The sequence below is a fragment of the Rhizobium sp. RU36D genome, assembly GCF_900176345.1.
Taxonomy (GTDB): Bacteria; Pseudomonadota; Alphaproteobacteria; order Rhizobiales; family Rhizobiaceae; genus Allorhizobium.
The window spans coordinates 114,969-171,256 of record NZ_FWXU01000011.1 but is presented as its reverse complement, the minus strand read 5'-3'; the positions used below and the strand labels follow the sequence as shown (position 1 = coordinate 171,256).

Annotated in this window: 55 protein-coding genes and 5 pseudogenes (2 of these 60 cut by a window edge); 32 read left to right on the top strand and 28 right to left on the bottom strand. The window is 62.2% G+C overall.

The genetic code is table 11. The annotated features are described in order from the left end of the window. The 3 genes from B9A97_RS15675 to B9A97_RS15665 all read right to left on the bottom strand — a co-directional run. Positions 1-422, bottom strand: the 5' portion of a protein-coding gene (locus B9A97_RS15675) for a TRAP transporter small permease (protein ID WP_084366282.1). 46 nt of this gene lie to the left of the window's left edge; 422 of the gene's 468 nt are visible here — the first part of the coding sequence; it begins with the start codon at positions 420-422; the stop codon falls past the left edge of the window. A gap of 89 nt (positions 423-511) precedes the next feature. After that, positions 512-1,486 (bottom strand): TRAP transporter substrate-binding protein, encoded by a 975-nt coding sequence (locus B9A97_RS15670; protein ID WP_084366281.1) that lies wholly within the window; start codon positions 1,484-1,486, stop codon positions 512-514. Positions 1,487-1,521: 35 nt separating this feature from the next. Next, positions 1,522-2,274, bottom strand: a complete 753-nt coding sequence (locus B9A97_RS15665) for a FadR/GntR family transcriptional regulator (protein ID WP_084366280.1) — start codon at positions 2,272-2,274, stop codon at positions 1,522-1,524. Between the two features lie 249 nt (positions 2,275-2,523). On the opposite strand from B9A97_RS15665, the gene vapB reads away from it, so the two are divergent. From vapB to B9A97_RS15645, 4 genes are all read left to right on the top strand, one after another. Then, positions 2,524-2,754, top strand: coding sequence for a type II toxin-antitoxin system VapB family antitoxin (vapB, locus tag B9A97_RS15660; protein WP_084366279.1), 231 nt, complete (start codon positions 2,524-2,526; stop codon positions 2,752-2,754). Beyond that, positions 2,754-3,155, top strand: coding sequence for a type II toxin-antitoxin system tRNA(fMet)-specific endonuclease VapC (gene vapC, locus B9A97_RS15655; protein WP_084366278.1), 402 nt, complete (start codon positions 2,754-2,756; stop codon positions 3,153-3,155). Before vapB ends, vapC begins: the two co-directional genes overlap by 1 nt. A gap of 354 nt (positions 3,156-3,509) precedes the next feature. After that, complete coding sequence (gene rnk / locus B9A97_RS15650; protein ID WP_084366277.1) at positions 3,510-3,950, top strand: nucleoside diphosphate kinase regulator; 441 nt, start codon at positions 3,510-3,512, stop codon at positions 3,948-3,950. Between the two features lie 73 nt (positions 3,951-4,023). Then, entirely contained in the window at positions 4,024-4,917 is an 894-nt protein-coding gene (locus tag B9A97_RS15645; protein WP_210189703.1) for a DMT family transporter, read from the top strand. An 80-nt stretch (positions 4,918-4,997) separates the two neighbouring features. On the opposite strand, the gene B9A97_RS15640 is transcribed toward B9A97_RS15645, so the two are convergent. From B9A97_RS15640 to B9A97_RS15605, 8 genes are all read right to left on the bottom strand, one after another. Then, positions 4,998-6,464 (bottom strand): amidohydrolase, encoded by a 1,467-nt coding sequence (locus tag B9A97_RS15640; protein WP_084366275.1) that lies wholly within the window; start codon positions 6,462-6,464, stop codon positions 4,998-5,000. Positions 6,465-6,486: 22 nt separating this feature from the next. Continuing rightward, positions 6,487-7,731 (bottom strand): M20/M25/M40 family metallo-hydrolase, encoded by a 1,245-nt coding sequence (locus tag B9A97_RS15635; protein ID WP_084366274.1) that lies wholly within the window; start codon positions 7,729-7,731, stop codon positions 6,487-6,489. Position 7,732: 1 nt separating this feature from the next. Then, positions 7,733-8,746 (bottom strand): ABC transporter ATP-binding protein, encoded by a 1,014-nt coding sequence (locus tag B9A97_RS15630; RefSeq protein WP_244564252.1) that lies wholly within the window; start codon positions 8,744-8,746, stop codon positions 7,733-7,735. 11 nt (positions 8,747-8,757) lie between these two features. After that, positions 8,758-9,759 carry an ABC transporter ATP-binding protein gene (locus tag B9A97_RS15625; protein ID WP_179145304.1) on the bottom strand — a complete coding sequence of 334 codons (1,002 nt, stop codon included), beginning with the start codon at positions 9,757-9,759 and terminating at the stop codon, positions 8,758-8,760. Continuing rightward, positions 9,756-10,670, bottom strand: coding sequence for an ABC transporter permease (locus B9A97_RS15620; protein ID WP_084366272.1), 915 nt, complete (start codon positions 10,668-10,670; stop codon positions 9,756-9,758). The genes B9A97_RS15625 and B9A97_RS15620 overlap by 4 nt, the downstream gene beginning before the upstream one ends. Next, positions 10,670-11,644, bottom strand: coding sequence for an ABC transporter permease (locus tag B9A97_RS15615; protein WP_143530497.1), 975 nt, complete (start codon positions 11,642-11,644; stop codon positions 10,670-10,672). Before B9A97_RS15615 ends, B9A97_RS15620 begins: the two co-directional genes overlap by 1 nt. A 63-nt stretch (positions 11,645-11,707) precedes the next feature. After that, positions 11,708-13,285, bottom strand: coding sequence for an ABC transporter substrate-binding protein (locus B9A97_RS15610; RefSeq protein ID WP_084366271.1), 1,578 nt, complete (start codon positions 13,283-13,285; stop codon positions 11,708-11,710). A 76-nt stretch (positions 13,286-13,361) separates the two neighbouring features. Next, positions 13,362-14,774 carry an MmgE/PrpD family protein gene (locus B9A97_RS15605; RefSeq protein ID WP_179145303.1) on the bottom strand — a complete coding sequence of 471 codons (1,413 nt, stop codon included), beginning with the start codon at positions 14,772-14,774 and terminating at the stop codon, positions 13,362-13,364. Between the two features lie 238 nt (positions 14,775-15,012). Between B9A97_RS15605 and B9A97_RS15600 the strand changes: the two genes are divergently transcribed. From B9A97_RS15600 to B9A97_RS15555, 10 genes and pseudogenes are all read left to right on the top strand, one after another. Continuing rightward, positions 15,013-15,930 (top strand): LysR family transcriptional regulator, encoded by a 918-nt coding sequence (locus B9A97_RS15600; protein WP_084366269.1) that lies wholly within the window; start codon positions 15,013-15,015, stop codon positions 15,928-15,930. Positions 15,931-16,150: 220 nt separating this feature from the next. Continuing rightward, positions 16,151-16,803 (top strand): annotated as a pseudogene (locus B9A97_RS15595) (transposase); the annotation flags it as partial. Positions 16,804-17,060: 257 nt separating this feature from the next. Beyond that, positions 17,061-17,576, top strand: coding sequence for an RNA polymerase sigma factor (locus B9A97_RS15590; RefSeq protein WP_084366268.1), 516 nt, complete (start codon positions 17,061-17,063; stop codon positions 17,574-17,576). 98 nt (positions 17,577-17,674) lie between these two features. Beyond that, positions 17,675-18,643: a FecR family protein gene (locus tag B9A97_RS15585; protein ID WP_179145302.1), complete on the top strand. Its 969-nt coding sequence runs from the start codon at positions 17,675-17,677 to the stop codon at positions 18,641-18,643. Positions 18,644-18,764: 121 nt separating this feature from the next. Next, a complete protein-coding gene (locus B9A97_RS15580) occupies positions 18,765-21,053 on the top strand; it encodes a TonB-dependent receptor (RefSeq protein WP_084366266.1) in 2,289 nt (762 codons plus the stop codon). A gap of 100 nt (positions 21,054-21,153) precedes the next feature. Continuing rightward, a complete protein-coding gene (locus B9A97_RS15575) occupies positions 21,154-21,489 on the top strand; it encodes a DUF2218 domain-containing protein (RefSeq protein WP_084366265.1) in 336 nt (111 codons plus the stop codon). After that, positions 21,486-22,400, top strand: coding sequence for a siderophore ABC transporter substrate-binding protein (locus B9A97_RS15570; RefSeq protein ID WP_084366264.1), 915 nt, complete (start codon positions 21,486-21,488; stop codon positions 22,398-22,400). The genes B9A97_RS15575 and B9A97_RS15570 overlap by 4 nt, the downstream gene beginning before the upstream one ends. Next, a complete protein-coding gene (locus tag B9A97_RS15565; protein ID WP_084366263.1) occupies positions 22,397-23,374 on the top strand; it encodes an ABC transporter permease in 978 nt (325 codons plus the stop codon). The genes B9A97_RS15570 and B9A97_RS15565 overlap by 4 nt, the downstream gene beginning before the upstream one ends. Beyond that, positions 23,367-24,308 carry an iron chelate uptake ABC transporter family permease subunit gene (locus B9A97_RS15560; RefSeq protein ID WP_084366262.1) on the top strand — a complete coding sequence of 314 codons (942 nt, stop codon included), beginning with the start codon at positions 23,367-23,369 and terminating at the stop codon, positions 24,306-24,308. The genes B9A97_RS15565 and B9A97_RS15560 overlap by 8 nt, the downstream gene beginning before the upstream one ends. Next, a complete protein-coding gene (locus B9A97_RS15555; RefSeq protein WP_084366261.1) occupies positions 24,305-25,063 on the top strand; it encodes an iron ABC transporter ATP-binding protein in 759 nt (252 codons plus the stop codon). The genes B9A97_RS15560 and B9A97_RS15555 overlap by 4 nt, the downstream gene beginning before the upstream one ends. 113 nt (positions 25,064-25,176) lie before the next feature. On the opposite strand, the gene B9A97_RS15550 is transcribed toward B9A97_RS15555, so the two are convergent. Further along, entirely contained in the window at positions 25,177-26,232 is a 1,056-nt protein-coding gene (locus B9A97_RS15550; RefSeq protein WP_084366260.1) for an isopenicillin N synthase family dioxygenase, read from the bottom strand. Further along, on the bottom strand, positions 26,229-27,188 hold the full coding sequence (locus B9A97_RS15545; RefSeq protein WP_143530495.1) for a LysR family transcriptional regulator: 960 nt from the start codon (positions 27,186-27,188) through the stop codon (positions 26,229-26,231). Before B9A97_RS15545 ends, B9A97_RS15550 begins: the two co-directional genes overlap by 4 nt. 220 nt (positions 27,189-27,408) lie before the next feature. On the opposite strand from B9A97_RS15545, the gene B9A97_RS15540 reads away from it, so the two are divergent. Genes B9A97_RS15540 through B9A97_RS15525 form a run of 4 tightly spaced genes read left to right on the top strand, consistent with a single transcriptional unit; the run spans position 27,409 to position 32,050 of the window. Continuing rightward, positions 27,409-28,515: a BMP family ABC transporter substrate-binding protein gene (locus B9A97_RS15540; protein WP_179145301.1), complete on the top strand. Its 1,107-nt coding sequence runs from the start codon at positions 27,409-27,411 to the stop codon at positions 28,513-28,515. Beyond that, entirely contained in the window at positions 28,512-30,065 is a 1,554-nt protein-coding gene (locus B9A97_RS15535; protein ID WP_084366257.1) for an ABC transporter ATP-binding protein, read from the top strand. The genes B9A97_RS15540 and B9A97_RS15535 overlap by 4 nt, the downstream gene beginning before the upstream one ends. After that, the gene (locus tag B9A97_RS15530; protein ID WP_084366256.1) at positions 30,058-31,113 is read left to right on the top strand and encodes an ABC transporter permease; all 1,056 of its coding nucleotides are present in this window, start codon (positions 30,058-30,060) and stop codon (positions 31,111-31,113) included. Before B9A97_RS15535 ends, B9A97_RS15530 begins: the two co-directional genes overlap by 8 nt. 13 nt (positions 31,114-31,126) lie before the next feature. Continuing rightward, entirely contained in the window at positions 31,127-32,050 is a 924-nt protein-coding gene (locus B9A97_RS15525) for an ABC transporter permease (protein WP_084366255.1), read from the top strand. Positions 32,051-32,223: 173 nt separating this feature from the next. Here the strand turns inward: B9A97_RS15525 and B9A97_RS30350 are convergent, their stop codons facing one another. Genes B9A97_RS30350 through B9A97_RS30170 form a run of 3 tightly spaced genes read right to left on the bottom strand, consistent with a single transcriptional unit; the run spans position 32,224 to position 33,195 of the window. Next, complete coding sequence (locus B9A97_RS30350; protein ID WP_143530500.1) at positions 32,224-32,409, bottom strand: aldo/keto reductase; 186 nt, start codon at positions 32,407-32,409, stop codon at positions 32,224-32,226. Positions 32,410-32,421: 12 nt separating this feature from the next. After that, entirely contained in the window at positions 32,422-32,646 is a 225-nt protein-coding gene (locus B9A97_RS15520) for a hypothetical protein (RefSeq protein WP_084366254.1), read from the bottom strand. Between the two features lie 51 nt (positions 32,647-32,697). Continuing rightward, the gene (locus B9A97_RS30170; RefSeq protein ID WP_244564246.1) at positions 32,698-33,195 is read right to left on the bottom strand and encodes a hypothetical protein; all 498 of its coding nucleotides are present in this window, start codon (positions 33,193-33,195) and stop codon (positions 32,698-32,700) included. A 61-nt stretch (positions 33,196-33,256) separates the two neighbouring features. Between B9A97_RS30170 and B9A97_RS29420 the strand changes: the two are divergent. Then, positions 33,257-33,421: pseudogene (locus tag B9A97_RS29420) on the top strand (IS630 family transposase); the annotation flags it as partial. A gap of 126 nt (positions 33,422-33,547) precedes the next feature. On the opposite strand, the pseudogene B9A97_RS15510 reads toward B9A97_RS29420, so the two are convergent. The 7 genes and pseudogenes from B9A97_RS15510 to B9A97_RS30165 all read right to left on the bottom strand — a co-directional run. After that, positions 33,548-34,599, bottom strand: a pseudogene (locus B9A97_RS15510) (2-oxoglutarate and iron-dependent oxygenase domain-containing protein). Positions 34,600-34,634: 35 nt separating this feature from the next. Beyond that, positions 34,635-35,327, bottom strand: a complete 693-nt coding sequence (locus B9A97_RS15505) for a methionine ABC transporter permease (RefSeq protein WP_084366252.1) — start codon at positions 35,325-35,327, stop codon at positions 34,635-34,637. Beyond that, a complete protein-coding gene (locus B9A97_RS15500) occupies positions 35,281-36,321 on the bottom strand; it encodes a methionine ABC transporter ATP-binding protein (RefSeq protein WP_244564251.1) in 1,041 nt (346 codons plus the stop codon). Before B9A97_RS15500 ends, B9A97_RS15505 begins: the two co-directional genes overlap by 47 nt. 100 nt (positions 36,322-36,421) lie before the next feature. Then, positions 36,422-37,174 (bottom strand): MetQ/NlpA family ABC transporter substrate-binding protein, encoded by a 753-nt coding sequence (locus B9A97_RS15495; protein WP_084366250.1) that lies wholly within the window; start codon positions 37,172-37,174, stop codon positions 36,422-36,424. A gap of 153 nt (positions 37,175-37,327) precedes the next feature. Further along, positions 37,328-38,389 carry an FAD-binding oxidoreductase gene (locus tag B9A97_RS15485; RefSeq protein WP_244564250.1) on the bottom strand — a complete coding sequence of 354 codons (1,062 nt, stop codon included), beginning with the start codon at positions 38,387-38,389 and terminating at the stop codon, positions 37,328-37,330. A gap of 59 nt (positions 38,390-38,448) precedes the next feature. After that, positions 38,449-39,273 carry an aminotransferase class I/II-fold pyridoxal phosphate-dependent enzyme gene (locus B9A97_RS15480; protein WP_244564245.1) on the bottom strand — a complete coding sequence of 275 codons (825 nt, stop codon included), beginning with the start codon at positions 39,271-39,273 and terminating at the stop codon, positions 38,449-38,451. A gap of 172 nt (positions 39,274-39,445) precedes the next feature. Beyond that, a pseudogene (locus B9A97_RS30165) lies at positions 39,446-39,655 on the bottom strand (LysE family translocator); the annotation flags it as partial. Positions 39,656-39,663: 8 nt separating this feature from the next. Here B9A97_RS30165 and B9A97_RS29415 point away from each other — a divergent pair. Both B9A97_RS29415 and B9A97_RS15470 read left to right on the top strand, forming a co-directional pair. Then, positions 39,664-39,825 (top strand): annotated as a pseudogene (locus B9A97_RS29415) (mandelate racemase/muconate lactonizing enzyme family protein); the annotation flags it as partial. Between the two features lie 116 nt (positions 39,826-39,941). Beyond that, positions 39,942-40,343, top strand: a complete 402-nt coding sequence (locus tag B9A97_RS15470; protein WP_084366248.1) for a response regulator — start codon at positions 39,942-39,944, stop codon at positions 40,341-40,343. 66 nt (positions 40,344-40,409) lie between these two features. Here B9A97_RS15470 and B9A97_RS15465 read toward each other — a convergent pair whose 3' ends face one another. Beyond that, a complete protein-coding gene (locus tag B9A97_RS15465) occupies positions 40,410-41,828 on the bottom strand; it encodes a sensor histidine kinase (protein WP_244564249.1) in 1,419 nt (472 codons plus the stop codon). 5 nt (positions 41,829-41,833) lie between these two features. Continuing rightward, on the bottom strand, positions 41,834-42,511 hold the full coding sequence (locus B9A97_RS15460; protein ID WP_084366247.1) for a response regulator transcription factor: 678 nt from the start codon (positions 42,509-42,511) through the stop codon (positions 41,834-41,836). Positions 42,512-42,594: 83 nt separating this feature from the next. Between B9A97_RS15460 and B9A97_RS15455 the strand changes: the two genes are divergently transcribed. From B9A97_RS15455 to B9A97_RS15440, 4 genes are all read left to right on the top strand, one after another. After that, positions 42,595-43,662, top strand: a complete 1,068-nt coding sequence (locus tag B9A97_RS15455) for an ABC transporter substrate-binding protein (RefSeq protein ID WP_084366246.1) — start codon at positions 42,595-42,597, stop codon at positions 43,660-43,662. A gap of 247 nt (positions 43,663-43,909) precedes the next feature. Continuing rightward, on the top strand, positions 43,910-44,854 hold the full coding sequence (locus B9A97_RS15450; protein WP_084366245.1) for a Bug family tripartite tricarboxylate transporter substrate binding protein: 945 nt from the start codon (positions 43,910-43,912) through the stop codon (positions 44,852-44,854). Beyond that, positions 44,854-45,339, top strand: coding sequence for a tripartite tricarboxylate transporter TctB family protein (locus B9A97_RS15445; RefSeq protein ID WP_084366296.1), 486 nt, complete (start codon positions 44,854-44,856; stop codon positions 45,337-45,339). Before B9A97_RS15450 ends, B9A97_RS15445 begins: the two co-directional genes overlap by 1 nt. A gap of 12 nt (positions 45,340-45,351) precedes the next feature. After that, positions 45,352-46,869: a tripartite tricarboxylate transporter permease gene (locus B9A97_RS15440; RefSeq protein ID WP_084366244.1), complete on the top strand. Its 1,518-nt coding sequence runs from the start codon at positions 45,352-45,354 to the stop codon at positions 46,867-46,869. A gap of 292 nt (positions 46,870-47,161) precedes the next feature. On the opposite strand, the gene B9A97_RS15435 is transcribed toward B9A97_RS15440, so the two are convergent. Genes B9A97_RS15435 through B9A97_RS15425 form a run of 3 tightly spaced genes read right to left on the bottom strand, consistent with a single transcriptional unit; the run spans position 47,162 to position 50,024 of the window. After that, positions 47,162-48,475 carry an ABC1 kinase family protein gene (locus tag B9A97_RS15435; protein WP_244564244.1) on the bottom strand — a complete coding sequence of 438 codons (1,314 nt, stop codon included), beginning with the start codon at positions 48,473-48,475 and terminating at the stop codon, positions 47,162-47,164. Continuing rightward, positions 48,472-48,819 carry a thiol-disulfide oxidoreductase DCC family protein gene (locus tag B9A97_RS15430; protein WP_084366243.1) on the bottom strand — a complete coding sequence of 116 codons (348 nt, stop codon included), beginning with the start codon at positions 48,817-48,819 and terminating at the stop codon, positions 48,472-48,474. The genes B9A97_RS15435 and B9A97_RS15430 overlap by 4 nt, the downstream gene beginning before the upstream one ends. Further along, positions 48,816-50,024, bottom strand: coding sequence for an FAD-binding domain-containing protein (locus B9A97_RS15425; RefSeq protein ID WP_244564243.1), 1,209 nt, complete (start codon positions 50,022-50,024; stop codon positions 48,816-48,818). The genes B9A97_RS15430 and B9A97_RS15425 overlap by 4 nt, the downstream gene beginning before the upstream one ends. 338 nt (positions 50,025-50,362) lie before the next feature. On the opposite strand from B9A97_RS15425, the gene B9A97_RS15420 reads away from it, so the two are divergent. The 7 genes from B9A97_RS15420 to B9A97_RS15390 all read left to right on the top strand — a co-directional run. Further along, positions 50,363-50,950, top strand: a complete 588-nt coding sequence (locus tag B9A97_RS15420; protein ID WP_084366242.1) for a thioredoxin family protein — start codon at positions 50,363-50,365, stop codon at positions 50,948-50,950. A gap of 64 nt (positions 50,951-51,014) precedes the next feature. Then, positions 51,015-52,649, top strand: a complete 1,635-nt coding sequence (locus B9A97_RS15415) for an FAD-dependent oxidoreductase (RefSeq protein ID WP_084366241.1) — start codon at positions 51,015-51,017, stop codon at positions 52,647-52,649. Further along, positions 52,646-52,975: a 4Fe-4S dicluster domain-containing protein gene (locus B9A97_RS15410; protein WP_084366240.1), complete on the top strand. Its 330-nt coding sequence runs from the start codon at positions 52,646-52,648 to the stop codon at positions 52,973-52,975. The genes B9A97_RS15415 and B9A97_RS15410 overlap by 4 nt, the downstream gene beginning before the upstream one ends. Positions 52,976-52,996: 21 nt before the next feature. Further along, positions 52,997-53,833: an ABC transporter ATP-binding protein gene (locus B9A97_RS15405; protein WP_084366239.1), complete on the top strand. Its 837-nt coding sequence runs from the start codon at positions 52,997-52,999 to the stop codon at positions 53,831-53,833. A gap of 11 nt (positions 53,834-53,844) precedes the next feature. Further along, on the top strand, positions 53,845-54,708 hold the full coding sequence (locus tag B9A97_RS15400) for an ABC transporter permease (protein WP_084366238.1): 864 nt from the start codon (positions 53,845-53,847) through the stop codon (positions 54,706-54,708). 112 nt (positions 54,709-54,820) lie between these two features. Beyond that, the gene (locus tag B9A97_RS15395) at positions 54,821-55,855 is read left to right on the top strand and encodes an aliphatic sulfonate ABC transporter substrate-binding protein (RefSeq protein WP_084366237.1); all 1,035 of its coding nucleotides are present in this window, start codon (positions 54,821-54,823) and stop codon (positions 55,853-55,855) included. 80 nt (positions 55,856-55,935) lie between these two features. After that, positions 55,936-56,288, top strand: partial view of a DHA2 family efflux MFS transporter permease subunit gene (locus B9A97_RS15390; RefSeq protein ID WP_084366236.1) — the start only. It continues 1,075 nt past the right edge of the window; 353 of the gene's 1,428 nt are visible here — the first part of the coding sequence; the start codon lies at positions 55,936-55,938; its stop codon lies off the right edge, out of view.

The following is a 56,288-nucleotide window of genomic DNA, read 5'->3' as shown; positions in this document are numbered from 1 at the left end:
ATCAGATGAACCACGACGGCGCCGGCGAAACCGAACAGGGTGGCCCCAAGAAAGATCCAGAACGGGATGCCGAGGGTCGGCGTCGCATTTGAAAGGTTCTTCGATATGTTCGTGGCGGTCACCCAGGCCAGAAATACTGTGATCGCAATGGCACTCAAGGAAATGCTGATATTGACCACCGCGCGCAGGCGAGAGGGCAGGGCGGCCTTGATCTCCCCCATCACAATGTTTTCGCCATTCTGCACGACCAGCGGATAGGCGCAGAAAACCAGGCAGATCAGAAGAAACCGCGTCAGCTCTTCCGCCCCGATGAAGGGCAGGACGAAAACATTGCGCATGATGACCTGGGCCGTGGGCACCAGCACAAGTCCTGCAACCATAACGGCAACGACCGCGGTCAGGACGCGTTCAGGCAGACGCATCTTGCAAACTCCATTTGATGTTCGGATTGGGTGCGGGAGCGACCTGTGGTTCGCCCCCGCCGGCACCTTGATTATTTGACTGCCTCGATCTATGCCATTAGCGGCTCAAAATTCGGGAAGTCCTGCTTGATCTGGGCGCTCACCTTCTCGCGGAAGGCTGCAACGTCAAGTCCGTCGGCTTCCGTGAGCACGGTCATGCCCCGGCCTTTGAGGTCACCCACCAGCTTGGCCTCGGATTCGCTCGCCATCTTCAGGGACTTGTCGGCCTCATCGTCCAGTACCTTGGTGATCGCCGCCCGCTGCTCTTCGGTGAGCCCCTGCCAGACCTCCTCGTTGACGAAGACGGCGAGCACGGCGCGCATATGGCCGGTCATCGACAGATGGGTCTGAACCTCGTTGAGGTTGTTGGACGCGATCATCGTCAGCGGATTTTCCTGTCCGACAACCACGCCGGTCATCAGCGCGGTCGGAAGCTCTGCCACTTCGACCGGCGTCGGGATGGCGCCGAAGCCCTTGACCATGGAGACCCAGAGTTCAAGCGGCACAGCGCGGAACGGCCTGCCTGCCAGGTCGGCCGGCGTCTTGACCGGGAAGTTCGAGGATATGTGCCGGTCGCCGCGATAGATGCGGCCTATGATGCGTACGCCCTGGGCGATCAGCTTCTCGTTGACGGCCTTGAGGGCCGGCGAGTTGTCCGGATCGGTGGCGGCCAGCGCATGGGCGCCGTTACGGTAGATGAAGGGGGCATTGAACACGGCCACTTCAGGAACGAGGCGGGCAAGCGACGCAAAGTCGTGGTGGCCCATCGAGATCGAGCCCATGCGCACGCCATCTACCATTTCGGCGACACCGCCAAGCTGGCTGGCGGGATAAACCGTGACCGTCACCTCGCCTTTGGTCGCGGTCTTGATGCCCTCCGCAGCCTGGGCTGCGTAGATGGTCTGGATGTCTCCTTCGGCGCCGACATGCGCATAGCGCAGTTCCGCCGAGATCGCCGTGCTTGCGGCAAGCGACAGTGCCAGGGCGACCGCTGCGGCGGCGCCCAGTTTGAAAACGTTCAGCATTTTAGTCTCCTCCTTGGATAAAAGCCGGGCCTGCGTCACTCCTCTTTCGGCAGGTCCTTCTTCGTGAAAGCAGCGATGTAGCTCTTGCGTCGAAGCTCGTCGCCGATGGCAAAATGTTGTCTGAGCTTGTTTTCTGCTTCGTCCGGATTGCGCGAAAGAAGGCAGAGATAGATCTCGCGATGGGCTTCCACCAGATAATCGCGGATGCCGCCGGTATCGCGCGTTTCCACGCGCCGCTTGACGTGGCTGCGTTTCAAAAGGGTCGCGATGGACTGGTATATCGTGATCAGCGCCGGGCTACGGCTGGCTTCGACCAGCGCCAGGTGGAAGGCGAAATCGGCCGCGCCGCCATCTTCGGCGCTATCAAGCGTCTCCATCAACTGCGTGAGCAATCCGCCGATGCGGGAGAGGTCGCCATCCGTGGCGCGGCTGCAGGCCAGCCGGATTGCCTGGCATTCGATGGCGATACGGGCCTGCATGATGTCGTCCATCATGTCGGGCTGCTGGGCCAGGCAGAAGGTCAGGAAATCGCCGAGCACGGCCATGTCGGCCTTTCGCACGAAAGCGCCCTTGCCGTGGCGGATGTCCAGGAAACCGAGATTGGCAAGCGACCTCAAGGCTTCCCGCAGGACGGGCCGGGAAACGCCGAGCGTCAGGGACAATTCCCTTTCTCCCAGAAGACGATCTCCCTCTTTTAGCGCGCCGGACAGAAGCTGTTCGCGGAAAAAGGTCAATACCTTCTCCGTGCCCGCGACATCCGATGATTCCTCCACGACGACTGTGTTCATAACTGGCCTCCACTGGTATGACCAGTTAAGTACCAGATTGGATATTTGTCAATTGGCATACGTCGTTTTTTCCGATGCGGCTTTCACGACAGTGCTGATCGTTTTGCTGGACTGCAGTTGGATCTCCGAAGAGCTTCGGGATTCTCGTCGCATAGCCTCTCCGCGCAACCGATGTCTTGTATATCCCTTTGACATATCCCAACTGATAAGCTAGGTGAGATCTCAGTTCAGACATGCCGGGGGACGCAGATGGAGCAGGGTGCGGTATTCCAGAGCAATCGAAGCCAGGCGGTCCGCCTGCCCAAGGCCGTCGCTTTGCCCGATGATGTAAAGCGCGTGGATATCGTCTCCATAGGGCGCACGCGTATTATCGCACCGGCGGGCGAGGCCTGGGATAGCTGGTTTGAAGGTGCGACGGTGACGTCGGACTTTATGGATGAGCGTGACCAGCCCGCCTCGCAGGAGCGTGAGGCATTTTAATGCTGAAGTATATGTTGGACACCAACATCTGCATTTTCACGATCAAGAACCGACCGCAGCACGTGCGAGAGGCTTTCAACCGCCATTACGGTCAGTTGTGCATCAGCTCCGTCAGTTTGATGGAGTTGATTTACGGGGCGGAAAAATCGGCCAGTCCGGAAAGAAATCTGCCCGTCGTCGAGGGTTTCGCCGCCCGTCTTGAGGTACTGCCTTACGATGAAGTGGCAGCAAGCCATACAGGTCAATTGCGTGCGGAATTGGCACGTCGTGGACCTCCGATCGGCCCGTATGATCAGCTGATCGCAGGCCACGCCCGTTCGCGGGGGCTGATCGTGGTCACGAACAATCGTCGTGAATTCGATCGCGTACCCGGCCTGCGCGTCGAAGACTGGACCGCCTAGTGGCGAAAGCTGATTGCCACGCTTGCACCGGTAACACGACGCTGCATGATCCTCTCCCCTGCGAGCGAGGCATATCGCGAACTAGGATTGTCCGTATGCCGTTTCGCTTGACTTCTACGTTTGCCGCGCCCATTTTCTAGGCATGTTGACCGAGCACGTTCATAAGAATCTCAAAAGGGTGTGCCTTATCGTAGGCATTTGACCCCCGGCCGGTCGCGTCGCGCCCCGGTCGTGGGGCAGGCAGCTTTCTGCAACGCGGTTTAAGCGGGCCATGGTGGCGACAATCATTTCAGAAAATTGACCGATTGCGGTGCGCCTGGCGCGCAGCCGCATCCATGCACAGGAAAACCAGCAATGGCTCCCGAAAAGAAGATTCGCCGCAAGCCCTCCATCACCGTCACGCGCTCCGATCATGAGCGGCTTTCACGGCTTGCCGAGGCGCATACCCAGCGCGATCCCGAGGTCTCCGGCGAATTGCTGACCGAACTTGACCGGGCCCGAATTGTCAAAGACGGAAAGATCGGCGCCGACGTGGTATGCATGGGTTCCACCCTGCGGTTTACCAGCGACCTCGGCGACGACCGCACCGTGACACTCGTCTTTCCCGGTGAGGCGGATATCGCGTCCGGCAATGTCTCCGTTCTCACTCCTATTGGCGCTGCCCTGATCGGTCTTTCTGCCGGGCAGTCCATCGACTGGTCCGCCCGCGACGGCCGCGTCCATCGCCTGACGGTAGAGAGGGTGGAAGCGCCCGCTCCAGGCGCCGAACCCGCTGCGAAGCGCGTGCTTGGTTGATCACCGTGGTGAAGGCGTTACGGTCTCCAACGCAGGCACGGGCGCCTGCGCATGAACAGATAGAAAGACGATCATGTCGAAGACTTCTCCCTCCAAGCAAGATGGACCCCGAACCGAGTTCGCAAAAGGCCTTCTGTGGATGGGCATCAGCATGCTGTCCTTCATCGGCATGTCGGTCGGCTCGCGGGAGCTGGCGGCTACGCTCTCCATCCAGCAGGTGCTGTTCTTCCGGGCCATTGTAGGCCTCATGGTTATCCTGGCCGTCGGTCGTGCATTGCTTCCCGAATTGCGCGGCGGAAAGCTGATCCGGCTCCATGTCATGCGCAATGTGGTCCATTTCCTCGCCCAATACCTTTGGACGATCGGCGTTGTGATGCTGCCGCTCGCGTCGGTATTCGCGCTGGAATTCACCATGCCGATCTGGGTTGCTGTGTTCGCCTTCCTCTTATTGAAGGAAAAGTTGACGCCGCCGCGGATTGCCGCCACCATCGGCGGCTTCATTGGCGTGCTCGTCATCATTCGTCCTGGCATTGGCATGGTCGATCCGACCGCGGGACTGGTGCTGATGGCCGCCGCCGGCTATGGCCTGTCATTGATCTTCGTGAAGCAGTTGACCCGCGAGGTCTCGCCCGGTGCCATCGTCGTGTGGATGATCCTTATACAGCTGCCGCTCGGCTTCCTTGCCTCGCTCATGGACTGGCGCCCGGTGAGTTTCAGCGACATTCCCTGGATGTTGGTCGCCGGCCTCGGTGCGCTTGCCGCACATTACAGCCAGGCCCAGGCGTTAAAGCGCCTCGACGCGTCCGTCGTCATGCCGATCGATTTTCTGCGCGTGCCTATGGCGGCCCTGGTTGGCTATTATGCATATGCCGAAGCCATCGATCTCTGGGTCTTTCTCGGCGGCGCGATTATCTTGTTTTCGAACTATCGGGCGGTCATGGCGGAGCGGCGCGCGGCGATTGCATGAGAGGCGCATGGGAATTCTGACGCAAAGCCGCTACGCACTGTTGCCGGAACGGCAGTGAAAATCTAAGCCGCTTGAAGCTTTTAGCCGCGCCGTGCGGCGCCTTGGGGAGGTTGGCTGCCTTCCGGCAGCGGGCTCCGATAAGGCGCTCCGTTCCTGCGTTCGAGCAGTTCTTGCTTGGCGCGTTGCCGCAGGTCGGCGTCTGCAATGACTCTGGCGCCGCTTGAGGCCATCACCTTGGCCGCCGTGATCATTGCCTTGTGCGCCGCCGGCAGCTTGCCCTGGGTTACCGCCTGCCAGGTGTGGAACGGCGTGCCGATTGCCGCGGTGGCCGTGAGGCACTGGGCCGTGGGCACGATCCAGCTGACGTCGCCGACATCCGTCGAGCCGAACAGCAGGCCCGGCCGTTCTACCAGAGGCAGGATGTCATCATGCAGCGATTTCGGATAATCCGCAGGTCCGCCAAACGCCTCAGAACTCGCGCGTATGTCGTCATCCGTCAGGCTCGCGGCACGCAGGCGGTCGGCGAAATCGAAGTCCGCGGCGTCAAATTTGGGTGCACCGATGGCGGTGAAGGTCTGGTGCATGGCCTCTTCCAAAGCCCTGTTCGGGAGAATGTTCGACGTGGCACGGTCGAAGATCATCTCGACCTTTGTTTCCGTCATCAGCGCGGCGCCTTCGGCAATCCGGCAGACGCGGTCGAACAGGCTGCGAGCATCATCGAGCCTTGGTGCACGCACGAGATAAAGCCCCTCGGCGGAGGCCTGTACCACATTGGGAGAGATTCCGCCTGTCTGCGTGATGGCATAATGGACCCGCGCCTCGGAAGGCATGTGCTCGCGCATGTAGTTGATGCCGACATTCATCAGTTCCACGGCATCGAGAGCGCTGCGGCCAACCTGCGGACTCATCGCCGCATGCGCAGCCCGCCCGCTGAAGCGGAAATAGGCCTGGACATTGGCAAGCGTCGAAGATGACATGACGGCATTGTAGACGCAGGGGTGCCAGCAGAAAGCGGCATCCAGATCATCAAAGGCGCCGGCGCGCGCCATGTATGTCTTGCCGGAGCCGCCTTCTTCAGCAGGGCAGCCATAATAGCGGACCCGCGCCTTGACGCCCGCTTCTGTCAGCGCATCACGCAAGGCGACGGCGGCCAGCAGGGACGCCGCCCCAAGAAGATTGTGATGGCAGCCATGACCGTTGGCACCAGGCTCCAGCGGCCGCTGCTCGGTGATGCCGGCAACCTGGGACAGACCCGCCAGCGCATCGAACTCGCCGAGGAAACCTATGGTCACGTCTCCTTCGCCGGCTTCTGCCATGAATGCCGTCCTCATGCCCGCGACATTCCTGGTGATGCGAAAGCCTTCGGCCTCCATGGCGGCGATATGCTCCTCGACGGAGCGCAGCTCTTCGAAACGCAGCTCCGGCATGGCCCAGACGCGGTCGCTGAGATCGGTGAAGATGTTGGCCTTGGCATCGGCACAGCGCGAAACGTGATCGGCGCCCAGAAACTCGTTGTGCCCCAACCTGCCGGCCTTGTCGTGTTGCATATCCTTCGTCCTCACAGCTGCGTTAGATTTCGGCGCCCGCGCAGGCCAGCAGGACAGCGAGCCCCACCGACATGCCCGGAAGCGTGGTTGCGGGGTCCACGTCGGTCCATTCCGCCAGAGAGTGCGCGCCGCCACCCTCCCCACCCCAAGACAGGGTCACGGCGGGAATGCCGAGGCTCATCGCCACGTTTGCATCGGTCGAGAACGAGCCGAATTCGGGTCGATGACCGAATGCCTCGAGCGCCGCGGCTGCATTGCGCGTCAGGTCGCCGTCCGCCGTCTGGCCCGCCGGCCGGTCGCCAATGAGTGAAATGTCGACGGCGATCGCACCCTTTTCGATGGACCGCGTATCGTTTTCCACGTGGCAGGATTGCAGCACGATCTCACGGAAACGCGCATCGAGCGCCGCGAGCTCGGCTGATGCATTGGAGCGCAGATCCACCAGGACGGACACATCGGCCGGAATGGCATTGACGGAGTTTCCGCCATTGATGACAGTGGAACTGCATGTCGTCTTCGGATCATCAGGCAGGGAGAGCCGGCCAAGCTCGACCACCGCGCGGGCGGCGGCAATCATCGGATTGACGATGCCATGATCGGCGAAGCTGTGCCCGCCCGGTCCGCGAAACGTGACCTTGTAGCGCCTGGAACCCGTGCCGCCCGATACGATCATGTTGGCCGGGGTGGGGCCGTCTAGGCAGATGAGGGCACTGATCCGGTCGCGATAGGGGCTTTCGCAGAAGAAGTGCCGCATGCCGCGCAGGTCGCCTTCGCCCTCCTCGCCAACGGTGGCGAGCACCAGGATATCATCGCGTGTGACGATATCCCCGCCATCGAGCGCCCGCAGATAGGCCAGAATGGTGGCAAGACCGCGGGTATTGTCGCCGATGCCCGGCGCCGCCAGCCGGTATCCGTCGCGCCGGACGATCACATCAGTCCCCTCGGGAAAGACCGTATCGAGATGCGCCGACAGGGCGACCATCCGGCCGTTGCCGCTGCCCTTTCCTCGGCGGATGCCGGTGACGTTTCCGACCGCGTCGATGCCGACATCGGAAAGCCCCGCGTCCTCAAGCATGCGCCGATAGGCCTCGCCACGCATCGCTTCCTTGAAGGGCGGCGCCGGAATCTGCGTTAGCCCGACCAGTTCGTCGATAAATCGCCCATGGGTCTTGGCGAGCGTGTCGGTTGCCGCGTGGAAGCAAGCGCTGTGGAGAAGCGCCCGGACCGTTTGTGTTCCGGGCGGCGCGATCGTTTTGAATGTCGACATGTCAGGCGGCTTCGTTGAGATGGCAGGCCGAGACACGGCCCGGTCCGATCACCTTGAGGTCAGGGGCTATCTGGCGGCAGCGATCCATGGCGTGGGGGCAGCGCGGATGGAACGGGCAACCGGGCGGAGGGTCGAGTGGCGAGGGCAATTCGCCCTGGATCGGCTGGTAGTCCCGTTCGCCGGCCTCCAGTAGGGGAAGCTGCTCCAGCAGCAGGCGCGTATAGGGATGGTTCGGACGGGAGAACAGGTCCTCGGTGGGCGCAATCTCGACCACGCGGCCGAGATACATGATCACCACCCGATCGGAGATATGTTCCACCACGCCGAGATTGTGGGAGATGAACAGATAGGTGAGGTCCAGTTCGTCGCGCAGGTCCATGAACAGGTTCAGCACCTGCGCCTGGATCGAGACGTCGAGCGCCGCCACCGCCTCGTCGCAGATGATGAGCGAAGGCTTGACGGCGAGTGCCCGCGCGATGCCGATGCGCTGGCGCTGGCCGCCGGAGAACTGGTGGGGGTAGCGGTTCACATAAGCGCCTGACAGGCCGACCTTTTCCATGAGGTCGATGACATAGTCTCGCTTTTGCGCCTTGCTGATCAATCCATGGGCGACTGGCGCCTCGCCAATGATGTCGAGAACCCGCATCCTGGGATTGAGCGACGCAAACGGATCCTGGAAGATCATCTGCACGCTAAGTTCGAAATCCTTGCGCTGGGCCGCCGTCATCTGCCTTGTGTCGAGACCCTCGTAAAGGATGCTGCCGCCCGACAGTCCACTGATGCCGGCGACCATGCGCGCGACCGTGGACTTGCCGCAGCCGGATTCGCCGACGATACCGACAACTTCGCCCTTGCGAACGGCAAGATCGATGCCGGCGACCGCCCGCACTTCAATCTTCTTGACGCCAGCGCCGAAGAGATTGGCGATGTGTCCTGCAAGTCCCACCGGCGCGACGAATGTCTTGGTCAGCGAGCGCAGTTCCAGAATAGGCGACGGCACGGTCTTGTCTGTCATCATGGGTTCACTCATTGGGCGGGGTTCCAGCAGCGCACCAGGCCTCTCTCCCCAACCTCGGTCGCATCGGGCGCCACGAGACAGGCCTCGGTCGCCTTGTCGCAGCGATCCCGGAAGGCGCAGCCCTGCGGAAGATTGAGAAGCGATGGCGTCATGCCGCGGATCTGGTGCAGCCGGCGCCCGCGGGTCGCGTGGGACGGAACGCTGTCGATCAGCCCCTGGGTATAGGGATGGAGCGGCCGCTCGATGATATCGGCGGTCAGCCCGGTCTCGACGATGCGGCCGGCATACATGACCGCGATGCGGTCCGCGAGGCCGGCAACCACAGCCAGGTCGTGGGTGATCCAGATGAGCGCCGTCCCGGTTTTCCGGCAGAGCTTCTTCACTTCATGGATGATCTGGCCCTGGATCGACACGTCGAGTGCCGTGGTCGGCTCATCGGCGATGATGAGCTTGGGGCGGTTGATCAGGGCAATGGCAATGGCGATGCGCTGCCGCATGCCGCCGGACAACTCGTAGGGATAGGCCTTCAACCGCTCGTCCGGCGAGGGAATGCCGACCTGGACCAACGCCTCCCGTGACCTGCGGCGGGCCTCGTCCGTCGATACGCTGGCATGGGCCTGGATTGTCTCGATCATCTGGGTATCGATGCGCAGGACCGGGTTCAGCGTCATCGACGGATCCTGAAAGATCATGGCGATGTCGTTGCCGCGCAGTTCCCGCCGCGCTTCTTCGTCCATGGAGACGAGGTCGCGCCCGTCATAGGTGATGCTGCCTCCGGCCACCCGCCCGGGAGGATCAATCAATCCCAGGATCGAGAAGCCCGTAATGGACTTGCCCGAGCCGCTTTCTCCAACGAGACCGAGGATCTCGCCGCGGCCGAGTTCGATATCCACGCCGTCGACCGCCTTCACCACGCCGGCGCGGGTGGCAAAATGGGTCTTTAGCCCCTTGATCGACAAGAGCGGTGCCGGAGGAGGCACTGTTGCCTTGATGTTGGAAACATCCATCATTGGGCATTCCTTGGGTTGAGAATGTCACGCAGGTGGTCGCCGACCAGATTGATCGCGACAATCGCCAGGGCGAGCGCAATGCCGGGAAAGAACGAGATCCAGTAGCGGCCCGACAGCATGAATTCGAAGCCGTTGGCGATCAGCATACCGAGAGACGGCTGGGTCACGGGCACGCCGACGCCGAGGAAGGAAAGCGTGGCCTCCAGCGCGATGGCATTGGCAAGGTCTATGGTGGCAATGACGATGAGCGCGGGAAGACAGTTGGGCAGCAGGTGACGGAAGATGATGCGCCGCCAGCCGAGCGAAAGGCAACGTGCCGCCAGGATGTATTCCCTGTTGCGCTCCACCAGCGCCGTGCCGCGCGCGGTTCTGGCGAAATAAGCCCATTGCACGATGATCAAGGCCAGGATCACCTTGTCGAGGCCCTGCCCGAGAATGGACAGCATGATGAGCGCAACGAGGATCGCCGGGAAGGACAGCTGGATGTCGACAATCCGCATCAGCAACGCATCGATCCAGCCGCCGAAGTAGGCGGCGCACAGCCCAACCGTCGCGCCGACCAGCAGGGAAACCGAGACGGACAGGAAGGCGACCATGAGGCTGGTGCGCATGCCATAGAGCACCGCAGAGAGCACGTCGCGGGCCTGGCCATCCGTGCCGAGCCAATAGGTGATGCCGGTCATCTCAGCGACGCTGCCGGGTGGCATCTGCGAATCCAGGATATCGAGCGCTCCGATATCATAAGGGTCCTGCGGTGCGATCCAGGGTGCAGCGATGGCGGGAATGGCAAGCAGGATAAGGAGCACCAGACCGGCCAGCGCCAGCCTGTTTTCGGCGAACTGAACGACGAGACGGTGAAATGGCGTTTCTTCTGCAGGGCTTGCCTGCGGACCTGAGATCGGCGTGCTCATCAGTCTTTCACCTTTTCCCGGGCGCTTGGATCGATCGCTATGTACAGAATGTCGATGACGAGGTTCAGCATGACGAGGAAGAACACCATCAGCACCAGGTAGGCGACCACGACAGGGCGATCGAGCGTGATGATGGAATCGATCAGCAGCTTGCCCATGCCGGGCCAGGAAAACACGCTTTCGGTCACCACGGCAAAAGCGATGGCCTGCCCGAATTCCAGACCTGCCACCGTGACGATCGGGATCAGGATGTTCTTGAGCACGTGAACCTTGAGGATGCGCGACGGGCGCAGGCCCTTGGCGCGGGCAAACTTGATATAGTCCATCGGCAGGATTTCGCGGGTTGCCGCACGGGTCACCCGGATGATCAGCGCTGCCTTGGCAAGCCCCAGGGTCAGCGCCGGAAGGGCAAGATGCTGCCAACCATCCAGAGTGAAGATGCTGAGCGCAATGCCCCCGACATTGACGGTTTCGCCTCGCGCAGACGCCGGCAAGATGCCGAGATAGACCGCAAACAGCATGATCAACATCAGGCCGATCCAGAAGTTCGGCAAGCTGAAGCCGAGGATGGACCCGGTCATGATGGCCTTGCTGGAGGCGGCCTTGGGGCGAAGCCCGGCTATGATGCCGAGGGGCACGCCGATCGCGACCGCAAAACTCATGGCGACGACCACCAACTCCACGGTCGCCGGCATGCGCTCGACGATCAGTTGAAGCGCGGGTTGGCCGGTCAGGAAGCTCAAGCCGAAATCACCCTGCACGGCATTTCCGAGGAAGGTCAGGTATTGAACCCAGATGGATTGGTCGAGCCCCAACGCCTCGCGCAGCGCCTGGCGCTCGAGATCGGTGGCCTCGGGGCTGACCAGCATCGAGGTCGGATCGCCGATCATGTAGAGGCCGACAAAGACAAGCACGGACATGACAAGGATCACGCCGACGGCCTGCATCAGCCGGTTGATGATGAAAACGGGCACCTGCCTGTCCTTCTCTCGGTCTATCCGGCCCGCCGCATCCCGCGCGACGGGCCGAGTGTCCTGTTACTTGGACGCGGTGACGTCCTGGGGCAGCGTATACTGGTCGGACCGCGCCGCGTAGGTCAGGCCCTGACGCAAGGCCCAGACCGGCACCTCGAAATGCACGGGGATAATGCCGTAGTCCGAGAGCACCATCTCGTCGGCCTGCTGCAGAAGCGCCTTGCGGGCGGCATCGTCCATGGTCGCCGAGGCCTTGTTGAGCAGGTCATCGAGTTCCGGGTTGGAGTAGCGACCGCCATTCGAGGTTCCCGAGCCCTTTGACGGATCGCGCGTGCCAACGAGCGAGCGCAAGGTGGTCGACATCTCGCCCGTGGAATTGCCCCAGGCGGCGAGATAGGCGCTGAACTCGAAGTTATCGCGGCTCTTGAAGAAAACGGGTGGAGCGGAGGCCGCCACTTCCGTTTTCACGCCGGCGCGGGTCCACATCGCCGCGATCGTCTGGGCGATCCGGACATCGTTGACATAGCGGCCGTTCGGCGTGCCTAGGGTGATCTGGAAGCCATCGGGATATCCGGCCTCTGCCAGCAACGCCTTGGCCTTGGCAGTATCGACAACCGGCGGCGCCTGGCGGGACTCGACGGCACCGAACATCGGCGCGGGCAGCAGATCTCCGGTCGGGACGGCGAGACCGCCCATGACGCGCTCAGCAATCGCCTTGCGATCGATCGAAATAGACAGGGCCTGACGCACGCGGCTGTCCATCAGCGGGTTCTTGGCCTGGCCGGGAATGCCCGGGCTCGGCTCACCCTTCTGGTCAAGCGCGATATAGACGATGCGGGTGCCGGGAGCCTGGGCGATCGCCAGCTTCGGATTGGACTTGAACTGCTCGAGGTCGGCTGTCGGCGGATCTTCCATCATGTCGATATCGCCGGACAGGAGCGCTGCTGCGCGCGCCGCCGGATTGGTCATGGGGCGATAGATCACCTTGTCCCATTCCGGCTGCTTGCCCCAGTAGTTCGCGTTGCGCTCGAGCACGAGGTCCGCACCCTTCTGCCAGGACACGAACTTGAACGGACCTGTGCCGACGAGTCCTTCGCCGCGGTTCAGTTCCACCGTCGTCTTGCCCTCTGCCGCGCTGCCGGAAGCGGCAGCCTTGGACATGATCGGCAGGTTGGCGAGATCGGTGATCAGCAGCGGATAGGGCTGCTTGGTGGTGATGCGCACCGTATGGGTATCGACGGCTTCGACCTTGGCAATCTGCCGGGTGAAGAGCGTAAACGCAGTCGGGCTGTTGGGCACCTTCGGAATGCGATCGAAGGTGAAGACCACATCATCGGCGGTCAATGGCGAGCCATCGGAAAACTTCGCCTCCTTGCGCAGCGCGAACTCCCATTCGGTGTCGCTGACCGGCTTCCAGCTTTCCGCCAGCGCCGGCTGCGGCGACAGTTTGGGGTCCATCATGACAAGCGGCTCGAAGATGGCGAAGGTGACTTGCATGTTCGGGACGAGCACGTGGAACTGCGGGTCGAGCGACGAGGGCTCGGACTTGACCCCGATCTTGAGATCGGCCGCAGACAGCGGAAGCGCGCCAAGCAGAATGAAAGCGGCGGAGGCCGCCAGCCGGGTTTTGACGAAATTCATTCATTCACTCCATTTCTTGTCTTCGTTTATCTGATTTTCGAAGACGTTCCCTGATGATCAGCCGGCCAAGGCCCGGCTATTTACCCGTGATGTTTCGCGCGATCTCCTGCATCACCGCCGCCGTGTCGTCTGCCGTGGCGAGCGACGACGCGAGACGAAAGAGCGTGCCTGCCGCCGCCGCACAGCCCGCCCAGTCACAGCACGCATGAAATTTCTGCCTGAGGTCGTCTTGGCTGAGCGGATTTTGAGGTGAGCCCTTGGGGTGGCTGACGGCGGCCTCGACAACGCGTCCGTCCTTCAGGAAGGCCCGTGTGACCGCTTCGAAGTCAGCGCCATCGTTCATCAACGCGTTGTCGTATCCGGTGAGCCGGATGCGTGGCAGCCAGGAGGTGACCCGCTCCTCGCGGACGCTGCCCGCGGTGAAATGCCGAAGCAGAAGATTGCCGTCCAGAAGCAGCCGCGCGGTACAATAGGTCCCACTGAAGCGGGCTTCCATTTCGTTGCCAGGCCGATCGAAACGCAGGTTTTGCCGCGCCATGTCCGGCAGCAACAGTTCGATGCGATCGATGGTCTCGGTCGATACGCCCGGCGCCTGCAGCACGAGCTTGAGAGCGTCGAGATTGCGATGCACGGCCCCGCAACAGGGGAAACGTTTCGCGTGGAGCCCGGAGGTCTCGATTTCCAGCTCCTCATTGAGACCCGCCATCATGACGCCAGGCTCTGCAGCAGCCTGTCCGGTGAGCGCGGCAAAGCCCCAACTGGCGGAGAAGGGATCCGGATCGGCGCTTAGGCCTGTCATGGCAAGCCGTGCCGCGAGAACCGCGTTTTTCGCTGCAAGCCCGGCATGAACAGGCTTCATCATCGAGCCGAATTGCAGCTTGGAGCCGCCCGCCATGCTGGTTGCCACACTCATTGCCGTCAGGATCTGGTCGGCGGATGCTCCCATCAGCCGGGCGCAGGCACCGGCCGTGCCGATCGCACCGATCGTGGATGTCGAATGCCAGCCCCGCTCGTAATGGGATGGCTGCATCAGCCGACCGATGCGTCCCTGCAGTTCAAGCCCGACAATATAGGCCTCGATCAAGGCAATACCGCTGCCTTGGCGCTCGTGGACCAGCGACAACAGCGCCGGCACCAGCACGGCAGAGGCATGGGTGAATGCCGGCGCGAAATTGTCGTCGAAATCCAGCGCGTGTGCTGCCGTACCATTGACCAGCGCCGCCCAAGGCGATGAAAGCCCTTTCTCCGCCCCAAAGGCAAGGCAGGGGCCATCGCCGAGGCCATCCACTGCCGCAACGACGGCTGCCGTGGATGCGTCATGCTTGCCGGCGATCATCGTTGCCATCACGTCGACGATGGCGCCGGCGGCGCGGTTTCTGGCTGTCGGACCGAAATCGGACGCACTTGCCGACCACGCGCACAAGGCGCTCAGCGGTGCTATGGCTTCGGTCCGCCCATTCAGGGCGTTGATGCTGCGGTTGATGGTCATCGTCGTTCCCGTCCGGCATTTTTGCCGTGTCATTGACGGTGATGATGGGCAAATCGGTCGGCGGCAGCAAGAAACTAACTGTCCCCTATCATGAGAAATAGTTATAATGAACCGGCCTGCATGATGACCCGTGAGCCAGACATCCCCCGTTATGCTGGCAAGTTCGTCGCCTGGATTGCGTCCATCATAACATCCAGGCATTGCGCATATTGACAGAGATGAAACCGAAGGCGGATCCATGGACCTCAGACAATTGCGCAATCTGGTTTTGGTCGCCCGCTATTCCAGCTTCGGTGTTGCGGCCGAACGATTGAACGTGACGCAGCCGGCCTTGAGCAAGAGTATCCGTTCGCTTGAGGATTCCCTGGGTGTGCGGCTTCTGGATCGCGGCCCCTGGGGCGTGAGGCCTACCGAATACGGTCAGCGATTGATAGAATATGGCGAGCTCGTGCTGTCGCTGACGGATGAGGCGCGCACGGAAATCGACGCGATGCGCGGTGCCACCCGCGGGCGGCTGCGCATCGGCGCCATAACCACCGCGATGCGCGACATCGTTCCGACCGCCATCAAGCGCTTCCTGCTGGCCCAGCCGGAGGTCGATGTCTCTCTCAACGAGGAATTGAGTGCTGCCCTCTATTCCGCGCTGCTGAACGGAGCGATCGATATTGCTGTCATGACCAGGCCCAAGGAAATCTCCGAGGAGATCGAGTTTCTAAATCTGCTGGACATTCCGGTCGATATCGTTGCTGACCGGGATCACGAACTGGTAAAACTGCCCAGGGTAACGCTCGCGGACCTGACGCCCTATCGCTGGGTTATTCCGGCCCGGCCCGAGCCGGACAGGCTGGCCCTCGAAGCCCTGTTTGCCAACGCACAACTACCGCGGCCGCTGGCCATCTGCGAGACGACCTCTTCCACCTTCCAGATATCGATGATCTCCGGCTCGAAATGGCTGAGCTACCTGACGCGCACGAGCGTCTATGTGCAAGGGCCGGATGCGCAGTTCGTGGCGCTGAAGCTGGACAGCAAGACCTGGACCCGCAATATCGGCCTGGCCTATCGCCGCCGCAGCGTCCTCAGGCCCGTGGTCATGGCCTTCGTGAAGGAGTTGGAGGCTCTTTGCCGGGCGCAGATGGAGAGTTCACGCAAGGGGTAACGCGGCTCGGCTTGTCCGACGTGATATAAGGACCCTGCTATCCCTGTCCTAGTGTTTGATCCTAGCTTTTGATGGTGCGCGATATGCTCGACGTCGTCATCTGCGCGTGGGTCGGGATATGCGCCTTCGACGGAGCCGCCGTGCCCTTCGTGTCGATTTCCACAATGGATTGAACCACTGGGGGTGCGGACGAAAACTTGGACCACCAAGGAGGTAGTTCATGTATTCCTACGCAGACAGACTTCGAGCGGTCGAGCTGTATCTCCGGCTGGGCAAGCGACTTAACGCGACCATTCGGCAGTTGGGTTATCTTACAAAGAATGCCCTGAAGGGCTGGTACCGGGAGTACGTCGAGAACCGCGACTTGCGTGTTCAGGCGGTAGCTCGAGCACCGAAATTCTCCGAGGCCCAAAAGCAGGCTGCACTCGAGCACTTTCGCACCCATGATCGTTACATCTCCGCGACGATGAGGGCGCTCGGCTATCCTGGAAGAGGAACACTGACCGCTTGGGTTCGTGAGGCGTTTCCGGAGACGCGAACATCGATGGTCGGTCATTGCATCTGGGTTATAGCGAGGATGTGCGGCAGGCTGGTGTCATCGGACTATGCGGTGGAGATGAAACCGCACAACAGGTAGCTGACCGACTGGGCGTCTCAAGGCCGACCTTGTACAGCTGGAAGGACCAGCTTCTCGGTCATGAGGCGCCATCATCCATGAAACGCCGCAAAGCAAACTCCAAGGTGCCTGAACGTGATGAACTCAAGCGACAGCTTAAAGTCCTGCAGCGTGATATCCGCCAGTTGCAACTCGAGCATGATCTCCTGAAGAAGGCCAACGAACTCATAAAAAAAGACCTGGGCGTCGATCTGTTATCGCTGGGATCGCTCAGACCGGTCGAGCATCGTCAGAGCCTCGGCCTGAACTTATGAAGCATTCGAACTTCTTATCCGCGTACCCCCAACCAAAGCAACATAGATGGGGATGACGCCAGTGGTATTGTTCCCAAATAACATGATAATTGCAATCATATTTAAAATCGGCCATAAGCTCGCACGAGTTTGGCCGATACCTCGATACGGGTCGGTCAGTGAGCCCTTCGGCCTTGCCGGAAGAAGCGAAACGGATTCCCATGACCGGTCAGGCGCGGCAAGGCGATGATCTCTATCTCACCCATCGCACCGCATTGATCAATTATGCCGCCCGCATTCTCGGATCGAAGGAGGCCGCTGAGGATATCGTGCAGGAGGCCTATCTGCGGCTTCCGCCTGTGCGAAGCCATGAGCTGACGGCTCGCCAGAGCCTTGCCTATCTCTACCGCATTGTCCGCAACCTGGCTTTCGACGTGCTGAAGAGACGCAAGATCGAAAGCCGCGGGCAGGCTGACGAGCCGCCTTATTGGGGCCTGCCCCAGGCCGTGGAAACGCCGGAGGAGGCGTTGCTGCTGCGAGACCAGGCGCGCATCGCGGCCAAGGTGCTTGCCTCCCTGCCTCCGGACATGCGTCTTGCCGTGGAAATGTATCGCTTTGGCGGCCATACGCTGGAAGCGGTGGCGGATCGGCTCGGCATTTCCGTCGCCACGGCTCATCGGCATGTCCGCACCGCCATGGTCCGCATCGCCCTTGCCCTGGATGAAGAAAAATCATGAGCGCGCCCCGCGAGCGAAAAATTTCGCGTCTTCAATCGTTCTTCGTTTGGAAAGGGAATTCGGGTAACGACGCTGGCGACACCCGAAGCAGGCACGATTTGGCACGCGACCGCGAAACCCAGGAATGGATGCTTGAGGAGGCGATGGACTGGCTCATCCGGTTGCGCGCGCCGGGCAGCACGCCATTGGACGAACAGGAATTCCAGGCCTGGCTGAACGGCTCGCCTGCCCGTCGTGAGGCATGGCAGAAGGCCTGCCGCACCTGGCATGTGATCGGCGAGACCGCGGGGCTCAGCGACGATGCGTGGACGGAGAATGCTGGGACTGTACAGCCCGTGCACACCCGCCGGCGCCCCTGGAAAGCAGTGGCAGCGACCGCGATGGCCGCCTGTCTGGTGCTGGCGGTGGCCGGCCCATCTCTCCTGCTGCGCTTCTCCGCCGACTATCGCACCGAGACCGCCGAGCTCAGGACCATCGAACTCGCGGACGGAAGCTCCGTCGATCTCGGTCCACTCAGTGCCATCAAGACCGACTTTTCCGGCGGCCAGCGCCGCATCACCCTGTTGTCGGGTGAGGCCTATTTTGATGTCGAGCCCGATCCGGCCCGTCCTTTCGTCGTGAGCGCCGAGGGCGTCGACGTCACCGTGCTTGGCACCGCTTTCGATATTCGCCTGAGCGACGAGACGACCCGCGTGGACCTGGTGCATGGATCGGTGGCGCTGTCGGTCGCAGGCGGCGGGGCCTATACCATGTCGCCGGGCGATTCCGTCTCGGTCACCCGTGAAAACGGGCAGGTCGCGCGCACGCGCATTGCTCCGGAGGACATGGCGGGCTGGAGAGGCCGACGCCTGTTCGTGGAAAACGTCACGATCGCGAGCGTGGTGGATGAGATCCGGCGGTATCATCCGGCCTGGATCAGCCTTGCGAGCAGCGACCTCGCCGGTCGCCGGGTCACCGGCATTTATGATCTTTCGAACCCCGACCGGGCGCTCGAAGCTCTTGTGCAGCCCTTCGGCGGCAAGGTGCATCATGTCTCTTCCTATATGCGCGTGCTGGCGCTGTTCTGACGGCGTTAAAAAATTCTGAAAATTTTCTGCATCCCGTGAAAAATCTGACAAGCGCGGTCGTCTTTAGATCGAACGCCGGCTGGGGAGCTGGCGAAGTATCTGGTTTATGGAGACGGGGCGGATGAGTTTGCCGACGAAAAATTGCACTGATAACAAGCCGTTGCGCGGCCGGACCAAGTCTTTGGCGTTGCGGCTGGCGGCCACGGTGGCGCTGGCTGCGCTGGTCATCGGTCCGGTCACGACGGCAGGTTCGGCGCTGGCTCAATCGGCGACGCGCAATTTCAACATCCCCGCCCAGCCCCTGGCATCGGCCATCAATGCTTTCGGTCGCCAGTCCGGCCTTCAGGTCACGCTTGCCGCTGAGACCTCCCGGGGTGTCACCTCTACATCCGTCAGCGGCAACCTGACGCCTGAGGAAGCGCTGAGCCGAATGCTCTCGGGCACCAATATCAGCTATCGCATCGTCAACGGCACGGTGGTCGTGGGCGCCCAGCAGGGTGCCGATGCGGCCGCCGTCCAGTCCGGCGATACGGTGTTGGCACCGATCGTCGTCGAGGGTCAGCGGGTCGGGCAAGGTGGCGTCGGCGAGACGGTCATCGGCCCGCAGGAACTGGCGCGGACCAATCCCACCGACCTTGATGACGTCTTCCGCAAGGAGCCGGGCATTCAGGTCGGCAGTTCCCTGCCCATGTCGCAGAAGGTCTATGTGCATGGCGTCGAGGAAACCAACCTTGCCGTCACGATCGACGGGGCGCGTCAGAACAACAAGGTCTTCCACCACAACGCCACCAACCTGATCGATCCTTCGATCCTGAAGGCCGTCGATGTCGATGCCGGCATTGCGCCTGCGGATGCCGGCCCCGGTGCGCTGGCAGGGTCGATCAACTACGAGACCAAGGATGCCGCCGACCTTCTGGAGCCCGGCAAGCTGCTGGGTGGCTTCATCACCTCCACCTATGACTTCAACAGCGACACGGTAACCACGGGCATTTCCGGCTACGGCCAAAAAGACGGGTTCGAATTCCTCGGCTACTTCTCCTTTGCCAAGGGCAATAATTTCGAGAATGGCGACGGCAAGGCGGTGCTGGGAACCGAAACCGACATGCTGGCCGGCATCGGCAAGGTGGCCTATGAGGCCGACAGCGGTGACCGTTTCGAATTCAGCTACGACCAGACCACCGACGACGCGCTGCGACCCTATCGCGCCAATGCCGGCACCATCGTGCGCCCGGCCTGGGAGCCGCGCTACCGCAACTACAAGATCGACCGCAAGAACTACGTCTTCACCTATACGGACACGACGCCGGAAGGCATGTGGGATCCAACGGTTATGCTGGCTTATGGCGGCACGGTGGTCGATACGCCTGTCTATGCGGCCAGAGGTTATCAGTACAACGCCGTCGGCGAGACCACGACCTTTAACGGCAAGTTCGAGAACAAGTTTTCGTTCGATATTGGCAATGTCGTCGCCGGCGTCGATTTCTATTCCGACATCGCCGACCTGAAGGCCTCGGCTGATTCCGCTCGCGAAAAGGCCCGCAATGTCGGCCTCTACACCCAGGCACGGCTGGAGCCCTGGGAGCGCACCCGGATTTCGCTCGGCGGCCGCGCGGACTACCAGTGGTTCACCGGCACGGGCGGACAGAAGTTCGAGAATGGCGGGTTCAGCGGCAATATCTCGGCCGAATACGACCTGACCGACTTCCTGACCGCCAAGGCTGGCGCCTCCCATGTCTGGGCCGGCATACCGCTCGCCGAAAACTTCATCATGAACCCCTCCTGGCGCTATGGTGCAAACGGTCCCGACCCGACCACCGCGAACAACTACATGATCGGCCTGGAGGCGCATCACGAGGGCTTCACCGCCGAGGCGAGCCTGTTCCGCACCGACATGTTCAACGTCCGCGACCCGAGCTACAGCCCGGTCGCCACGGGAGCGCTGATCAGCCGTGACGTCGAATCCCGCGGCTACGAGCTGGGGGCCGGCTATGAGTGGACGAGCGGCTATGTGAAGGTCAGCTATGCCCATATCGATGTCGATATCGATGGCGTGCCGGCCGATTCCGACAGCGGCAACTACATCGCCACGCCGGTCGGCGATGTCATCACCATCACGGCCGCCCACACCTTCGAGGACTGGAACCTGACGGTCGGCGGGGATATCTCCATCCTGCCCAAATACGATCATGTCCCGACCGGCACGCCGCCCTACAAGGCCTATGAGGTCGTCAACCTGTTTGCCGACTGGAAGCCGGAGGCCATGCCGGCGCTCAGCTTCCGCGCCGAGGTCAAGAACCTGTTCAACGAGACCTATGCCGACCGCGCCACCTATGGCCAGGAATTCGGCACGGTAACACCTCTGTATGAGCCGGGCCGGACCTTCATGCTGACCGCGAAGGCCACCTTCTGACGGTCACGCGCATAACGCTTCAACAGGATGGCGGCCACTTCCCGGTGGCCGCCTTCGACGCTTTCGACAGCAGGTACCTGACAGGGAAGGGAGCACGATCTTGATCCGATCCGTCGCCACGTGGAAGACCGATCACGCGCCGAAATATCTGGTGCAATTGTGCAAGCACTTCGCCCACAAGATCGAGGTCAGCTACTCCGAAGCCCAGGGCGAGTGCCGATTCGTCTGCGGGACTGTCCGGCTTGAGGCCGATGAACAGGGCCTGCGGATGGAAGCCACGTCCCCGGACCTCGACCAGCTCCAGCAGACGGAATCGGTGATCGAGCGCCACCTGGTGCGGTTTGCCTTTCGGGAAAATCTCGAGGCCCTGGCCTGGCAGCGTATTGATGCGCCTGTCGAAACCGGTCAACCCCATGCCCAAAAGGTGACATCATGACGATCAGACCCATCGCGGCCTTCGCCGCTCTTGCCCTTTCTGCCCTTGCCTTTTCGCCCATATCGGCCCGGGCGATCGAAATCGAGACCGCCACTGGCCGCGTCGATATCGCCAAGACTCCCGAAAAGATCGCGGTGTTCGATCTGGCGGCGATCGATACCCTCGACCGCATCGGCGTCACGATATCGGGCCTGCCGTCAAAGCTGTACATCTCCGAATTCGAGCGCCTCACACAGGGCGCTGAGACCGTCGGGGACATCTTCGAGCCTGACCTGGAGGCGCTGAGTGCGCTGGATCCTGATCTGATCATCGTCGGCGGACGGTCGTCCACCAAGCTGGAGGCGGTAACCAAGGTGGCGCCGGCGGTGGACATGACGCTTTACGGCGAAGACCTGATCGCGCAGGCCAAGCAGCGGCTCGCGACCTATGGTGCCCTGTTTGCGCGGCAAGCCGAGGCCGAAAAGGCGGCAGCGGAATTTGACGCCAAACTTGCAACGACCAAGGCGGCGGTTGCCGGAAAGGGCAAGGCGCTGATCATCATGACCAACGGGCCGAAGGTGACGGCCTATGGACCGGGCTCCCGCTTCGGCTGGGTTCATGCCGCGCTGGACCTGCCGGCTGCCGTGCCGGATGTCGAAGCCGCCAACCACGGCGAGGCCGTATCCTTCGAGTTCATCGCCAAGGCCAATCCGGACTGGCTGCTGGTGCTGGACCGCGCCGCCGCCATCGGCTCGGGCGAACAGGCCGCCAGGGCAACCCTCGACAATGAGCTGGTGGCCGGCACGACAGCCTGGAAGAAGGGTCAGGTCATCTACCTGCCTTCGGCCGAGTTCTACATTGCCGCCGGCGGCATCCAGTCCACGGAAAGGGTGCTTGCTGCGATATCAGAGGCCTTTGCCGCAGCCAAATGAGCGTGTCCGTAAAACCGCTGAGATCGGTTGTGCCATGGATTGCGGGCCTCGGGCTCGCAATCCTTTTTCTCCTCAGCCTGGTCACGGGCGTCAGCGATATGCCGCTTTCGCAGGTCTTCTCCAATCCGGAGGCGCTTCAGCTGCTGCTGGTCAGCCGGCTTCCGCGCACGCTGGCCGCCATCCTCGTGGGCGCCGGGCTGGCGATCACGGGACAGATCATGCAGACGCTGGCACGCAATGGATTCGTCGAACCGTCCACGGCCGGAACGGCCCAGAGCGCCGAACTTGGCATTCTCGCCGTCATCATGCTCTGGCCAGCCGCCGGCCTCCTTGCCAAAAGCATCGTGGCGACCGTGGCCGCCCTGCTGGGTACCTCGCTGTTCCTGATGACGGCGCATCGGCTGCCGCCCACCCAGCCTTACCTCGTGCCGCTGTTCGGCATCGTCTATGGCGGCGTCATCGGGGCCGCCGTCACCTTCATCGCCTGGCAGGCGGATCTCATGCAGTACCTGTCGATCTGGACCAGCGGCGATTTTTCCGGCGTGCTGCGCGGGCGCTACGAACTTCTGTGGGTCGGGGCGGCCATGCTGGTCATCGCCTTTGCCATTGCCGACCGGCTGACGATCATGACCCTCGGCCAGGACACCACCACAGGCCTCGGCATCGACTACCGGCGCATGATGCAGCTCGGGCTCGTCGTGGTCGCCACCGTCTCGGCGCTTTCGACCGTTGTCGTCGGCATGATACCCTTTGTCGGGCTGGTGGTGCCGAACATCGTCTCGCGCTTGATGGGACAGAACCTGCGCACGACCCTTCCCCTCATCGGCATCAGCGGCGCATTGCTCGTGCTCGGCTGCGATATCCTCGGACGCGTGATCCGCTATCCCTATGAAATACCAGTCGGCACCGTCATGGGTTGCGTCAGCGGCATCATCTTCCTGTGGCTGATTTTCCGGCGGCCCGCCCATGGCTAACCGCCGGCTTGTCGCCCTTTCCATCGTTGCCCTGGTCTGCTCCATCGGCTTCATGACGATCGGCCTGAAGGGCAATATCAGCTTCGTGCTCGGCCTTCGCGCCACCAAGCTTGTGGCCCTGTTGCAGGTCGGCGTGTCGATTGCCCTCTCCACGGTGGTGTTCCAGACCGTGACCAACAACCGCATCCTGACGCCCTCGATCATGGGCCTCGATGCGCTCTATGCTTTCGGCCAGATCCTCCTGGTCTTTCTTCTGGGCGGGCTCGGCTATGCGGCTCTGGATCCCCAATGGAAATTTGCCGGGGAAGTCCTGCTGCTGATGGCGCTGGCGGCGGGTATTCTGCTGCCCATGCTGATACGCAGGGTCGATATCGGGCTGATGCTGCTCGCCGGCGTCATCCTCGGCGTCATCTTCCGCAGCCTGCAGTCGCTGGTGGCGCGGCTGATCGATCCCAATGAGTTTGCCGTCGCCCAGGGCGCCATGTTTGCCAATTTCAACGACGTGCGCACGGATCTTCTGGGCTTTGCCGCCGCGCTGACGCTGGCGGGAGGCGCGATTGCCTGGCGCGTGCGCCATGTCCTCGATATCGTCGCGCTTGGCAAGGACAATGCGACGAGCCTCGGGGTGGACTGGATCCGCACGCTGACGCTGCTCCTGCTTCTGGTCTCGGCCCTGGTCGCCGTGTCGACCGCGCTGGTCGGTCCAGTGGCCTTTCTCGGCCTGCTGGTCGTCGCCCTGGCCGAACGGATCGTCGATACGCGCCGCCACGCCCTGCTGCTGCCGGCCGCCGCGCTGGTCGGGATCATCGTCCTCGTCGGTGGGCAGACGCTGTTCCAGCATGGGCTTGGCGCGAGCTCCACCCTTGGCGTGGTCATCGAATTCGTGGGCGGCATCGTCTTTCTCGTCCTACTTTTCCTGGGGAGCCGCCGATGATCCGGATCGACAAGATTTCGTTGCGATACGGCAGTGCGCTGATCCTCGATGACATTTCCCTCTCCATTCCCCGGGGCGGCATCACCGCCCTGATCGGGCCCAATGGTGCTGGCAAATCGTCGCTGCTTTCGCTCATCGCCCGGTTGCAGCCCTTGCAGTCCGGATCGATCACGGTCGAGGATCTGCCGGTGGACAGGACATCAGGCCGTGACCTGGCCAAGATCATCGCCATCCTCCGACAGGACCTTGCCGCCACCGCGCGCCTCAGGGTCCGCGAACTCGTCGGCTTCGGGCGGTTTCCCCATAGCCGAGGGCGGCTGACGCCGGAGGACCGGTCGATCGTCGATCGCGCGATCCAGCAATTCGGTCTCGCGGATCTCTCCGAGCGCTTTCTCGACACCTTGTCGGGCGGGCAAAGGCAGCGGGCCTTTGTCGCCATGGCCTTTGCCCAGGAGACAGACTATCTGTTGCTGGACGAGCCGCTCAACAATCTCGACATGTATCATGCCCGCGCGCTGATGCGCTCGCTGCGCGCCATCGCCGACCAGCACGGCAAGACCATCGTGATCGTGCTGCACGACATCAACCACGCCGCTTCTCATGCTGACAGGATTATCGCCCTGAAGGACGGGCGCATAGCGGCGGACGGCGCCCCCTCCGAAATTCTCCGACCAGACGTCCTGGCTTCGATCTTCGGTTACGAGATGCGGGTGGAAACCATCGACGGCATCCCGGTGGCTTTGCATTTCAGGTGAGCTGCCAATACGAAAATCAAAATGCGAGCGTATCACATTGGGCCGTGGACCCTATATGATACGCTTTGACACCCGCACCTTGTCGTTGGAGAAGGCGGTCGGGACCTCCGAGTTCAGGCTTGGGCATCCTGTTTTTGAGCTTCGGCATAATGCGCAAAAGTCGCAGCGAAGCGGCCGTTGACATAGTCGCCTGAGGTAACGGGCGCGTATTTGGCCGGATGCTCGTCGTCGACGCAGCTGGGCAGCGCTTCGACCAAGGTGTCGTAGTTCGGTCCGAAGAAGAACGGGATGGAATAGCGCTCCTTGCCGGACCGGTTGATCGCGCGATGTACGGTCGAGGCGAAAAGGTCATTGGTCCAGCGCGCCATCTGGTCGCCGACATTGACGACGAAACAGCCCGGAATGGGATCGGCCGCGATCCATTCGCCAGATGCGTTCAGCACCTGAAGCGCCGAAATGCCCTCCTTCTGGGCCAGGATCGTGAAGCACTCGTAGTCGGAATGGGCGCCGATGCCGATCTGCCGGTCGTCGATCTCGCCGAACTGCGGCGGGTAATGCAAGACGCGCAGTGTTGCCAGCGGTTTGTCGACCATGCCGTCGAAATAAGTTTCCTCAAGGCCGAGCGCCAGGGCGAAGGCGTGCAGCAGGTGACCGCTGAGTTTGAGCATTTCCACATGATAGGCTTCCAGCGCTGCGCGGAACTCCGGTTGTCCGGCGGGCCACTGGTTCGGACCGTAGAGAACCTTGCCAGCCAGCACGTCGGGATCATCGGCGGGTACATCGAGCGCGATGTCATAGGATTGATGGAGATCGCCGCGCGCGGTCGGATCGGTGTTTTCTTCCAGCATTGCCGCATAGCCGCGATTATTCTTCGATTTGGAGACGTGGTTTTCCATCTTCACGTCGTCCGGTAGCGCGAAATAGGTCTCGGCCACGTCGAAGGTCCTGGCGATGATGTCGGCGGGAACGTGGTGGTTCCTGATATAGAGAAAGCCCACTTCGATGCAGGCTTTGCGCAGCTCTGCCGCCAGCTTCTCCTTGGCTGCCGCGTCGCCGCTGAACATCGGCTCGAGGTCTATGATCGGGATGCTGTCGAAGCTGACGCGCTGCGGGTCGAGCCCGCCAGTCTTCATGACGCGAACGCCGTTTCCGGTTTCCACTGCCTTCATGGTCTTGTTCCCTCTTCTGGTTGGTTCGGATCGTGGATCGCCTCCACGTAGTAGCGCGGTCCGGCAAAGATGAAGCCGGGGGAGAAGTAGCGGCGGCACACATCCATGAAGGCCGCCATCTTGCGCGATGGAGCGTGGGGACGGGTGACGCGAATGCTGACCCGCCGCGTCGCTGAGGCCCAGTCGGGCAGCAAGGGCACGAGGTGGCCTCGCTCGCATTCGATGTCGGCGAAGAAATGCGGCAGATAGGCAATGCCTTCCCCGGCTACGGCGAAGTATTTGATCGTCCAGTAGTCGTTGGCGATAAGATTAGAGCGCGGCAGAATGCTTTCCTGCTGGGCGCCGTTCTGCAGGCGCCAGTGCTGGAGCCCGCGGGGCGTGCGATAAACTATGCCCTGGTGATGGACGAGATCCGCCGGGCCGGCCGGCCGGCCGGTCCGCTCCAGATAGCTCTGGCTGGCGAAGAGCGCGAATGTCGCCGTCGACAGCGTCTCGCCATCGGTTTCATCGTCATCCCAGGAGATGACCGCATCCAGCATGTCCAGGCTTTCGGAGGAATAGAGCACGTTCGGCGAGAAGAAAGTAAGCTCGATATTCACATTCGGATAAAGCCTGCGAAACGCGATCAGCATCTGCGCGTAGAAGGCAGTTCCGAATTCTCCCGTGGCGCCGATCCGCAATGTTCCTGCCACGTCGTCCGACAGTTCGGTGACCGCGGCCCGAGCCGCATCGCAGCTGTGCAGGATCTGCCGCGCATGGGCAAGTAGCGTTTGACCCGCTTCGGTCAGCAGCAGGTTGCGCCCGGCCCGCTCGAAGAGTTCGACATTCAGGTCCGCTTCCAGCTGCTTGATGCGTAGGCTGAGCGACGATTTCGGCAAGCCGTAAAGCTTCGCCGCGGCAGAGAGAGACCGCAGTTCCGCAATCTTGACGAAGGAAGCAAGTGCCTCAGTGTTCACCGATGATCGTCCATAATTCTGAACAATATGCCTCATTTTTTGGCATGATTATTTTTATTGCATGAACGACCGTAATGGGCTTTTATGCACTGCACAAGAGCCATTTCGCTTTTGAAAATCTGGAATGAACGTCCGCGAAGGCGTTTGCACAACGGGCATCCCCCGATCGCAGACGCGTGTCCGAAGGTCAGCGAAACCGGCAAAAATAAGGGGAACCGACATGAAAAAACGCACTTTCGAAACTGCTCGAGCGACTTGTCTTGCTGCCGCGCTGTCGCTCCTGGCCTCTTCCGCTGCCTGGGGCTTTACACTGGAGGGACCTCCGAAGGTGGCGTTCATCTATTGCAGTGCAGCAATCGACGGCGGCTGGAACGAGGCGCTTGAGGCCGGGCGCAAGGCAGTCGAAGAACAGCTAAAGGTGCAGGTTGCCGTCACGGAAAACATTCCCGAGGAAGCGACCAAGCTCAGGGCCGCGATCGACCTCTACGTCAAGCGGGGCTTCAACATTATCGTCGGCACCACCTACGGATACAGCGCCCCGATGGCGGAGGCTGCCAAGGCCTATCCGAATGTCGCTTTTCTTAGCGCGTCTGGTACCGAAAACGGCCCCAATATGGAAAGCTTCTACGCCCGCACCTACCAGGGCTGGTACCTTGCCGGTATAGCCGCTGGCCATGCGACGAAAACCAAAAAGATCGGCATTCTCGCCGGCTTTCCGGTCGGCGTAGTCAACTGGGACATCAACAGTTTCGCCTTGGGAGCCCGCTCGGTGGATCCGGCAATCGAAACCATTGCCGTGTTCACCAATTCCTGGTGGGACCCTGTGAAGGAAGGTCAGGTTGCCCAGGCCATCCTGGACCAGAAGGCCGATGTGCTGGCGACCAATCTCTCGGCCACCTCTCCGCTCGATGTCGCCGAAAAGACGGGCTTGCCATCCTTTGGCTTCCAGCTCGACATGTCCCATGCTGCTCCGAAGACCATCCAGACCTCGGTGGTGTTCCGCTGGGAAAAATATCTGGTGCCGACCATCAAGGAGATCATCGACGGCACCTGGAAGCCCGAGGAATACGGCGCCTTCGAAGGCATGGACAAGGGCGTCATCGACCTCGCGCCGTTCGGACCCGGCGTTTCCGAGGAGACGAAGGCAAAGATCGAGGCGGCAAAGCAAGCCATCGTCGCCGGCAAGCTCGATCCCTTCCAGGGGCCGCTGAAAAAGCAGGACGGCACGGTGCTGGTGGAAGCGGGCGCCAAGCTCGATGACGCCGCCCTGTGGTCGATGGACTATTTCGTCGAAGGCATAACCGGCACCATGCCGGCAAAGCAATGATTGCAGCAACCGAGCCTCTGGTGAGCCGGGAGGGCCTGACTCCCGGCACGCCGCCGGCACTGGAGCTTCGGGAGGTCAGCAAGGCCTTCGACGGAAGGCCGGCTCTGGTCGATGCATCCTTCACCCTCGAATGGGGGGAGGTTCACGCCATCGTCGGCGAAAATGGCGCGGGTAAATCCACATTGATGAACGTCGTATCGGGCGTCTATGCGGCCGACAGTGGACGGCAGATGGTGGATGGCGAGGCCAGAAGTCCCCGCAGCCCCATGGAGGCCACGGCCGCCGGCATCGGCATGGTGCATCAGCATTTCCGGCTGGTGAACAGCTTCACGCTGTCGGAAAACGTGCTGTTGAGCCTTGGCCGCGACAGCCGGATCAGAACGCCCGCGCAGGCTGCGGCCGCGATCTCTGCAAAAGCCGCGGAGATCGGTCTGCCGGTGGATCCGAACCGGGTGGTTGCCACACTCTCCACGGCCGAGCGTCAACGCGTTGAAATCGTGCGCGTCCTGATGCTCGGCGCTCGTATTCTCGTTCTCGACGAACCCACCGCCGTGCTGACAGAGGAAGAGGGCAGGGCGCTGCTGTCCTTCGTGCGGACCCTGGCGCGGCAGGGCCATGCGGTGGTGCTCATCACCCACAAGTTCCGCGAGGTCGCCGGCTTCTGCGATCGGGTTACCATCATGCGCCACGGCAGGACCGTCCTGGCCGGCGCGCCGGTGGTCGAGCTCGATGAAGGTGAGGTCGCGCGGCTGATGGTCGGGGAGGCCCTTGAGGTGAGCGAGCGGCCATTCTCCAGCCCCGGCGCCGTGACGCTTTCGGTGTCCGGCCTGACACGCCGAGCTGATCAGCAGGGACCGGGTCTCTCCGAACTCGGCTTCGACCTGCATGCCGGCGAAGTGCTGGGCATTGCCGGTGTCGGCGGCAACGGGCAGGAAGAACTTGTGGCGTGCCTGACCGGCATGATGCGGGCCGATCGGGGCACGATCCAGCTTGGCGGCCACGATCTTACGGGTGCGGTACCGCGCGTCAGGCGCCAGGCTGGGCTTCGCTTCATTCCCTCAGACCGTTTCGCCACCGGCCTGATCCGCGAGCTTTCCATTGGCGAAAACCTGGCTCTCACGCGGGTGGCGAGCGGCGGTCTGGGCGGGCGCTTTTTTCTCGATCGCAAGCGCATGCATTCCGCTGCCGCCGATGCGATCCAAGACTTCGACATCAGAGGTGCGTCGCCGGCCCGCAGCACGGCGCTTCTATCCGGTGGCAATGCGCAGAAGGTTCTGTTGGCGCGCGAACTGGACGACGGCATGACTGTGCTGATTGCCCACTCTCCGTCGCGCGGGCTCGACATGAAGGCCACCCAATTCGTCCGCAAGTCCATCAAGCAGGCCGTCGAGAGCGGCGCGGCTTGTCTGCTAATCAGCGAGGATCTGAGCGAGATCCTGTCCTTGTCGCACCGTGTCGCCGTCATGAACCGCGGCGCCATCGCCGGCTGTCGTGCGATCGGCGACGTCACCCCCGAATGGATTGGAGCGCTGCTCGCCGGCCATGTTTGATGCTGCGTTTCTCGTTCGCCGGCAAGCGCCGGGCTTTCTTCTGTCGTGCCTGTGCTACGCAGGCGGCTTGTTCGTCGGCCTTGCCGTTTCGGCCGTGCTGCTGGTGCAGGCCGGTGTTCCGGCCGACGCGCTGGTAGATGAGTTTCTGGTCGCCACCTTCCTGACTTCGGATGGACTGGCCCAGACGCTGACCGCGGCCCTGCCGCTGGTGCTCGTCGGGCTCGCCTCTACTGTCGCCATGCGGGTGCGGTTCTGGAACATCGGCATCGAGGGCCAGCTATGGGTCGGCGCGATCGGCGCCACATGGATTGCGCTCGGCGAGATCGGCCCCGCGCCGATGCGGCTGCCGCTGATGCTCGCGCTTGGTGCCGCGGTCGGTGCATTTTGGATCGCCTTGCCCCTCTGGCTGAAGTCGCGATGGGGTGTGAACGAAGTGATCTCGACGCTGCTTCTGGGCAGTATCGCCTTTCTTATCGTGCAGCACCTGCTATTCGGCATCTGGCGCGATCCGGCCACGAACTTTCCCGTCACCGCGATTTTCCCGGAAGCGGCGCGGTTTGCGCCGTTGGGTTGGGGGCAGTTGCACCTGGGCATCCTCTTGGTCGCTGTCGTTGCCTGTGCGCTGTGGTACGCAATGGAGTATACCAGGCTTGGCTTTTACGCAGATGCGGTGGGTCACAATGCCAAGGCCGCCGAAGCGGCGGGCCTGCCCGTCGGTGCCACCATCGTCGGCCTGGTTCTCTTGTCGGGGGCTCTTTCCGGCCTGGCCGGGGTCACGATCGTTGCCGGCACCGAGCACCGGTTGAATCAGGCTGTCGGCAACGGCTATCTCTTCAGCGCCATCGTGGTGGCCTATCTTGCACGCGCCCGGCCGCTTGGCGTGGTCGTTGTCGCGCTGGCGCTCGGGGCGGTCGTAACCGCCGGCAATGTGCTGAAGGTCTTCTATTCTATTTCGGAGGGTATGATCGTGCTTTTGCAGGGAGCGGTGCTGATCTCGATCCTGATGGCGCAGTTCTTCAGCACCTATTCCCTGAGACGGTCGGGCTGAAGAAAGGGTTGCCATGGATTTCCTCATCGGCTGGCTTGCGATTATCCCGAGCTATGCGACCCCCCTACTGCTGGCGAGCCTGGGGCTCATCATCTGCGAGAGGGCCGGCATCCTGAACCTGGGCGCCGAGGGCCTGATGGCGATCGGTGCGATGGCCGGGGCGCTGACAGTTCTTTCGGGCGGCAATGCCTGGGCAGCGCTTGGCGCCGGCGCCATGGCCGCAGCGGCATTGGCGCTGCTGTTCGGGCTCGCGACCGTCGTCATGCGCGCCGACCATACGCTGGCGGGTCTCTCCATCGTCGCCATCGGTCTTGGCGTGACAGGCGTGCTGGGTCGTCCCTATGCCCAGAAGACCTTTCCAGGAATCGAAACCCTCGGCGATATCTTCGGCATTGGTCGCGACAGCCTGATGGGCCGGATCATCTCGGTGCAGGATCCGGTGACCGCAGTGCTTCCCGTCGTCGTGGTCGCCCTATGGTGGTACCTGCACAAGACCCGCGCCGGGCTGAGGCTGAGGGCGGTAGGCGAAAATCCGGCCGCCGCCGATGTGGCCGGCATCGACATCCAACTGACCCAGCTTACCGCCGTCCTGGCATCGGGCGTGTTGTGTGGGCTGGCCGGTGCCTATCTATCCGTGGCTACAAGCCATGTGTGGGTGGAAGGCATGGTCGCGGCCCGCGGCTGGGTGGCGATCGCGCTCGTCATCTTCGCGCGCTGGGATCCCGCCCGCGCGCTGGTGGGCGCCCTTCTCTTCGGCGCAGCCGATGCGCTGGTGCCGCGCCTGCAGGCGATCGGCGCCGATTTCCCGGTCTACCTGACAATGACGGCGCCCTATATCCTCACGCTCGGCGTGCTGTTCCTGACATCGCTGCGGGGAAGGACCTCAGGCGAGCCATCGTTCCTGGGTCGCATCTATCTGCGGCAGGACAAGCACTGAGTTGCGAAGTAGGGGACTACTACGACTTGGGCAAATATGCGCCACAAGCCCCTCTCATGCCTTCTCGCCGCATCAACCCAGCGAGCGATCGCTTAAAGTTGTGACAGGTCGGTCGGGATAACGGGCAAAGATCGGCTGGCTGACATGGTTGCTCTCGGAGTGCCTTGATCTCGTCAGGCGTGTGCGCGAATCGTTTCCTCGACGGAGGTAGCCGGGTCAAAGCGGTGCATCTGGTAGAGATAGAGATGATCTGTTCCAAACCGCTTCAGGCTTGCCTTCACCGCCTCGCCGATAGGTACACGCGAGGCGCCACCATCGTTAGGGCCTGCCCGGCGATGCGCTCGAACATCGTCGGTCAGTTCGCGCCGGGGTCAGGCAGGGGCCAGCTTCCATGATCCGGAGATCAGCCGCAGCTTCGGCGTGGTGGCTGTGTCGGTCTTCCGGGCCGGCGCGACGCCCGAAGGATAAGGCCAAGGTCGAACGCCGTGGGCCTTGCTCAAAGCTGCATCCTCGACCGTCTGCACAAGCAGACATTCCTGTCGCTTGCCGTGGCGACTGCCGCGATCGCTGATGCGCTCGTGCGCATCAACGATCATGCGTATCCCGGAGGAGCAAACTTTTAGTATCAAGTATTAAATCAATAGATTTTATAGGCCTATGTCGATAGCGGCGCGGATATCATCACCACCAATTCCTACGGCCTCGTGCCGCACATGCTCAGCAGCGAGAGGTTCCATCGCGATGCGCAGGTCCTGGCTCAACGTGCCGGCCGCCTTGCGCGTGAAGTTGCCGACGGTGCAGCCCGCAAGGTGAGCGTCGCAGGATCCCTGCCTCCCCTGTTTGAAAGCTGTCGCCCTGATCGGTTTCAGCAGGAAATCGCGCCTGCTATCCTTCGACCTCTGATCGATGGTTTGTCTCCACAAATTGATTTCTGGCTCATTGAAACGCAAAGCGCGATACGGGAAGCGCGCACCGCGCTCGACGCGTTGGCGGGCGACCATCGTCCGGTCTTCGTGTCGTTCACGCTCAAGGATGAGGCGGGCCGCACGGGGCCGCCCGAGTTGCGATCGGGTGAACCTGTTGGGGCAGCCGTGGCCGATGTGCTGGCGGCCGGCGCGACCGGGGTGTTTTTCAACTGCAGTCAACCGGAAGTCATGAGCGAAGCTGCGCGCGCCGCGAATGGAGCGGCGACCGCATCGATTGGCGACATTCCTCGGCGCCTTGAGGAGCGACCGTCTGGTCGCGCCCTGTGTCTTACACGGACCGATCAACGGCCAGTGCTTTCGCGCCTATGCCGAGCAGCAACTGGTTCCGGCCACCCTATTCACCCGCCTCAATCCGATCGAGCAGGCGTTCTCCACGATCAAGCACTAGATGAGGCATGCCCAAAAGCGCACCACCGACGAAACATCGCGCCATGTTTCGTCGGTGGTGCGCTTTTGTCAAAACGCAGGCTGTCCCGAAAGCGGTGATACCCACCTTCGGGACATTGGCATCCTAGTAAGCCGATGGCTTCGCGTTGCGATCTTCGGCGGTGAGAAGATCCGCATGGTGCGCCCGTGCGACGTCCGGATGGGAGCGCAGACGGCATTTTAGATGATTTTGCCCGACTTCGCGGAAGATCGGGTTCAGGGGATCTACGGAGACGCCGGGTTCCTTGCGCTTCAAGTCGTCCGGCAGATCGATCACAGGGATGGTTGCGTCATAGCGGGAGCCGAGGAAGAAGGCGACCGAGAAGCGTTCCGTGCCGGCCGGCGGGGCGATGACGTCATGTATGTCGGCACGCACGAAGCCGTTGGTCGCAAGTTCCAGCAGCTCTCCGGTGTTGATGACGAAGGTGCCGGGCACGGGCGGGGCCTGCAGCCAGACGCCGTCTTCCGTCTGGACGCGCAGGCAGGTACGGTATCCTGCAGGAGCACGGTGACGAAACCGCCGTCCTTATGTGCGCCGACACCCTGGTCGGTCTCGGCTACCTCGCGACCGGGATAACGGATGATCTTCAAAAGCTGAGAGGGCTGCGGCTCATAGATTTCGGCAAAGACGTCCTCCGGCTGTCCAAGCGCAACGGCGATCGCCTTCAGCACATCAATTCCGATGCGCGTCACTTCCGCCTGATAGGCAAGCAGCAGCGGCTTGAGTTCGGGCAGTGCGTCGGGCCATTGGTTGGGGCCGAACAGGCGCTTCCAGGCGGGCGTATCCGGGCCGATCTCGACGGGCTCGCCTTCGGTATTGATGTCGAGTTGCTCGCGCCAGTCCTGCTGGCCTCGTGTCCGCTCGTAGCCGGCGCGATTGTAGCCGCGGAAATGCGGCGACTTGACCATTTCGATCTTCAGCTTTTCCTCGAGCGGCAAGGCGAAGAAGCGCTTCGACGCGGCAACGACTTCGGCAATCAGTTGCGGATCAACGCCGTGGCCGACCAGGTAAAAGAATCCGTGGTCATGGAGGATAACCTTCAGGTCCTCAATGAAGGCCTGTCGCTCCTGCGCGGAACCGTGAAAGCGCGAGATATCCACGAAGGGCAGTTGCGCGGTGATGTTCTGGATCGTCATCAAAAAACTCCTGTGTCGAATATGGCTGCTTGATCTCAGGCTGCGCCACGGCTTCGGGCGATGCGGTGGTTGACGAGGCGCGCGGCGTGGTCGCCGGCCATCTGCACCGACTGGACGATCACGACCAGGACGATGACGACCGCGATCATGACCTCGGGCATGAAGCGCTGGTAGCCGAAGCGAATGCCGAGATCGCCCAATCCGCCGCCGCCCACCGTGCCGGCCATGGCCGAATAGCCGATAAGGCTCACGAGGGTGACCGTCTGGCCGGCGACTATGCCTGGAAGTGCTTCGGGAAGGATCACCTTGAGGATGACCTGGAGCGGGCTGGCGCCCATGCTGAGCGCCGCCTCGATCAGGCTTTGATCCACCTCCCGCATCGCGGCTTCCGCCAGGCGGGCGAACAGCGGCGTAATTGCCACGGTCAGCGGCACGATCGCGGCGAAGGTGCCGACGGTCGTGCCGGCGACCAGACGCGTAAAGGGTATGATCGCCACCATCAGGATGATGAAGGGTGTCGAGCGAACCAGGTTGACGATCGTGCCGATGACGCGGTTGAGGATCCGACGCTCCAGAAATTGGCCCGGCGCGGTCACGACCAGCAGAATTCCGAGCGGCAGGCCAATCAGCGTCGAGAGAATGGCGGCGACGGCCACCATGGTCAGGGTCTGCTTGAGAGACTCAAGCAGAAGCGCGGTGAGCGCTGGCGGAAACAGATCGAACAGCATGTCCGATGACCTCACAATGTAGTCCGAGTGTGGAAAGATGGGCCGTGACGGCGGAGAGCTTGTCGCCGATGGCCCCTGCTACGATGGTCAGGATGCCGAGAGGCTTCCCGCCGATGTAGTCGACACGTCCATGCAGGATGTTCGGCCTGATGCCGAAGCGGGTGACGAGATCCGACAGCACCGGCGCATGGGCCGCCTCGCCCGTGAAGATGATCCGCAGGACCGGATCCGTCGCCTCGGTGGCCGTGGCAAGAAGGGTGCGGGTCACTTCCGGGGGCAGTTCGTGCGCGACGATGCTGGAGAGGAAGGACTTTGCCGTTGCCGTCTCGGGAAAGGCGAAGACGTCGAAGGTCGGGCCGCTTTCGATGATGCGCCCGGCCTCGATCACGGTCACATGGCCGGCGATCCGCCGCACGACATCCATTTCGTGGGTAATGAGCACGATTGTGAGGCCCATGCTCCGGTTGATGTCCTGCAGGAGATCAAGGATCTGTTCGGTGGTCTCAGGATCGAGCGCCGATGTCGCTTCATCTGACAGCAGGACATCCGGCTTCAGTGCGAGCGCCCGGGCGATGCCGATCCGCTGCTTCTGCCCGCCGGATAGTTCGGCGGGATAAGCGTCGGCTTTGGTGGACAGACCGACAAGGTCGAGCAATTCCGGCACGCGCCTGTTTATCTCGGTCTTGGGAAAGCCGGCGATTTCGAGTGGAAGCGCCACATTGCCGTCAGCCGTGCGCGAGGAGAGCAGGCTGAAATGCTGGAAGATCATGCCGATACGCCGGCGGGCCGCCCGCAAGGCGGCGACATCCAGTCCCGTGATCTCCTCTCCCGACACGACGACACGACCGCTTGTCGGCTTGACCAGTCCGTTCAGGCAACGAACCAGCGTGCTTTTTCCCGCCCCCGATCGGCCGATGATCCCGTGGATGGACCCCTCCGCAACCGAAAGATTGATGCCGTCGAGGACCGCAGGGACAGTCGGATCATAGATCATGCGCAGGTCCGTGATCTCGATCACGGCCTTTGCCAGCACCTCCGACGGAGCCGACGCCTGCCTTGCCTGTCCGGCGGGATCGAGGGCGAGAAAGCTCATCTTACCAACCCGCGACAATATTGCCTGAGAAGGTCTTCTCGATGAAGGCCTTCACTTCCGGCGACTTGTAGGATTCCACCAGGGTCTTTACCCAGGGCGCATCCTTGTTCATTTCTGCCACGGCGATCAGGCAGAAGTATTCCGACAGCTTGTCCTCGATCAGGATGCCATCCTTGCTGGGATTAAGGCCGGCCGAGAGGGCGAAGTGGGAGGTGATGACCGAGAAGTCGACGTCTTCCAGCGAGCGGGGAAGCTGTGCCGTCTCGAGCGGCAGGATCTTGATCTTCTTCGGGTTGTCGATGATGTCGAGTTCTGTCGCGTTGAACGTCAGGCCGGGCGTGAGCTTGATCAGGCCGCCGGCTTCGAGAAGCTTCAGGGCACGGCCGAGATTGCTCGGATCGTTCGGGATAGTCACCTGCGCGCCTTCCGGCAGTTCCGCGACAGACTTGTACTTGCGCGAATAGCCAGCCATCGGCAGGAGCACGGTCCGGCCGCCAACGGCAACCAGGTTGAGGCCCCGATCGGCATTCTGGCGGTTGAGATAGGGCGTGTGCTGGAAGCCGTTGGCATCAAGGTCGCCGTCATTGGTCGCGGGATCGATCAGTGCGCCATCGGAGAATTCGATCACCTGGATGTCGAGGCCATTGGCTTTGGCGACCGGCACGATCGCCTCGGCGATCTGTGCATGCGGGCCGGCCGTGACGCCGAACTTGATGGTTCGCGCGAATGCCAGGGTGTGGCTGGCGACCAGCACCTACGCTGCAGCCAGGGTGTTGAGAAAAATGGAAGTCAGGCGCATGCGATCGTTTTTCCGGTTTGTTTGATAGGGTTCATCCCTGGAGGTCTGGGAGCACCTTGCGGGGATTGAGGATGTTGTGGGGATCGAGGGTGGCCTTGATGGCGTGCATCAGGCGAATGGCTTCGATCCCGTGTTCGCCGCTGGCCGTACCACCGACCGCGAGCGCCCGCCGACGATGCGGTCGGCGTAATAGGCAACCTCCTCCTCTTCATCGTCTGCCAGGATGAAGACGCAGTGGAAGTTGCCGTCGCCGACATGGCCGACGATGTAGGCCGGAATGGCGGATGCGGACACGTCCTCGCGCGTTTCCAGGATCACCTCGGCAAGCCTGGAGATCGGCACGCAGACGTCGCTGGGCCACGAATTGGCGCCGGGTCGTTCCGCCCTGGCCCAGGCGAGGCAGTCACGCCTTGTGGTCCAGAGCAGGTTGGTCTCGGCCCATACGAGCGGTGTGCCGCCGAAATCCTCGACAAGCCCGCCGATGGTTGCCGCCAGTCCCTCGATCTTGCTCGCATAGCCATGAAACTCGAAGAACAATGTCGGGAGGGGTGGGAGCGACAGCGCACCACGGCGGTTGATGACTTCGACCAGGGGCTGGTCGAGAAGTTCGACGCGCCCGATCGCAAGGCCGGCCTTCTTGATCGCGGTGACCACTTCGACCGCGCCTGCGAGTGTCGCAAAGCTTGCATGCGCGGATTTGGCGTCAGGCAATGGATGCAGCCGCAGCGTCACTTCCGTTACGATGCCAAGCGTTCCTTCCGAGCCGACAAAGAGACGGGTGAGGTCGTAACCGGACGACGATTTTCGCGCAAGGGTGCCGGTGCGGACGACTTCGCCCGTTCCCGTCACGACTGTCAGCCCAGGGACATTTTCACGCATGACGCCATAGCGCACCGCGTTCGTGCCGCTGGCGCCGGTCGATGCCATGCCTCCGATCGAGGCATCGGCGCCCGGATCGACCGGAAAGAAGAGGCCGGCATCCCTGAGTTGACGATTGAGTTCCAGGCGACGCACGCCTGCACCGACCCGCGCGATCATATCGTCGGGCCTGATTTCGATGATGGAGTCCAGCCGGCTGGTGTCGACCGATATCGCGCCTGTTTCCGGTATTGCCCCACCTTCCAGGCCGGAGCCGGCGCCGAACGGCGTGATCGGGATGCCATAGCGGATGGCGATCCGGACGATTGTTGCGACATCCTCGGTGTTTGCCGTGTAGGCGACGATGCCCGTCAGCCGCCGAACCCTGCTTGGCGCAGACCCGAGACGAGCAAATCGCGGCGGTTGGCGAGCGTCTTGCGAAGGTTCAGGAAATAGCTGTCCGGCAGGTTCAGTCCCACAGCCACGGCCGATTGCAATGCCGGCGGCGTGGTAAACGTGACAAATTGGTGTGCGCGGGCAATCGGTTGCAGCAGATGGGCTTCTGCCGTGACGTAGCCGACCTTCCAGCCGGTCAGGGAGAAGCTCTTGCCCGCCGAGCCTATACGCACCACGCGGTCACGTATGGCATCCAGCCCAAAGAAGGAGTGGACCGGACGATCGTCGAAGACCAGATGCTCATAGACCTCGTCGGCAACGATCACCAGGTCGTGCTTTATCGCGATGTCGGCGATGAGTTGTCGCTCCTCGGCGGTGAAGATCTTGCCGATCGGGTTCATGGGCGTGTTGACGACGATGAGCCTGGTGCGGTTTGTAACCGCGGCACGCAGCCTCTCGGGATCAATGGCCCAATCCGGCGGAGAGAGGCGAATGGGCACGACATGTCCGCCGGCCCTGCGGATGAGGGTCGCATAGGCATCATAGACAGGCTCGATCAGGATGACTTCGTCACCCGGCTGAAGCAGGGCCAGAAAGGTATCCGCCAGCGCTTCGGTTGCGCCTGAGGTTACCAACACCTCGCGCTCCCAATCGACAGATGGACCGAGGAAACGACGCGAATTTTCCGCCCACACGGACTGGGCGCCCTTTTGCCAGTCTTCAAAGGCTTCGGGTTTCAGGAGCGTGCCGCCATTTGCCAGGGCGGTCTCGACCGACTTGGCTTCGTCTGCAACGATCAACTGGTTGAAATAGGGGTCGGTTCCGATTGGGGGCGAAATGACACTCTAGATGTTCAGTCCCGGGAACCGCCTGCAGAAGACGAAGCCTCTTCTGGGTCGTTTGCGGGAGGGGGCGAAATACTGCCGTGAGCCTTCCGCAGGACCGGTCCGACTTGGTCGGATGTGGATGCTGTTAGTTTCTGGCTCCCAAAGCAAGGCGGCAGGCCAATCCTGCGAAGACTGTCGCGAGAAGATACTGCGGCAGTTTCCTAAACCTGACCAAACTGGTGACACGAGTGCGGATATGCCCGCTCAGCAGGACAACAGAGCGATTTACGACAAAGCCGAGTCCGTTCAGCACGGTAGCCAAAACCAACATTTGAACGGTCAGAGATCGCGCCTCCGGGTGTCGGACTATGGTTCCACTCCAACATGAAGGACAGCGTTGAAGGCTTCCACTACGGCGTTTCCCGGAAAAAGGCCGGCTATCACGGCGCGATGAAGGAGGTGCTGGGCGATAAGGTCAGCCTGGCGCTTGACATGCTGACCGGCGTCTACGTGCCCTGGGTCAACTAGCGAGCCCGGATCGTTGGCATTTTATTAAGTTTGTTGGCAAAGACTGGTCGGCAGGGGGCGATCTATGTCGGGACAGGCGAGTTGTACTCATGCCTGTGGAACGGAGACGGCCCATGTACCAGAGTACCGTGCTTATCGTTGAAGACGAACCTTTGATCAGGATGATGCTCGCCGATGTCCTTGTGGACGAGGGCTACCGGGTGGTCGAAGCGGGACATGCTATGGCAGCCATCGCGGTCCTGGCAGCTCAAGACATCGACGCGGTTATCACCGACATCGATATGCCGGGTGCCCTCGGCGGGCTTGACCTCGCGCAGCACATATCCGCATGCAGAAGAAGGCTCCCCGTGATTGTGACGTCAGGTGGACACAAGATCAGCGCGGCGGAGCTTCCAGGCCTCGCTCGGTTCATCCCGAAACCATACGAACCCGAGCGGATTCTCCGGACCCTGCTGGAGCTCATGGCCCCACAGCCTGCAAACGCCACAAGTTTTCGTGAGGTTGGAGCGGCATAGCGAATGCGGCTCTGTCAGTGCCACCGTCGAAGCTAGCGCTGGACGCCATGATAGGCGTAATGAACTCTAGGATTGGGCTGTCAACGGGCCTTGTTCGACAGAAGGAAAGAGCACGGTGACCTTGAGTCCCCGGTCGTTGATACCCGAACCCAGGGTGACCCGGGCCTGATAAAGACCGGCGATTTCTTCCACGATCGGCAGTCCCAGCCCGCTGCCGCCCGAGCCTGATCGCTCGCCGCGTGCAAAACGGGTCAGCAGCGCCGCGCGGCGATCCGGCGGGATGCCGGGACCGTCGTCCTCCACCTCAAGCCGAATTCCGTGTTCGGCGCGCAATGTTCGCACGGTCACCACAGAGCCCCGGCCGGCATAGGCGATGGAATTCTCGATCAGGTTGCGCAACAATTCGCCAACCAGCAGGGGTTCGGCCCGCACGGCTGCTTCGCCAGCCCCCTCGAAGCCGAGATCGATGCCAGCGTCCGCGGCTAACGGCACATGATCGGCGACCACCTGCTGCGCCTCCCGCGTCAGGTCCATGGCGGCCAGGGCGTGTTGCGTGCCCGAGGCAGCGGCGTCGAGCCGCGCCAGGGTGAGCAGTTGTGCAAGAATGCGCTCGGCATGTCCCACCGCCTCGTCACCCTTGCGGATCGCGTCGCGCGCCTCGTCAAGCGATCCGGCACGCATCGCCAGCGCCAGCTGGGTCCGGACGACGGCAAGCGGCGTGCGAAGCTGGTGGCTGGCATTGCCCGTGAAATGCCGCAGGCCGTCCAGCGCACCCTCAAGCCGCATCATGAAGGAATTGACGGTGACAACCAGGCTTTCGACCTCTCGTGGGACAGCCTGGTCGATCGGGTGCAGGTCATCGGGATTGCGCTCCGAAATGGCCTCGCCGAGCCGATGCAGCGGCCGCAGGGAGATGGTGACCGCCACCCAGACGATAACAGCGGCACCCACGATCATCATCGCCAGTCGCACGGCGGAGCGCAGCAGGATCGCCTGGGCCAGTTGCCGGCGCGCAATCGTCGTCTCCGCGATCGTCACCACGAAGGGGACCGAATTGATGCCCGTCGAGGCTGACCGCTGCAGGGCGGCGATACGGATTGGTTCGCCGCGAAAAACGGCGTCTTCGAAGGCCGTGGGCTGTGGTCCCGTTGAGGTTATCACGGGCAGCGCCTGATATCCGGTTATGAACGTGCCCGGCGGTCCGTCAACACGGTAGAAGACCCGGTCCTGCGCCGCAGATGTCAGCATTTCCAGCGCCACATAGGGGATATCGACCTCGAGTGTCCCGTCCTCGGCGACCACCACGCGCTCCGCGATGGCGAGCGCCGAGCCGACCAGCACGCGATCCGACACCACGTCGGCGGTCTTGACCGCCTCTCGCCAGGTATCGACAAGAGCGACCATACCGATCACCGCCGTGGCGATCAGCAGCCAGGCGAGCAGCCGCCGCCGCAGCGAATAGGCGACGCGCGCCGTCGGCATCATCGCCATCATGCACCGTCTTCGCCGCGGTCGAGATAGTAGCCGATTCCCCTGGCGGTCCGCACCGTCAGGCCATGGGGCGCCAGGCGCCGGCGCAGGCGACTGACATATTGCTCGATCGCATTGGCGCTCAGTTCGTCATCAAAACCCGTCACAGATTGCATAATGGATTCCTTGGACACGACCTTGCCGGCCCTGAGGAACAGGGTTTCCAGCAGCGCCAGTTCCCGGGCAGGGATATCGATCGGCGCACCGCTGGACGAAAAGCTGCGCGAGACAAGATCGAGCGTCACCCGTCCGAAGGTTACCACCGAGGCCCTCTGTCCCGCCTGCCGCCGCAGCAGGACCCGGATCCGGGCTTCCAGCTCGGACACGTCAAAGGGTTTGGTCAGGTAGTCATCAGCGCCGAGGTCTAGCCCCTTGACGCGCTCTTCCGGGGAGCCTCGTGCGGTGAGGATCAGCACCGCCGTTCGGTTCTGCCGGCCGCGGATTGCGCGCAGCACATCCAATCCGTCGAGTTCGGGAAGATTGAGGTCGAGCACGACCAGGTCGAAGTTTTCCGTGGCAATCGCCGCCAGTGCCGAGGTTCCGTCCGCCACCGCGTCGACCGCATAGCCGCTGCCACGCAGGATGGCGAGCAGTCCCTCGCTTAGCGCATCATTGTCCTCGACCAGCAGCAGGCGCAACGATCATCCCTCCGATCCCACTGTCGATCTTAGGCATCTCGGCGGCGCTTGTGAACATCGAAGCATCAAGTCATTATCCCCCGATGTGGACTATTCGTGCTCTTGTGACCTTTCTCGTGATCGCAACGCCTGCCGTGGCGGAGCCTGTGCTCTATCCGGCGGTGTCGGGAAAGCCGGATGCGGCGGTTCTGGTCATCTATTCCTCGCTGGACGAACCGCTGGCCCGGCCGATGATCACCAGCTTCCAGGCGGCGAATGTCGACATAGCGGTGCAGTACGAGGACATGCTGACCGGCGAGATCTACGATCGGATCGTGCGGGAAACCGATCTCGGGCAAAAAACTGCCGACTTCGCCTTTTCCTCCGCCATGGACCTGCAGGTCAAGCTCAGCAATGACGGCTATGCCCAGCGCAGCGACCTGCCGATGAGCGACCGCTGGCCCGGCTGGGCCAACTGGCGCAATACCGCCTATGCGCTGACCTTCGAGCCCGCCGTCTTCGTTTATCACAAGCCAAGCTTTGCCAACCGTCCGCCACCGTCCACGCGCTCCGAATTCGTCGAATACCTGAACGAGCAGGGTGACAAGGTCTATGGCCGCATCGGCACCTATGACATCGAACGGTCCGGTGTCGGGTTTCTGTTCATGGCTCGCGACCAGGAACAGTTTGGCGATATCTGGACGGTCATCCGCGCCATGGGTACTGCCGGCGTGAAGCTCTATTCCACGAGCCAGGCCATTCTGGAGCGGGTGTCGGACGGTCGCTTCGTGCTGGGCTACAACATCCTCGGCTCCTACGCCGCCGACTGGGTGTCCCGCCATCCCGATGTCGGCATCATGCTGCCGAAGGACTATACGGTGGTGATGTCGCGCATCGGCCTGGTGCCTCAGGCGGCGGCCTCGCCCGATCTTGGCCGCCGTTACCTCGCATTCCTGATGTCGCGCGAAGGCCAGCAGATCATGGCGGGCAAGCTGCAGATCCCGGCGGTCAGCCCCGATGTCGCGGGCGACAACACAGCCACCAACCTCCAGGCCCTGTTCGGCGCGCAACTGAAGCCGGTTCCCGTCAGCCTCGGCCTGATGGTCTATCTCGACCAGGTCAAACGTGCCCGGCTGATCCAGCGCTGGAACGAGACGCTGCGCCTGCAGTAGGGAATCTGCACTCCCCACCGGTAAATTTGCCTTGCCGGCGCGCCGTGTCAGGTTAATGTCAGCTAAATGTGGTGCGTTGGTGTTCTCGGTGCTGCGTGGAGGCGGTACCTGGAACGGTTCGGGAGGATCTTCGACAGGTCGCATCGCCAAGCGGGCACTGCCTGCTGTGCCTGATCTATCGATCCCGTCTCTCCCTCCGGAAAACGAAGCATCCGCGTCACGGACGCGGCCTAAGGAGGATACAACCTTGAAGCAGTTCTTTCTCGCATCCCTGATCGCCGGCGCGCTGGCGGCCCCAGTCGCAGCCGCCGACTACACGATCATGGCACCGGCTGCACCTGGCGGCGGCTGGGATCAGACGGCCCGTTCCCTGCAGACCGCCCTTCAGCAGGAAAAGATTTCCGACAAGGTGCAGGTCGTCAACGTTCCCGGCGCAGGCGGCACCATCGGTCTTGCCCAGTTCGCCAGCCAGCAGAAAGGCAATCCGAACGCCCTTCTCGTCGGTGGCTACGTCATGGTCGGCGCGATCCTGACAAATAAGTCCCCCGTCACGCTGAAGGACGTCACACCGATCGCCCGCCTGACCGGCGAATATGAAGCGATCGTGGTCCCGGCCTCGTCCGATATCAAGACGATCGCCGACCTCATTGCCAAGCTCAAGGCAGATCCAGGCTCCGTTTCCTGGGGCGGCGGTTCGGCCGGCGGCACCGACCATATCACTGTTGGCCTGCTCGCGAAGGCGGCCGGCGTAGACCCGACCAAGATCAACTACATCGCCTTCTCCGGCGGTGGCGAAGCACTGGCCGCCATCCTCGGCAGCCAGGTCACGGCCGGTATTTCCAGCTACGGCGAGTTTGACGCCCAGGTGAAGGCCGGCACCCTGCGCCTGCTGGCGATCTCCAGCGAGGCAAAGATCGATGGCATCGACGCTCCGACGCTGAAGGAATCCGGTTTCGACGTCGTCGTGCAGAACTGGCGCATGGTGGCCGCAGCGCCTGGCCTGTCGGCCGAGCAAAAGGCCGGTATCCTTGCCGATATCGAGAAGCTGAATACGTCGGCGACCTGGACGGAGACGCTGAAGACCAAGGGCTGGGCAAACACCTATCTCGCTGGCCCGGCCTTTGAAGAACAGCTGGCGAAGGATATCGCCGCAACCGAAGCCGTCCTGAAGGACATTGGGCTGGTTAAATGATGTCAGAACAGCCGAAGGCTGACGCGCGCCGCCCGGATCGGGCGGCGTTTGCGATAGCAGCCGTACTTATCGCCATAGCAGCCGTCATCTTTTTCGATGTCTCCCGGCTTCGGGACATGGGCGGGTATTCCGGCATAGGTCCGGCGACCGTACCCGAGGTCATTGCCGGCGTTCTCGTCGTGCTCGCGATCTGGACTGTTATCGCCGGCCTGCGCCGAGATTTCCCGCAGCGCGAAAAACAGCAGCTTGGTCCTGTCGTGTGGATCGTCGGCGGGCTCGCCGCGCAGATGCTGCTGCTCGATGTGGCCGGCTTTTCGATTGCCACCGGCGTGCTGTTTGCAGCAACCGCTGCGGGCTTTGGTCGAGGCAAGCTCTGGATCACGGTTCCCGTGGGCATCGTTCTGTGTCTGATCGTCTGGTTGATTTTCTCCCAGCTGCTCAATCTTTCCCTCCCGGCAGGCCCGATCGAACGGCTGTTTTTGTAAGAAGGCGACATCATGAGCACGTTCGACTTTCTCCTGCAGGGGTTGGCGGCCGCTATGCAGCCGATGCACCTCTTCTACGCATTCATCGGCGTGACGCTTGGTACGATCGTCGGCGTCTTGCCGGGCATCGGTCCTGCGCTGACCGTGGCGCTGCTGTTGCCGGTCACCTACCAGCTCGATCCTGCCGGCTCGCTCATCATGTTCGCCGGTATCTATTACGGCGGCATGTATGGCGGCTCGACCACGTCAATTCTGTTGAACACCCCGGGCGAAAGCGCCTCGATCGTCACGGCGCTCGAAGGCAACAAGATGGCACGCGCCGGGCGCGGCGGTCCTGCCTTGGCCACGGCCGCCATCGGCTCTTTCGTCGCCGGCCTGATCGCGACGCTGCTGCTGGCATTCGTCGCCCCCTTTATCGTCAAGCTGGCGCTCGTCTTCGGCCCGCGCGAATATTTTGCGCTGATGGTACTCGCCTTTGTCACGGTGTCGTCGGCCTTCGGCGACAGCACCCTGCGCGGCCTCACCGCCCTGTTCGTCGGCCTCGCCTTGTCGACCATCGGCATCGATCAGCTGACGGGCCAGACGCGGCTGTCCTTCGGTGTGCCTGACCTGCTTGACGGCATCGAGGTTACCACACTCGCGGTGGCGATGTTTGCCATAGGCGAGACGCTGTTCATAGCCGCCCAAGGCAACAAAGGGCCAGAGACCATTGAGGCGGTGAAGGGCTCTATCTGGATGAGCAAGTCTGATTGGGCGCGCTCGTGGAAGCCGTGGCTGCGCGGCACGGTCCTGGGTTTCCCGATCGGCGCCATGCCGGCCGGTGGTGCGGAAATCGGTACCTTCCTGTCCTATGCCACGGAAAAACGACTTTCAAAACATCCCGAGGAATTCGGCCACGGCGCAATCGAAGGCGTCGCCGGTCCGGAAGCGGCCAACAACGCCTCCGCCGCCGGAACACTCGTGCCGCTGCTGACGCTTGGCCTGCCGACCTCTGCCACCGCCGCCATCATGCTGGCCGGCTTCCAGCAGTTCGGGCTGCAGCCGGGTCCACTGCTGTTTGCCACCAATCCGCAGCTTGTCTGGGGTCTTATCGGCAGCCTGCTGATCGCCAATGCCATGCTGCTGGTGCTCAACCTGCCGCTCGTCGGCCTCTGGGTACGGCTGCTGACGATCCCGAAGCCCTGGCTCTATGCCGGCATTCTGCTGTTTGCCACGCTCGGCACGATAGGCGCAAATCCCTCTGTGTTCGAACTTGGAATGCTGCTCGCATTCGGACTGCTGGGATATGTCATGCGCGTATTCGGCTATCCGATCGCCCCCGTGGTCGTCGGCCTGATCCTGGGTCCGCTGGCCGAACAGCAGCTGCGCCGGGCGCTGGCCATCAGCCAGGGTGATCCCAGCGTGCTGTTCACGTCACCGATTGCCGCGACGCTTCTAGCCATCGCAGCCGCCGCGCTGATCATACCGCTCATCCTGCGCGCTCGCGGTAAAGGCCAGATTCTATCCGCGGTCGCCGCAAGCGAGGACTGACATCTATAGCAGGTCGCGCCGTTTCGGTTCACGTGACCTGCTATTCCGACGTCGGAGGGCGGGGGTGATCTTGATTGACCTCCCGCGTTCGCCTTCGCCTCATGGGCGACAAAATGCAGCCATCTGTGCCATGCTCGAGGCGGTCAGCCTTCACTGAAAACGCAGTGACGGTTCGCTAGGACCATCACATAGCGGGCATTTATAGCGACAACCGGCAGATCCTGTACTTGGCTGATGCCAAACGCGTGTCATCGCGGCAGGGCTTGCCGCACCGCATGTCACACGCAGAACGTCAGCTATAGCGTGACAGCATCTGCATGAGCGGCACCCGCGCCCGCATATTGCTGCAAAGCAAGGCCATGCCGCTGATCTTGCGCTGGGTGAAGAGCGTGTCCGCAGCGGGCAGATGCCAGGTGCTGCGATCCGCCAACATGGGTGCTGCCTGGTTTCGCATCATCATGACGAGGTCTCTCTGCGCAAAATCGAAGAGCCCGTCGCGGTTTTCATGCAACTGATGCACGCCAAGACCAATTATCGTGTCCAGCGTCTTGCCATGGCGAGCGAGTTGGGTGGGTGAGACAAAGCCGGAGGCCAGCAGCGCATTCCTGATCGCCGCCAAGTCGCCTGACAGTCCCGCCTTCATGAGATTGCGGTAGATCTGCGCGGTTTCGGAATTCACCGGCCGCGTTGCACCGAAATCGAGAAGAACAATGCGACCGGTATCCCGCTGCCAGCGGTAATTGCCGAAGTTCGGATCGGTTTGCATCAATCCGAATTCAAATAGCTCCCGAAGCACGAGATCCAAAAGCGCCGTCATTGCATTATTGCGGTCGCTTTCCGATGCCCCGCTTAGGCTCTCGATCGGTGTGCCCTGCAGGAAATCCATGGGCAGGACCGTCGGGTGGAGCAAATCATCCATGGGGCTGGGGAGGACGAAGCGCGGATCGTCGGCAAGAAGCGCACCGAAGCGCCGCATCTGTTCGGCTTCGCGCAGGTAGTCGGCTTCTTCGTGAAGCTGTTGTTTTGCCGCAGCCAGATGGCGGGATATGTCCAGCCCCGGCGGCAGAAGACCCGATAGCCGCAGCAGGGTCGCCGCGTTGTCGATGTCGGCATCGATGCTGGATGCTATCCCCGGATACTGCACCTTGATCGCGAGCTCCCGACCATTCGTGAGCACGGCACGATGAACCTGGCCAATCGAGGCTGCCGCGATCGGTGTATTGTCAAACCGCAGGAAATGCCGCCGCCAGCCGGGCCCCCAGGCGGCGTTCAAGGTTTGCTGCAATTGACCTGGAGGCATGAAATGCGCGGTGTCACGCAGTTGCGCGAGGATCGCGGTCAGCTCCGGTGGCAGGAGTTCCCCGGCATCCAGCGACAGCATCTGACCCAGCTTCATGGCGGCGCCCCGCATGCGCGAGAGCTGGTCGGTGACTTTCAGGGCATTGGAGGGCGTCAAAAGCAGGTCCGAAAGATGCGGCCTCTCGCCTTGCGCCAGCCGACGAAGCCCTTCGCCCAGCATTCCGGTGGCGACACCGCCGGCAATCTGGCCAAAGGCAGCCAGCCTTCCAAGGCGGCTCTGTGGGACTGGGCGAAAGCGATCCTTCACCGGAAAAGCCTCTGCAACCGTGGCCGCAGACGCAGAAACCCCCGGTAGGTCAGCTCGAACAGTGGTGTCAGAGGCGGCCACCCGGCGACGAGACCAAGGGGACGCAGCAGCGGAATGGCGCGCCACATCGCGGCAAAGGCCGCCGCCCCCGATAGCAGCCTGCCATCTTCCTCCGCATGGAAGCGTGACAGCAGGTCGGCACGATCGACAGGGCAGGAGGTCATGGGGTCGCAGGCATCGATGAAGTGAATGGCGTGACGTCGGTCGAGCTTGCGCATCACGGCAATCTCGCGCTGGCAGAGCGGGCAGTTGCTGTCAAACCACACGGTTACCTTCTGGCTCATGTCTTGTGGTCCATGCTCTTGAGCAGCATCGGTATCTTTTCCTTCAGGGCAAAGAAGCCTTTGCGGCAATAGGGCCGTGCCCTGCTATCCCAGCCGCGCAGATGTTCGGCAAAGACAAGGCCGGACTGTTCTGTCTCCTGGCGCAGCAGAGGCAGGCGATCCGCGGTTGGGCCCACTGGGATGAAGCCGGTTACGACCTGGCGACATCCCGCAGCCTGCGCCGCAGCAAGAGCGTCCGGCGTGAAGGCACCGAGCAAGAGGCTTTCAGGCCAGAGCTGTTTCGCACGCGAGAGGGCGTCGTCGAGCGCTATAGCGTCGGCTGTCGTGTCGCCCGGCAGAATGGCAATCGCGCGGACCGCAAGGTTTTGCAGATCTTGCACGGTTTCCAGAGAGAGATCCTCGGTCGTCAGCAGCAGGAGGGTAGGCAAGGTCAAGTCAGGGGACGTGGCCGGACGGGGCAGCGTAGGGGAGGGCAGAATTATGCTATCGGCGGGAACAAGGGCGCTGCGCGCAAGACCACGCGGAGCGAACCGCCCATTGGTCATCGTCCTGATCCGCTCGGCGTCAGCGAGATAGGTCTTTCCCGCGGTGTGCAAGCCTGCGACCCAGCGCCACGACAAGGTATTGGACGCTGGGTCCGCGTCTATAAGCCGGTCCAGCATGAAGGCCGCTCCGAGCTCCCAGGGCAGGCCCAGGGTGAAGATCCAGATCGATGCGAATTGCATGCGAGCCCAGTTGTGCAGGTAGCCGGTGGCCTCGAGTTCTGCCACCCAGGCATCGAAACAGTCTATCCCGCTGCGCCCACTCACTGCCTGTTCATAGCGATCAGCCAGAAATGGATCCGTCGCAAGTCGCTGCCGTTCCCGGTCGACGGCGGTCCGATACCCCGTCCAGACAGAGGGCCTCTGCTCCAACCAACCTTTCCAGTAGGTCCGCCAGAATACCTCGCTGATGAACTTGTCCGCCTGGATCGGCCCATGCTGCGCCAGCGCCGCCGCCACCACTTCCTCTTCGCTTATAAGCCGCCGCCGCAAGGCGGCGGAGAGACGAGACACATGACCATGGCCATTCGGCCCGCCGTCGAAATTTCGCATGCGGGCATAGGCTGGCCCTGCCTTGGGCAAGAAATCCTGCAGACGTTCCAGCGCGGCCTGACGCGTCAGCGGCAAAATATGAGTGTGTGTTTGGTTGGCACCGGTGTCCAAGACGCGATCCTGCATTGTGACCGAGCTTGATACGCCATGGCTTCGCTTGCGGATCATCAACCCGGCGCGCCATTGAGCCCTATACGTCCGGCAGGCCGCTTTTTGCTAGAAGCCCGTGGCCGAGCCTGTCTTCCGCGCGCCCTCTGCCAAAAATGGCTCGATCCCGCACGTCCGGCAATTATTGCAGATTTGGAAAAGATCGAATTCGATTGTTGTCATAGGAGTGAATTTAGTATTCCTTTCTAAAGCTCTCCCGAAGCGGGCAAAACGGTGCCTGTGTAATAGGTAAAATCTATGTTTTTTATATATTACATGAACACGGCCGTAAGGAGAGCGCCATGCCCAAGACACCATCCAATGACGTAGAGCTCGGCACACTAGCACCGGACTTCCGCTTGCCCGACGCAAGCGGCGCCCAGTTTGCGCTGGCGGACGTGGCTGACAGCCATGCCGTCCTCATTGCCTTCATCTCCAATCGCTGCCCCTTCGTTGTCCTGATCCGCGAGCAGTTGGCTCAGTTCGCCCGGGACTATGCCGACCGCGGCTTGGCTGTGATTGCCATCAATTCGAACGACGACGCGGCCCATCCGGAGGAAAGCGTAGAGCGGATCGCCCAGGAAGTCAGCGAGCAGGGCTATATCTTCCCTTATCTGAAGGATGCGTCCCAGGACGTGGCCAAGGCTTTCGGTGCCGCCTGCACGCCGGATCTGTTTCTCTACGATCAGGATCGCCGTCTTGCCTATCACGGCCAGTTCGACGACGCGCGGCCCGGCAATGGCAAGCCCGTTACGGGCGCCGACCTGCGCCGTGCCGCAGACCTCGTCCTTGCCGGTGCAGCGCTGGACTTCCAGCAGACGCCGTCCATCGGATGCAACATCAAGTGGACGCCGGGCAACGAGCCTTCCTCGTTTTCGACTGCAGCCTGACCGCATCGATTCGGGCCCGCACCCAATGATCACGCACTCCCCGCGCTAGGTCGAGGACTCCTGGATGGCATACGACCATAAAATCGCTGCGGCTTCGGACGTGTTGCTGACGACCGATGTGCTCATCGTCGGCGGCGGGCCTGCCGCAGCCTGGGCAGCCCTGTCCGCGGCAGAAAACGGCGCCAAGGTTATCCTGGCCGACAAAGGCTTCTTCGGTACGAGCGGGGCCACGGCTCCCTCCAACACGGGAACCTGGTACGTGCCGCCAGGAGAAGGACGGACAACCGCTGTAGAGCATCGCTTCAAGCGCACGGCCGGTCTGGCCGACAAGCGCTGGATGATGCGGTGTGCGGATCGTTCCTATGAGAACCTTCAGAAGCTGGTGGAATGGGGCTATCCCTTTCCTCATGACGAGAGCGGCAATCTGTATGTCGCCAATCTCCGGGGGCCCGACTACATGCGTTTCATGCGCAAGCGGGTCCAGGCTGCGGGCGTCAAGATCCTTGACCATCACCCGGTGCTGGAGCTTCTGGGCGATGAGCGACAGGTGTTCGGGGCTGCAGGCCTGTCGCGCCGGTCGGGTGCCAATTTTGAGATCCGCGCCGGCGCGGTGGTGCTGGCCACCGGTGGCTGCGCCTTCTTCGAGCGAATTCTCGGAGGCACGGGCCTGACGGGCGATGGCTATCTCTTTGCAGTCGAGGCCGGCGCCTCCCTGTCGGGGATGGAGTTTACCGGCAAGTATACGCTTGCTCCCTACGGATCTTCTCTCAACAAGGGATTGCCGTTTCGCTGGGCCACCTTCTACCTTGAGAACGGCGAGCCGCTGCTTGATACCGACGGCATGCCGGCGAGCAATGGCATCGGGCCGGGCGAGCGTCTTGTTGCCCGCGCCTTGATCGATGGACCAGTCTATGCGCGCCTTGATTTGGCGGAACCTGCCATGCAGGACTGGCTGCGCCGGGGGCAGCCCAACTGTTTCATGCCCTATGACCGGATGGGCATAAACCCATTCCGCGACCTCTTCCGTGTCGAACTCAAGTTCGAAGGCACGGTGCGTGGGACTGGGGGCATCCGAATTGTCTCGTCGGAATGCGGCACGGGTGTCCCCGGCCTGTTTGCGGCAGGCGATGCGGCAAGCCGGGAAAACGTGACTGGCGGCATTTCCGGCGGCGGCGCGATCAATGCATCCTGGGCGATCGCCAGCGGCTGGTGGTCCGGCCAGGGCGCGGCGCGCCATGCCATCCGTCAGCGGGAGCGCATCCCGCAACACCTCCGTGGCCTCGGCACGACGGGACTGCGGGCGAGGGAAACCGGCAGGCCGGTTGACCTGGGCGGGATCGTCGAGACCGTGCGGCGCCAGATCGTGCCGCTGTCGCGCAATTACTGGCGCACGGAAGCGGGCCTTCTGGAAAGCCGCGACACGCTTGATGGCGCCTGGGAAACACTCACATCGGATCTCGCACCGGTCGGCCTTGACCGGCTCAAGGCGCGGGAGGTTGCCTCGGTCACCGCATCCGCGCGCTGGACAGTCGCAGCCGCGCTGCTGCGTACCGAAAGCCGTGGGGTGCATCGGCGCCGCGACCACGCACAGGAGGATCCGGCGCAGGCCTACAGGATCTCCGTCGGTGGTCTTGATGAGGTGACGACGGATCGCGAAGAGCTCGGGACCGAAGCCACCCAGGGAGGACACAGCGCATGATCGAAGTTGTTTCCGAGGACCGCTGCATCCGCTGCGACATCTGTGAGCGGGTCTGCCCTGCCTTCGTTTTCGATCGCGACGCCACCGGCCTGCCTGTGATTGCCCGGCAGGACGATTGCCAGACATGTTTCCTCTGCGAAATCTATTGTCCCACAGACGCGCTTTACGTCGCTGAGCAGGCCCATGGGCCGACTGCAATCACCGAAGCCGAGGTTATCGAGCGAAACCTGTTCGGAAGCTATGCCCGGGCTCTCGGCTGGAGCCGCGGCCAAGCGGCCGGCACCGACCGGGATCCCACCCAATTCATTCGTGTCGCTCAGGTTTGACGCGCCACCAGGAGAAACATGATGGATCGCATCGTCATCAACAATGTCCATAAGGCCTTCGCCCTGAAGCCAGGCCAGACGGTGGTCGTCGACGGCCAGAAGAGCGTGCGCATTCCGGTCCTCGACGGTGTCGATCTGACCGTCCGAAGCGGTGAATTCATCACGCTTGTCGGTCCCTCCGGCAGCGGCAAGTCGGTCCTGCTCGACATCATCGCGGGATTGACCGAAGCGTCGAGCGGCGAAGCCATGATCGATGGCGGTGTCGTGCGCCGCCCCCATCCCAAGACGGCCTATGTCTTCCAGCAATATGCGCTTTTTCCCTGGCGCACGGCGCTGCAAAACGTCGAATACGCGCTGGAGGTGCGGGGAACCCCGAAAGCGGAGCGTCGGGAAAAGGCGCAGTATTTCCTCCATCTCTTCGGTCTGAGCGGGTTTGAGGATCGCTTTCCCTCCCAGCTGTCAGGCGGCATGCAGCAGCGCGTGGCAATCGCCCGGGCACTCTCGACGGATCCGGAAGTCCTGTTGATGGACGAGCCCTTCGCCGCGCTGGATGCGCAGACCCGCGACATCCTGCAGACCGAGCTCCTGCGGATCTGGGCGCAGATCAAGACAACCGTCGTCTTCGTTACCCATTCGATCGACGAAGCGATCTTCCTTGCCGACCGTGTCGTGGTGATGACCGCCAGACCCGCGAGCGTGAAGCAGATCATTGACATCGACCTCGGCCGGCCGCGGGATATCGAGCTCCGCAACGGCCAGGCCTTCAACACCTATCGTACCCAGGTCTGGGAAAGCCTTCGCGACGAGGTCCGCAAGGCGCAGCGCGATTGGGCGCTGGCCTCAGGCTATGCAATGTGAGGAGGATGACCATGGCCACCGTAGCCGACCGAAATTCCATCGACAGATCTTTTGGCGACTGGCGTCATCGCCTCGCCAGCCGCATTGACGGCCTCGCCTTGCAGGACGGGCTGAAAACGCTCGCAATTGGCCTGCCAGCGCTTCTGGCCTTCTGCCTCCTGTGGGAGGTCGCGCCAAGGCTCGGCTGGATCAATGCCCTGTTCTTCCCGCCGCTGAGCGCCGTCCTCTCTTCTCTTTGGGACATGGCGCAGACCGGCCTGCTGGCACAACATATCGGCATCAGCATGCAGCGGGCGGCTATCGGCTTCGGGCTGGCGGTGATCGTCGCCATTCCGCTTGGTCTGGTGATGGGACGCTACAGCGTTTTTGAACGGGCAAGCGACTTCCTGGTCCAGACCCTGCGCAACACCTCGCAGTTTGCGCTCCTGCCGGTCTTCATCCTGATCCTTGGGATCGGGGAAGCATCCAAGATCGCCATCACCTTCTATGCTGCGGTATTCTTTCTGCTGATCAACACCATCGTCGGCGTGAAGTCGGTCGATCCGCTATTGATCAAGGCCGCACGCTCGATGGGAACGTCTGATCGCGATCTGTTCACGAAGGTCATCCTGCCCTCGGCCATTCCTGCGATCGTCGCCGGTGCGCGGCTCGGGGTCAAGAGTTCGCTGTTTTCGGTTATCGCGGCAGAGATGCTGGCAGCCCAGTCGGGCATCGGCTTTCTCATCCAGCACTCCTCGCTGATGCTGGAGACCGACCGGATGTATGCCGGCATCCTGACGCTGACAATCATCGGGCTGCTGCTGAACTACGGCCTGGTCGCCGGAGAACGACGGGCCACCCGCTGGCGTGCCAATGGCGAAAGCGGACCCAATTGATCGCCGGTCCAACGGCGCAAGTTCAAAGTCCAGTGTCCAATTCCATCGCAATGCCACCGGGACCATCGGTTCCCGGACCGGGTTCCCCTGGTCAACTAAAAGGATCGTGACCATGCCTGCTAAAACTTATGCCCTCACGCGTCGCCATCTGGCGAAATGGGCTCTCGCTTTTGCTCTCGCAACCGTCTCCGGCGCCGCGCCCGCCATGGCCGACGACGCCAAGCCGGAGGTGATCCGCATCGGCTCCACGGCTCCCGGCCACCTCAAGTTCATCCTCGAGCGCCATCGCAAGGTCCTGCAGGAGGAGCTTGCCAAGGACGGCATCAAGCTCGAGCTCACCACGTTCGACGGCGGGTCGGCAGCTTCGGTGGCGCTCGGCTCCGGCGCCATCGAATTTACCTATATCGGCAACAACCCGTCACTGCGGCTGGCGGCGACCGGGGCCGACGTCAAGCTCATCGGCCTTTCGAGCTGGGTGCGCACCAACGAGACGCAAATCGTCGTCAAGCCGGACTCGCCGATCAAGACGATCGCCGACCTCAAGGGCAAGAAGGTGGCCTATCTCTCCGGCACGGTCCGCCATTCGACCTTCGCCAAGGCGCTGAAGACCGTCGGCCTATCGCTGTCCGATATCGAAAGCGTCAATCTCGGCATCGAAAACTCCGGCCCGGCGCTGACGCGCGGCGATGTCGATGCGATTGTCGAAAGCACCGGCCCTGTGCAGAAGCTGATCGAGTCCGGCCAGGCCAAACTGATCTTCGATGGTGGTGTCGACGGCAAGCCGGAATGGGCCGTGCCGCACCTGATCAGCGTCAATGGCGAATTCGCCCGCAAGTATCCGGATATCGTGACACGCGTCTTGGCTGCCGACATCAAGGCTGCGCGCTGGGCGGACGCAAATCCGGAAGAGACCATCAAGATCTTCGTCTCGGAGACCGGCAACAGCGAGGCGGCTGTTCGCTCTACCTATCCGGACGGCAAGTTCTGGCAGGACCCTCAGATCACCGAGGAAGCCATTGCGTCGCTCAAAGGCGAGGAAAGCTTCATGGCCGAAGCCGGATTGTTGAAGGGGAAGGTCGATTACACCCAGTGGGTCGATCGCAACTTCTACGATGCCGCTGTGAAATCGCTTGCGGCCAGCAACTGATCGGGTCTTGATGTCTGGGGAGATGTCGCAGCCACTGCGGCATCTCCTCCCTTCGTTTTTTACCTGACATACTGGTCTCAATGATGCCTGTCGCGTTTCCCTCCACCCGCTGGTCCAGCGCGAGACTGGTGCCGGCGGTCGTTGCCATCGCCTTCTTCATGCAGTTGCTCGACGGCACCATCATCAGCACGTCTCTTCCGGCGATGGCCTCGAGCTTCGCGACCGATGTCGTCAGCATGAATCTCGGCTTCACCGTCTACATGCTGGCGATGGCCATCTGCATTCCTCCCGCCGGTTGGCTTGCCGACAGGTTCGGAGCCCGTACCGTCTTCGCAACAGCGATCGGCCTGTTCACCGTCGCTTCCGTCGCGTGCGCGCTCGCCACCAGCTTTCCGATGTTCCTGGCTGCACGGATCCTCCAGGGCGCTTCAGG

Coding starts and splice junctions, on each gene's coding strand:
- B9A97_RS15670 (WP_084366281.1), bottom strand. CDS start 1,486: ATGCTGAACGTTTTCAAACTGGGCGCCGCCGCAGCGGTCGCCCTGGCA.
- B9A97_RS15665 (WP_084366280.1), bottom strand. CDS start 2,274: ATGAACACAGTCGTCGTGGAGGAATCATCGGATGTCGCGGGCACGGAG.
- vapB (WP_084366279.1), top strand. CDS start 2,524: ATGGAGCAGGGTGCGGTATTCCAGAGCAATCGAAGCCAGGCGGTCCGC.
- vapC (WP_084366278.1), top strand. CDS start 2,754: ATGCTGAAGTATATGTTGGACACCAACATCTGCATTTTCACGATCAAG.
- rnk (WP_084366277.1), top strand. CDS start 3,510: ATGGCTCCCGAAAAGAAGATTCGCCGCAAGCCCTCCATCACCGTCACG.
- B9A97_RS15645 (WP_210189703.1), top strand. CDS start 4,024: ATGTCGAAGACTTCTCCCTCCAAGCAAGATGGACCCCGAACCGAGTTC.
- B9A97_RS15640 (WP_084366275.1), bottom strand. CDS start 6,464: ATGCAACACGACAAGGCCGGCAGGTTGGGGCACAACGAGTTTCTGGGC.
- B9A97_RS15635 (WP_084366274.1), bottom strand. CDS start 7,731: ATGTCGACATTCAAAACGATCGCGCCGCCCGGAACACAAACGGTCCGG.
- B9A97_RS15630 (WP_244564252.1), bottom strand. CDS start 8,746: ATGACAGACAAGACCGTGCCGTCGCCTATTCTGGAACTGCGCTCGCTG.
- B9A97_RS15625 (WP_179145304.1), bottom strand. CDS start 9,759: ATGATGGATGTTTCCAACATCAAGGCAACAGTGCCTCCTCCGGCACCG.
- B9A97_RS15620 (WP_084366272.1), bottom strand. CDS start 10,670: ATGAGCACGCCGATCTCAGGTCCGCAGGCAAGCCCTGCAGAAGAAACG.
- B9A97_RS15610 (WP_084366271.1), bottom strand. CDS start 13,285: ATGAATTTCGTCAAAACCCGGCTGGCGGCCTCCGCCGCTTTCATTCTG.
- B9A97_RS15605 (WP_179145303.1), bottom strand. CDS start 14,774: ATGACCATCAACCGCAGCATCAACGCCCTGAATGGGCGGACCGAAGCC.
- B9A97_RS15600 (WP_084366269.1), top strand. CDS start 15,013: ATGGACCTCAGACAATTGCGCAATCTGGTTTTGGTCGCCCGCTATTCC.
- B9A97_RS15590 (WP_084366268.1), top strand. CDS start 17,061: ATGACCGGTCAGGCGCGGCAAGGCGATGATCTCTATCTCACCCATCGC.
- B9A97_RS15580 (WP_084366266.1), top strand. CDS start 18,765: ATGAGTTTGCCGACGAAAAATTGCACTGATAACAAGCCGTTGCGCGGC.
- B9A97_RS15570 (WP_084366264.1), top strand. CDS start 21,486: ATGACGATCAGACCCATCGCGGCCTTCGCCGCTCTTGCCCTTTCTGCC.
- B9A97_RS15565 (WP_084366263.1), top strand. CDS start 22,397: ATGAGCGTGTCCGTAAAACCGCTGAGATCGGTTGTGCCATGGATTGCG.
- B9A97_RS15560 (WP_084366262.1), top strand. CDS start 23,367: ATGGCTAACCGCCGGCTTGTCGCCCTTTCCATCGTTGCCCTGGTCTGC.
- B9A97_RS15555 (WP_084366261.1), top strand. CDS start 24,305: ATGATCCGGATCGACAAGATTTCGTTGCGATACGGCAGTGCGCTGATC.
- B9A97_RS15550 (WP_084366260.1), bottom strand. CDS start 26,232: ATGAAGGCAGTGGAAACCGGAAACGGCGTTCGCGTCATGAAGACTGGC.
- B9A97_RS15540 (WP_179145301.1), top strand. CDS start 27,409: ATGAAAAAACGCACTTTCGAAACTGCTCGAGCGACTTGTCTTGCTGCC.
- B9A97_RS15535 (WP_084366257.1), top strand. CDS start 28,512: ATGATTGCAGCAACCGAGCCTCTGGTGAGCCGGGAGGGCCTGACTCCC.
- B9A97_RS15530 (WP_084366256.1), top strand. CDS start 30,058: ATGTTTGATGCTGCGTTTCTCGTTCGCCGGCAAGCGCCGGGCTTTCTT.
- B9A97_RS15525 (WP_084366255.1), top strand. CDS start 31,127: ATGGATTTCCTCATCGGCTGGCTTGCGATTATCCCGAGCTATGCGACC.
- B9A97_RS15520 (WP_084366254.1), bottom strand. CDS start 32,646: ATGATCGTTGATGCGCACGAGCGCATCAGCGATCGCGGCAGTCGCCAC.
- B9A97_RS15505 (WP_084366252.1), bottom strand. CDS start 35,327: ATGCTGTTCGATCTGTTTCCGCCAGCGCTCACCGCGCTTCTGCTTGAG.
- B9A97_RS15500 (WP_244564251.1), bottom strand. CDS start 36,321: ATGATCTATGATCCGACTGTCCCTGCGGTCCTCGACGGCATCAATCTT.
- B9A97_RS15470 (WP_084366248.1), top strand. CDS start 39,942: ATGTACCAGAGTACCGTGCTTATCGTTGAAGACGAACCTTTGATCAGG.
- B9A97_RS15465 (WP_244564249.1), bottom strand. CDS start 41,828: ATGATGCCGACGGCGCGCGTCGCCTATTCGCTGCGGCGGCGGCTGCTC.
- B9A97_RS15455 (WP_084366246.1), top strand. CDS start 42,595: ATGTGGACTATTCGTGCTCTTGTGACCTTTCTCGTGATCGCAACGCCT.
- B9A97_RS15445 (WP_084366296.1), top strand. CDS start 44,854: ATGTCAGAACAGCCGAAGGCTGACGCGCGCCGCCCGGATCGGGCGGCG.
- B9A97_RS15440 (WP_084366244.1), top strand. CDS start 45,352: ATGAGCACGTTCGACTTTCTCCTGCAGGGGTTGGCGGCCGCTATGCAG.
- B9A97_RS15430 (WP_084366243.1), bottom strand. CDS start 48,819: ATGAGCCAGAAGGTAACCGTGTGGTTTGACAGCAACTGCCCGCTCTGC.
- B9A97_RS15420 (WP_084366242.1), top strand. CDS start 50,363: ATGCCCAAGACACCATCCAATGACGTAGAGCTCGGCACACTAGCACCG.
- B9A97_RS15415 (WP_084366241.1), top strand. CDS start 51,015: ATGGCATACGACCATAAAATCGCTGCGGCTTCGGACGTGTTGCTGACG.
- B9A97_RS15410 (WP_084366240.1), top strand. CDS start 52,646: ATGATCGAAGTTGTTTCCGAGGACCGCTGCATCCGCTGCGACATCTGT.
- B9A97_RS15405 (WP_084366239.1), top strand. CDS start 52,997: ATGGATCGCATCGTCATCAACAATGTCCATAAGGCCTTCGCCCTGAAG.
- B9A97_RS15400 (WP_084366238.1), top strand. CDS start 53,845: ATGGCCACCGTAGCCGACCGAAATTCCATCGACAGATCTTTTGGCGAC.
- B9A97_RS15395 (WP_084366237.1), top strand. CDS start 54,821: ATGCCTGCTAAAACTTATGCCCTCACGCGTCGCCATCTGGCGAAATGG.